Here is a 55,214-nt window from a genome sequence, read left to right as displayed (position 1 = left end):
ATAAAACTTGAATTAACAGGTACGTTTTGTCTTGTTTAGTTTTCAAAGATCATTTCGTCACTTCGTTTAAGCGACTTTATTATTATAACTCGTTGAATCATTGAAGTCAATAACTTTTTTTGAAGTTATTTTTTTGTCATCGCCTTGTTTAGCGGCAACGAATAATAATATACCACCTTGTAAATAATAGTGCAATAGTTTTTTGAAGAAAAACCTAAGGAATTATAAAAGAGCGTCATCCTTCTATTAGAAAGGTTGACGCTCTTTTAAATTAGCGCTGTCTCATTTGCGGGAATAACAGTACATCTCGGATCGAAGGAGCATTCGTAAGCAGCATGACCAGGCGATCGATCCCGATGCCTAAGCCTCCTGTTGGGGGCATGCCATACTCCAGGGCTTCAACGAAGTCTTCATCCATTAAATGAGCTTCATCATTACCCTCTTCTCGTTCTTTTAATTGAGCTTCAAAGCGTTCTCTTTGATCAATAGGATCATTTAACTCTGTGAATGCATTTGCATGCTCACGGCCTACGATAAACAGTTCAAAACGGTCTGTGAAGCGCGGATCCTCTGGATTTTTCTTAGCAAGAGGAGAAATTTCTACTGGATGTCCATAAATAAACGTTGGCTGGATAAGCGTTTCCTCAATTTTTTGTTCGAAGAATTCGTTTATAATGTGGCCCACTGTCATAGAGTCTTTAATCTCTACACCATGCTCTTTTGCATATTCACGGGCTTGCTCAACAGTTACCTCTTCCCAGAAGTCAACGCCTGTCGCTTCTTTGACTGCGTCAACCATATGGATTCTTTTCCACTCAGGTTTCAGTTCGATTTGCTCTTCCCCGTATTGGATTGTCGTCGTGCCAAGCACTTCTTGCGCGATATGAGCGACAAGGTTTTCAGTTAAGCTCATGATATCTTTATAGTCAGCATACGCTTCATATAATTCAATCATTGTAAATTCAGGGTTATGGCGTGTAGAGACGCCTTCATTACGGAAAACACGGCCGATTTCATATACTTTTTCCAAACCGCCGACAATCAAGCGTTTCAGATGCAGTTCAATCGCAATACGCATGTAGAGCGGAATATCTAAAGCATTATGATGGGTAATGAACGGACGCGCGGAGGCTCCCCCTGGAATGCTGTGCATAGTTGGTGTTTCTACTTCTAAGTATCCATGATCATCAAGGTATCTTCTCATCGCTTGAATGATCTTGCTGCGTGTGATGAACGTATGTTTGCTGTCTGGATTTACGATAAGATCCAAGTAGCGTTGACGGTAGCGCTGCTCAACGTCTTTTAAACCATGGTATTTATCCGGCAGCGGACGAAGCGCTTTTGTCAGCAAATCAAATGATGTTGCTTTTACAGACAGTTCGCCTACATTTGTTTTGAACACTTTTCCGGTTACGCCGATAAGGTCGCCAAGGTCGGAAGATTTGAAGATTTCATATTGGTCGTCACCGACACTGTCTTTTCTTACGTAGATTTGAATTTGACCTTCTAAATCTTGAAGGTGCGCGAAGCCGGCTTTCCCTTTGCCGCGTTTTGTCATCATACGGCCTGCGATTGTCACTTCAATCGCTTTTTCCTCTAACTCTTCTTTCGTTAGATTTTGATATGCCGCAATAATTTGCTCAGATTGATGAGTTCTTTCAAAACGTGCGCCGAATGGATCTATGCCGTTTTCTCTCATCTGATTCATTTTGTCGCGTCTGACTTGCAGCTGGTCGTTCAATTCTTCATGATTATGCTCTTCTTGACTCATTGTTATCACTCCATTACAGATATTGTTTCATGAAAAAAGCAGAAAAACTGCCAGCGTAAAACTGGCAGTGAGCAGCAAATAGAGGTGAGTGTTATCCTACTTTTGCGTCTTGAAGCTCTTTTGCCTCAACTTCAACAGTAAATGCATCTAAAAGCTGTACAAGCTCTTCTCTTGTCTCGCAATGATTGATTCCATTACGAACCTCCGCATTGCCTCTTATGCCTTTCAGATACCATGCAGCGTGTTTTCTCATTTCTCTTACCGCTACATTTTCACCCTTTAAGTTAATCAAGCGGTCAAGATGCAGTTTGCATACCGCCATTTTTTCGCGTACTTGCGGCTCTTCTTTTAATTCACCTGTTTCAAGGTATTGAACCGTACGGTAAATCATCCACGGATTGCCTAATGCGGCACGGCCGATCATGACCCCGTCTACTCCTGTTTCATCAAGCATACGCTTAGCATCCTGCGGCGTCTTGACATCGCCGTTCCCGATAACCGGAATCGATACAGATTGTTTTACTTCTTTGATAATATCCCAGTTTGCAGTTCCTTCGTACATCTGCACTCTTGTACGGCCGTGAAGTGCAACTGCTTTTCCGCCCGCACGCTCGACAGCCTGTGCGTTTTTCACCGCGAAAATGTGGTCTTCATCCCAGCCCATTCTCATTTTCACTGTGACTGGTTTATCGACGGCATCCACTACTGCAGAAACCATTTCATAAATCTTATCGGGATCGAGAAGCCATTTTGCTCCCGCATCACATTTTGTAATCTTCGGCACTGGGCATCCCATGTTAATATCAATGATATCAGCAGTTGTGTTCTGGTCTACAAACTTCGCCGCTTCCACAAGGGTTTCCTTTTTTCCTCCGAAGATTTGAAGGCTGAGCGGTTTTTCACGTTCATCAATGTAAAGCATACCCATTGTTTTGGCATTGTTGTAAAGGATCGCTTTGTCACTGATCATTTCAGCGCAGACCAATCCGGCTCCGAATTCCTTTACAGTCAATCTGAATGCTGAGTTGCAGACACCAGCCATAGGGGCCAGCACAACCCGGTTTTTTAATTGAATATCACCGATTTTAAACATTTTTCCCCTCCTTTCATTTGTTATTATTTTCTGGCGGCGCTAATTCGTCCGCGCTTATATTTAAAACATCTGCTGCGCTTTGAATGATGGCAGCTGACGGCAATCGGTTTCCGCGTTCAATTTCGCCGAGAATAGAAACTGATATACCTAACGCTTTCGCAAATCCTTCTTGAGTATAACCTTTCAGCTTTCTGAATGCACGAATTCGTCTACCCCAGATTTCTGCTTCCATACTCTTACACCTTCTTGGTCGGTTTCCGCGCTTTTTGCCTCTTTTTCAACCCGCGTGCATATTTCCGCAAGCGGTGCGAGGACAAATAAACGCTCATACATTCTCGGATGCGGAACAATTAGTTGCTCTGTTTCAATATTTTCACGATTAAACAGTAAAATGTCAAGGTCTGCCGTCCGCGGACCCCATCTGACTTCTCTCGTCCTGCCCAATTCATTTTCTATATGCTGCGTGAGCTCAAGGAGCTGAAACGGATTCAGCGCCGTCTCGATTTCAACTGCCATATTTAAAAATTCATCTTGAGCTTCGTATCCGACTGGGTCTGTTTCGTAAATAGAAGACACTTTTGTGACTGTCACTGCCTCATGTTGATGCAGCATCGCCACCGCTCGCCGTAAATACGTTTCTCTATCTCCAATATTAGATCCAAGGGCTATATAAGCTGTATTGTTCATGATTTTTTTCTCGTGATTTCTATTGCTACTGATTTATAGTGGCCGGGAATTGGCGGATCTGGCTTAATCACTTTTACAGTACATTGCTGCACCTGATGAAATTTCTTCAGGACAGTGTCCGCAATACGTTCTGCCAGTGTTTCCACTAGTTTCACAGGCTCACCTTCAACGATATCTTTACATACGTGGTAAAGCTCGGCATAGTTAATGGTTTGGTCAAGGTCGTCTGTTTGTCCCGCTTTGCTTAAATCCAATTCTGCGGTTAAATCGACTTTAAAACGCTGTCCGAGCTTGTTCTCCTCTTTTAACACACCATGGTAGCCGTAAAACTCCATGCCTTCTACGTAAATTTTATCCATGATGCATCCCTCCCTTGTTCAGCATTGCATCCATCATTTTCGCCATTCTGGCTATTTGTTTTACATCATGGACCCTCACAATATCACAGCCTTTTTGAATGCCTAGACACACGGTTGCGCCTGTGCCCTCAGCCCGCTCCTCAGGCGGAAGATCCAGGACACGGCCGATAAATCTTTTCCGGGAGGTTGCAAGAAGAACCGGATAGCCAAGTCCGCTGAAAACTTCAAGCTTGTTCATGACTGCCAGATTATCGTGATAGTCCTTCGCAAAACCTATGCCGGGATCGAGGATAATGTTCTTTTCCTCTACACCTGCTTCAACAGCAATCTTTACACTTTCCATTAAGTCCGACAGCATATCCGGTATTAAATCGTTGTAGTTTCTCTCTTTGCGGTTATGCATGAGAACGATCGGAACATTGTGTTCAGCTGCAACAGAAGCCATTTTCGGGTCATACTTCGCTCCCCAAATATCATTGATGATCGAAGCGCCGGCTTTAACAGCTTCATCTGCGACAGAAGCCTTGTACGTATCTACAGAGATCGGCACTGCGAGCTCTTTTGTAATCCGCTCAATCACAGGAATTACTCTGGACATTTCTTCGTCCTCGGACACATATTCGGCGCCGGGTCTTGTCGACTCGCCTCCGATATCAATGATATGCGCACCGTCATCAATCATCTCTTTCGCGTGCAACAGGGCATTGTCCAGGCTGTCATATTTTCCGCCATCCGAGAAAGAGTCAGGCGTTACGTTTAAAATCCCCATCACCAGCGTCTTTTCTCGATATGATAATGCGCTGGGTTTGGTATGGATTACTTGTGTTTGGTCTATCGTTTGCTGGGCCATTCTCTTCCTCCCTGTCATGAATTCATGTTCTTTATTTCTTGGTGGTATAGCGTTTGTAAAGCGGAAGTTATTTCTCCGTTTCGGCCCGGATAGTTCACTTCTTCTATTTTAGAAAACGGAATGATCTCAAGAACCGAGTTGGTCATCCATGCTTCATCTGCCGTCAAAAGGGCTTCAAGCTGGTAGCGGCCTGTTTTGACATCCATCCCTATTTTCTTTGCGTTCTCCATGACAAAACGTCTCGTGACGCCGTCAAGAATTCCGGTATCAAGTGATGGTGTAAAGATAGTGCTGCCTTTTCTCCAGAAGACATTTGAAATGATGCCCTCTGCTACAGCGCAATCCTCTGTTAAAAAGATCCCTTCAAACCGCGGATCATTTCCGATCTCTCGTTTCGCATACATATTATTTAAATAGTGATGTGATTTTAACCGGAACGGCCCCTCCGGTGTGTTTCTCCGTATCGATAACACCTTTCCTTCCTTTTGCAAAGGAAGACTTTCTGGTTTTAGCTGGTTAACAAAACATAAAACAGTCGGGTTATCGTAAGTTTGAGCAGCGAAGCCTTTATCGCTGATGCCGGCTGATATGTTCAGCCTGACGCGGGCATTGCCGTCTTTGATATCATTTAGCCCGAGCAGCTTGTCCAGCATTTCAATCATCTCTTGCTTTGTCACAGTGTATTCGATTTGCAGATCCTTAAGTGCGCGTTCAAGCCGTTCTATATGCCAATCAAGCAGGAACGGCCGGCCTTCATAAAGCCTGAAGGTCTCAAACACACCGATCCCATATAAAAAACCATGGTCAAAAGGAGAAAGAACTGCATCTTTCTCCTCTATAAACCGGCCGTTTACATATATCATCACGCAATGACATCCTTGCGGTACGTTTCAATAAAATTTCTGAGCATTTCTTTTCCAAAGGAAGTCATAATAGACTCTGGATGAAATTGAACGCCTTCTATCGGAAGATCATTGTGCCGAATAGCCATGATTTCTCCTTCTTTCGTTTGTGCGGTTACTGTGAAACAGTTTGGCAGCGTATCAGGTTTTACGATCAGCGAGTGGTATCGTGTCGCCACAAGCGGGTTTTGCAAACCTTTAAAGATCGTCTTGCCGTCATGCTCGATTTCTGAGGTTTTTCCATGCATCAGCCGCTCTGCTCTGACCACGTCTCCGACAAACACCTGTGCGATAGACTGATGTCCGAGACACACGCCAAAAACGGGAATTTTGCCTGCGAAGTATTTAATTGCTTCAAGGCTGATTCCAGCTTCATCAGGACTGCACGGTCCGGGTGAAATCATTAAGAAATCCGGTGACAGCTCTTCAATTTGCTCTATTGTGATATCGTCATTGCGTTTTACAATCAGCTCTTCTCCAAGCTCGCCCAAATACTGTACTAAGTTGTACGTGAAAGAATCATAGTTATCAATCATTAAAATCATTTCTCCGCTCACCTCATCTAATTTTTGTCTCTACTTCGCTCAGCTCTAACGCCTTTTGCATCGCAAAAGCTTTTTTGAATGATTCTCTGTATTCATGCTTAGGAACAGAATCAATCACAACTCCTGCCCCGGATTGCATAAACGCCTGCCCTCCGGCTGCATAAATGGTTCGGATCACGATATTAAACTGAAGATCCTGATTATACCCAAACCATCCTATAGATCCAGTATAAAGCCCACGGCGTGTCGGCTCAAGTTCTTCTATAATTTCCATTGTCCTTACTTTAGGAGCACCTGTAATCGTTCCTCCTGGAAATACAGCATGAATAATATCTACAGCGTCGTATCCATCCTGCAGTTCACCTTGGACATTAGACACAATGTGCATGACGTGGGAGTATTTTTCAATTGCCATGAATTCATTAACCCGCACTGATCCGTAACGGGAAACTCTGCCCAGATCATTTCGTTCTAGATCAACTAGCATGACATGCTCAGCGCGTTCTTTTTCATTATGGATTAATTCATTTGCGAGCGTTTCGTCTTCCTCATCCGTTTTTCCTCTGGAACGAGTGCCAGCAATCGGTCTAGTCTCTAATAGTTTGCCCTTTTTGCTGACAAGAAGTTCAGGAGATCCGCAAATAATTTGGAAATCTGGTGTTTCTAAATATGCCATATATGGAGAAGGATTCACTTCTCTCAGCTTTTTGTAGATCTCATACGGGTGAGCAGACAGCGACTGCGACTGCCTGATCGATAGATTGACTTGAAAAACATCTCCGCTGGCAATGTATTGCTTGATTTTCTCTACAGCCTGAGAAAAGCCTTCTTCAGTAAAAGGCGCTGCAAAGGAACCGTCAGCTGTATATGTCATCTCTTGTAACGGCTCACCGGGAAGCTCAGACAGCCACATATGTTCGAGCTGGGACAGCTTTTCGTCCGCTGATTCGTTCTCATCATTCACATGAGTGACCAGCCAAAGAGCCTGTTCTTCATGGTCATAGACGGCTATATCATCAAAGACAAGAAAATAGATATCAGGTGTCTCCAGGTCATCTAATGAGAGCATTTTAAAATTTTCAATGTAGCGTGCGTAATCATAGCTAAGAAAGCCGATTGCTCCCCCTTGAAAATCAGGCAGTTCTTCATCCGTTTCTGTTTCCAGCGTTTTAAACCAACTGTGGAAAGCACGTAATGGGTCACCCTCTTTAAACAGTGTCTCATCCCCATGCTTAATGGTTGTAATTCCGTCTTTTCCCTTGACAGCCGCAATTGGATCAAGACCGGCTATACTGTATCTGCCGCCTCTTGCACTTTCAAGAAGCACGTGCTGTTTTCTGGATTGTGAAAGTTTCTCATATTGTTGCAAGAATGAATCTTTTTGAAAAGGTACTTTTCTGCCTGCCGGTCTGCGTTGTGCCATTTATATCATTCCTCTGTTTTCTTTTTCTGCTTTTTTTATTGTAAAGCAATATCATGAGTGAAAAAAGTGAATTTCTCTTCCAAGGATAAGATTCGTCGCGCACACGGCATATTTGATGCTCAAATAAAAAAACTCCCGGGCACCGGGAGTTTTTTCGAGCTTTTTAATCGAATTGATACAGCGGCGTACTCAAATAACGTTCGCCGTTACTCGGAATGATAGCTAATACTTTTTTGCCCTTTCCGAGTTTTTTCGCTACTTGAATAGCAGCATAAATGGCCGCACCTGATGAGATGCCTCCGAGAATTCCTTCTTCACGTGCAGCTCTGCGTGCATATTCAAATGCTTCTTCATTCTTCACAGGGAAAATTTCATCGTATACTTCAGTGTTTAAGATGTCGGGCACAAAGCCAGCTCCGATTCCCTGAATTTTGTGAGGGCCTGGTTTTCCACCTGAAAGCACTGGGGAATCTGACGGTTCAACAGCGTAGATTTTGACGGAGGGATATGCTTCCTTCAGGACTTCACCCGCTCCTGTAATCGTTCCGCCTGTTCCGATTCCGGCTACAAATGCATCAAGCTGGTCATCACCGAATTGCTCAACGATTTCTTTACCTGTTGTTTGGCGATGGATTTCAGGGTTCGATGGATTGTTAAACTGCTGCGGCACGAAGTATCCGTGTTTTTCAGCAAGCTCTTCCGCTTTCTTAATGGCGCCTTTCATGCCTTCCGCACCCGGAGTCAGCACAAGCTCAGCACCATATGCGCGCAGAAGGTTGCGGCGCTCCATGCTCATTGTGTCAGGCATAACCAAAATCGCTTTTAAACCTTTAGCCGCAGCAACCATTGCAAGCCCGATTCCTGTATTTCCGCTTGTCGGTTCAATGATTGTATCGCCAGCTTTTAATTTCCCTTCTTTTTCAGCCGCTTCAATCATCGCTAAACCGATACGGTCTTTTACACTGCTTCCAGGGTTCATGTATTCAAGCTTCAAATATACATCCGCACTGTTTTCATCAACAAGGCGATTTAATTTAACGATTGGCGTATTCCCAATTAATTCAGTAATGGAGTTTGCTACACGTACCATTCTCGACACCTCAATTTCCGACTATTTGTATTGGTATTATGTATATAATCTATCAATTTCAAAATTTTTTGTCAATCATTTAGTACTTTTTTCCCCATAGAACCAAGACACGTCAGCCTCTTTCCAAAGTGATTTTACAGTTGCTTTATCACCTAACTGATCCATTGCGATCTGGCGTTTAATCTGATTCTTCACTTCATCATATGAGAACGTTCTCGCATTTAACTTTTCTTTCAGTTGTATAATTGCATAACCGTTGTTTACCTTTATCGGTTCGTTTGACCATTCATCTTGTTTTAGTGTCTTTGCTTCTTCAATGTATGATGACGGAATGTTGTCTGATGCCTCGGTGACAAACCCTAAATCTCCCCCGTACGGTGACGTATACCTGTCTGTGGACCGTTCCGCCGCAACAGCTTCAAAGCTCGAGCCGCCTTCAAGCTCTTTTAAAACTTGTTTGGCTTCCTCTTCATCCTTTACAACAATATGCCGAATACGATACGAATCATCAAACTGATACAGTTCTTTATTTTGATTATAAAATGATTTCATTTCTGTCTTTGAAATATCAATATCCTTTGTTAATAATTCCTCAAGAAGAATATTATAGCGAATTTGGTCTTTCCACTCTTTTTCAGTTGTATGCTCGTCTTCGTAAAATGAATTATTCACCGCCTTAATCAGCAGAAATTCCCGATCAATTTCGCTTTTAGATACTTTGAGATTGTTCTTTTTGGCAAGCTGCTCTACCACTCGAACATTGATCATATCTTCAAGTGTTGATTTTCCGTATTCATCTTCCATTTCCTTCAGCCATTCTTCTCTTGTGACGCTTTTGCCTCCAATAGTAGCAATGGACTCGTTGGACGGAGAAGCACTGGCTTGAGATTTCGTCAGTGTATATGCCACTGCGATACAGCATACTAGCAGCGCGCCCCAAATGATTGTCCAGATTGTTCTTGATTTCAAATTTACTGTCAGCCCCTTTTCTTAAATTCAAAAAACCCGCTAAAGAGCTTAGCGGGTCGTTTGGTCTCGAAGCTCCTCCAGCTCTTCTTTTGTAAATAAGTACTTTTCATTACAAAAATGGCATACTGCTTCGGCTTGTCCATCTTCTTCTATCATATCTTGAATTTCTTTTTTGCCTAGTCCTAAAACGGCTGTTTCAAAACGCTCTTTTGAACAAGGGCAATGGAATTTAACAGGCATGGTTTCCAAAATCTCAGGCTTTTCTCCTAAGACTTCTTCTAAAATCTCTTCCGGTGTAAGCCCTTTTTGAATCAGTTTAGAAATAGGTTCTACTACAGATAAACGCTGTTCAATTTTTGTAATGGTTTCATCATCTGTTCCCGGAAGGAGCTGAAGAATGAAACCTCCTGCCGCCAAAATGGTGTTGTCTGGGTTAACAAGCACACCGACACCTACAGAAGAAGGAACCTGCTCCGATGATACAAGATAGTACGTAAAATCTTCCCCCAGTTCTCCGGAAACGATTTCTACTTGCCCTGTGAAGAACTCGCGCAGCCCTAAATCTTTTACAACACTTAATGTTCCATCTGTTCCAACAGCTCGTCTGACATCCAGCTTGCCGTGTTCATTCAAGTCAAAATGAACATGCGGGTTTGAGACATATGCCCTGACTTCCCCTTTAGCATTCGCATCAGCAACAATCGCGCCGATTGGCCCGCCGCCTTCCACTTTCACTGTCAGCTTATCATCACCTTTCAGCATAGAACCAAGCATTAGTGAAGCTGTCATTGTACGGCCTAGTGCAGCGGATGCTGTCGGCCATGTATCATGCCTTCTCTGTCCTTCATTCACCATATCAGTCGTTTTTGCAGCATATGCGCGAACTTTTCCGTCATACGCCAGCACTTTTACTAAATAATCCATTGCAAAACCTCCTATACACTTCCCACGCGGTTTCGTTCATAAATCAATTCCAGCCCTTTTAGGGTTAAGAATGGATCAACGATGTCTATACAATCTGATTCGTTTGCGATTAATGGCGCAAGACCGCCTGTCGCAATGACTTTCGGTTCTTGTTTTGCCTGCCATTTCATGCGTTTTACGATTCCTTCCACTTGGCCGACATAGCCAAATAAAATTCCTGATTGCATCGCGCTTACAGTGCTTTTTCCGATAATATTGTCAGGCCGGGCGATTTCAATACGCGGAAGCTTTGCCGCACGCGAGTACAGCGCCTCAGTCGAAATTGTAATTCCAGGCGCAATCGCTCCGCCCATATATTGTTTGTTTTCATCGATATAACAGTACGTTGTGGCTGTACCGAAATCAACAACAATCAAAGGATTGCCGTACAAGTGAATGGCCGCAACAGCATTTACGATTCTGTCAGCGCCTACTTCTTTCGGATTGTCGTACTTTATATTTAAACCGGTTTTCATACCGGGACCGACAATTTGCGGTTCGATATGAAAGTATTTTGTGCACATTCTCTCTAACGCAAACATGATTGGCGGCACAACTGAAGAAATAATAATGCCTTCTATTTGTTCAAACATGAGACCTGAATGATCAAATAAAGAGCGCAGAATCATCCCAAACTCATCTTCTGTTTTATGCCTGCTTGTTTCTATACGCCAGTGATATTCTAATTCACCATCATGATATACACCAAGTACAGTATTGGTGTTCCCCACATCAATAACAAGTAACAACCTCTATCACCACTTTTGAATAGTTTCTCTATCATTACTTTTACAAACATTCTACAATACCATACACGATCGGCGGCTCATTTGTAAACAAATCGATACCATAATTGGATGATTGAAAAGGCGGCAGCAGAGGCGGGATTCACATAAAAAAACTGCCAGCGTCAGCCGGCAGTTTTTATCAGAAAGCGTTACTCTTTCGTATCGTCTTTCTTTTCGTCTTCTGTTTTTGACAGAATGTTTACTTTGACATCATCGTTCTTCTCATCATCAGAGAACTTACGCTCAGGCAATGTTCCGTGATCGACAAGGTGTTTGATTTGTTCAGCATCCAGTGTTTCAACTTCCAGAAGCGTCTGAGCAATCAATTCAAGCTTGTCACGATTTTCTGTCAGGATTGTTTTCGCACGCTCGTAACACTCTTTGATAATGCGCTGAATTTCCTGATCAATTTCGTAGGCAATTTGATCACTGTAGTTTTGTTCGTTGTTGAAATCACGGCCTAAGAATACCTGGCCACCCTGAGACTGTCCAAATTGCAGCGGTCCCAGTTTTTCTGACATACCGAATTCTGTAACCATTCGTCTTGCAATATTTGTCGCACGCTGGAAGTCATTGTGCGCTCCTGTGCTGACTTCACCAAAGATAATTTCTTCAGCAACACGTCCGCCCAAGAGACCGACAATTTTATCAAGCAGCTCCGGCTTTGTCTGGAAGTAACGGTCTTCTCTTGGTAGCATAACTGCATAACCGCCAGCCTGGCCCCGAGGAACAATCGTTACTTTATGAACCATATCAGCCTCATCTAAAACGAGTCCGATAACGGTGTGTCCGCCTTCGTGATATGCCACGATATTGCGTTCTTTCTTGGAGATGACGCGGCTTTTCTTAGCTGGTCCGGCAATAACACGGTCCGTAGCTTCATCAATGTCGCGAGCATCGATTTTTTTCTTGTTTTGACGAGCCGCCACAAGAGCAGCTTCATTCAATAGGTTTTCTAAGTCAGCGCCTGAGAAACCAGGTGTTCTCATGGCAATCGATTTCAGGTTTACCGTTTCATCCAGCGGTTTGTTTCTCGCATGGACTTTCAATACAGCTTCACGTCCAATTACATCTGGGCGGTCCACTGTGATTTGACGGTCAAAACGTCCCGGACGAAGTAAGGCTGGGTCCAAGATGTCCGCACGGTTCGTTGCGGCAATGATGATAATTCCTTCATTGGCACTGAATCCGTCCATTTCAACAAGCAATTGGTTGAGCGTCTGTTCACGTTCATCGTGTCCTCCGCCGAGACCCGCTCCACGCTGGCGTCCGACTGCGTCAATTTCATCAATGAAGATCAAACACGGCGCATTCTTTTTCGCGTTTTCGAACAAGTCACGCACACGGGAAGCACCGACACCTACAAACATTTCAACGAAATCAGATCCGCTGATGCTGAAGAAAGGTACACCGGCTTCACCGGCTGATGCTCTTGCAAGAAGTGTTTTACCGGTACCCGGAGGTCCGACTAAAAGCACACCTTTAGGGATTCTTGCGCCAAGCTCGGCAAACTTGCGGGGATCTTTCAGAAATTCAACAACTTCCACAAGTTCTTGTTTCTCCTCGTCTGCCCCTGCAACGTCTTTAAATTTGACGCGTTTCTTTTCCTCTGTATATAGCTTCGCCTTACTCTTACCAAAGTTCATGACACGGCTGCCGCCGCCTTGAGCTTGATTGAGCAGGAAGAAGAACAGAATAAAGATAATGACAAATGGGATGATGGTCGTCAGGAACGTCACCCATCCGCTTGTTTCTTGAGCGGGATCAACCTTTACATCTGTCTTTTTTATAGCATTAAAGATCTGGTCTGCTCCCTTTCCTTCAGGAACATGAGTCAAAAAGTACTGATCCTTGTCGTAATTTTTCAGCTGTCCTTTTACCTCATAAACACCTCTGACAGGCTGAACCGACACGCTATCAACTTTCCCGTCATCCAGGTTTTTGATGAACGTGCTGTACGACATATTTTCTGTTTTCGGATTTGAGGTCTGGAAGTAGCTCACAACCCCGATTACTACTAATAAAATAAGTAAATAAAAAATGGTATTACGGAAGACCCGATTCATTCCTTACCTCCTCCCACAGTAAGCACAACTATGTTCAATAGTACCATAGAAAATCATTCCAATACAACCAATAACCATCTCGGAAGCAGGCTGCCGATCAGCTTTCATAAACTGCCGGTTTTAACACTCCGATATAAGGCAGATTGCGATAGCGCTCAGCATAATCAAGTCCGTAGCCCACTACAAACGCGTCAGGAACTTTAAAGCCGACGAAGTCTGCTTTAATGTCCGCTTTTCTTCCGCTTGGTTTATCCAAAAGGGTAACAATCTTAATTGATTTTGCTTTACGGTATCGGAAGAGCTCTACTAGATAACTTAAGGTTAACCCACTGTCGATGATATCTTCAATAATTAAGATGTCCCGGCCCTCTACAGATGTATCCAAATCTTTAATGATTTTTACTTCTCCAGATGAAACCGTAGATTTTCCGTAGCTTGATACATCCATGAAATCCATTTCCAAATATGTATCAATATGCTTGATAAGATCCGCCATAAAAGGAAGAGCTCCTTTTAACACACCGATTGCCAACGGAAATTTATCTTGATACTCACTTGTTAAGTCTGCACCTAACTCTTTTACTTTCTCTTGTATCTCTTCCTCTGAGATCAGAACTGTTTCAATATCATGTTTCATCATGATTATGCTTGCCCCCTACACTTTTCATGCTGTCTATATTGTAATACAATGCGGTCACTGTTTGGAATCACAAGATCTTCAAAAATGGATTTTTTCAAGCCCGGTATCCAGATAATTTCACCGCTTGCATCCGTCACAACCGGCCAGTTGTCTCTTTCTTGCAGAGGCAATTTCTTATCAATAAATATATCCTTTACCTTTTTCGAGCCATTCATCCCTTTTAGTTTTATCCGATCGCCGGCTTTTCTTGTCCGGATCATCAAGGGAAATCTCACCTTATCTTGACTTGTAATAAAAACAGAATTCCCATGTCCTTCAAGAGGTTCCGCGTTATGCTTTGCCTCTATCAGAAATCCGTTTGGGAGCACTGCCGTCTCATCGGCAGCTCCGCTTATTTGATATTCAAAGGGAACCTTTTTGCACTGCCATTGTTCAAATGTAAACAAACATGTCTGATATGATTTGACCACCTTCAGTCCTTTCGGAAAGTCCAGTACTCCTGAAGGACCGCCCTTATCCGCCCAATCCAAAAACTGCTGAATATGATGAGCTGAAAAGGATGATGGAACGTTTTCATAAAGATAGTTTAATATTAGTTGAACTCCTCTTCTTTGTAAAGGCATCGGGAGGGCAAGCAATTGAGAGGAATTGATTTCAACTGATATTTTAGACTGGCTTGTGATTACTTTATTCATTTCTTCTTTCGTTAATGACTGTAAGAATTGCTCATCTTCAGTCAGCGCTTCGCTTACTTTCTGAAACCTTTTATGCACATCCGGTGATTCCTGTTTCAAAAAAGGGAGCACTGCTTTTCTGAATCTGTTTCTAGTGTAATCATCTTTGGCATTGCTTTCGTCCGTCCGGTAGCTCAAAGCGTTTTCATGGCAATAATGAAGAATCTCTTCTTTTGTAATGGCTAGAAATGGTCTGATCATCTGTCCCGTTTCAAACCGTCTTACCGGCTGCATGCCGGCAAGTCCAGCTCCGAGTGTGCCTTTGGCCAGTCTCATAAGCATTGTTTCAACCTGATCATCTCCATGATGAGCAAGTGCAAGATAATCCGCTTGATGCTTGGACATCACTTCCTTAAAAAACTGATATCGGCAATCACGGGCAGCTGCCTGCTTGTTGAGTCCGTTTTTCTCAGCATACGCAGTTACATTGATTTGAGCCGTTTCACATTTGATGTGTTCAGCCTCACAATACGCTTGGACAAAACGCATGTCTTCCTCAGATTGCGCCCCTCTGAACCGGTGGTCTACGTGAGCCGCAATCACATTGGCTGAACGGCCGTATAACGCATGAAGCGCGTGAAGGAGAGCCATCGAATCCGGACCGCCGGAAACGCCTACAATAATTGTCGCCCCTTTTAACGTAAGATTGTGTTTGATAAAAAAATCTTTGACACTGTTCACAATGTCCTCCTCACAATGAGCAGGTATTTTAAAGATATTCATATCCTATCACTTTCAATCCTTCCAAGCAAAGAAGAAGCATGGGTATTGCAGATTGCGGCTGTCAAATAAGGAAAAAGATAATGTAAGCGAAATAAAGCGCCAAAACACTGATTACGATAAGAGCGGTTTCGAATAACCCTCCGGACTTAGCGCCCTTCTTTTTAGGTGCATATCTCGTCTGTGTTACTTTACTCTGGCGCATGTTTTGCTGTCTTTGTCTTGAGATAGATTGCGCCGAAGTTGGCGTTTTTCCAGCCTGTTTTCTTTGCGCTGCCTTTTGCCCTGCTGCGAGCATCTCTCTTTTCATCTCGTCAGCGGAATCATAATGGCCATTTAAAGCAGAAATAAGCACTTTTTTATACTTTTGCAGCACCGGACTGCCCTCGATTAAAGATCGCAGCTGTTCCTTTGGCTGGCTTGTTTTTTTGAATTCCTTTTTATGTACACAGTTGATCATAATCATAGCAACCGCAAACAAGTCATAAGAGGGCTCTGCTTTTCTTGTCCCATACCCCCAATATCCTCTGTCGTAAAACTCGGTATACTCTTTTATCGCTCGGCCCTCCTTGGTTGTTCCGCCTACATCTACGCAGCGGATTCTGGCCGGCGGTCCGGTGACAATCAGATTATCCGGCTTAAGGTCGCCGAATATCCACCCTTGCTGATGAAGCACGGATAAGCTGGTTAACAGCTGAATCATCAAGACCGGAATCCATTCTGCTCCTTTGTCACTGACAAACTGTAAAAGCAGCGGGCCTTTTATGTATTCCATTGCATAAAATGAAACCTTTGTATTAGCACTGGGAATAAAGGCATCATCAGTGTCAAAAAAAGAAGGCCCCATCGTTACGGACTGGGCCTTTGAAAAAGATTTTAAGACATTCACTTCAGAAGTAATAGACAGGCTGTCATCACTTACCTTTAAGGCAACATGTCCATCTGATGCTTCTGCCAAATACACAATTCCATTGGCCCCTTTTCCAAGCTGTTTACGCAGTGTGTAAGTATTTCCATTCCACTTGCCCTTTACTCTCGTTCCCGGCTTGAGGCTACATGCCAAACTCGTCAAAGTGTCGTTCATCATCTGCCAGCATGCTCCTTCTTGAGCGGATTTTTTCGAATTGCTGTGTCGCTTCACGAATCGCCGGACCTGTCGGCGTGATGCCGCCTGTCGATAGCTTCGCAAAGAGTGTGGAAAGAGATTGCAGCTTCGGTGTCCAATTTAGCACAAGCTCGACCTCTTGTTTTTTCCCGGGAAATATACACATCGCAAATTCGTTATTCCCTATTCGGGAGTTAAGACTCACGGACAAGTCAATCAGTGCTTCTTTCACTGTAGGCAGCTTTGGCGCCATACTAGCGCTTGTATCAACGAGAACCAAAACCTGAAGATGCACCGTTTCTCCCAGTTCATCTACCACTTCCATGACTTCGCCGCGTTTTTCCGGAGAAAGCTCCTCCATTTCCACATTCTTTCCCAGGATTTGCTTCAGTTCTTGATTCACCACCCCTTGCAGGGTTTGCGTCATTGCTTTTTTCGTTACCATTTGAACCGTTTGCGAAAGCTGTGATGCGTAAACGACCTGATGCACGCCGCCTCCAGCAAGCGCAATCCCTTCGACTTCTTTCATAGCCTCGTGGTCAATTTTGTTTTCTTCCATTATACCTATGACATTTACTGTAATCCCTTGCTCTTTAGCAAAAGCAGCCATAGCAAGCGGGTCTTCACCATGATTTGAGCAGCCATCCGTTATCAGCAGAATTTGATTCAAACGTCCGTTGTTCACATTCATTCCTCCTGGAGAATACGATGATTCTCAGATTCATATAGTTCCATCTTCGCCAGAAGAAAATTGATTTATACGGAAGCGTTATGAAATTTCTTGTTTGCTTTGAAAGATAGCCGGAACGGGAATAGACGCCCACTTTGGTGTATTGTGATCAATTCGGACGACAACAACCGTCATATCATCATCAATTTGGCCTGATCTTGTGCGAATCACTTCCTCCATGAGTAAGTCAGCAATTTCCTGCGGATCATCTGTTTTTAACCCTTTCATTTTGCGCTTCATCCATAAATCATGATTTTCCACGTGTTTAGGGCCTTCGAAAATACCGTCACTCATCATGATCAGGAGGTCTCCCGCCTTCAGCTGCTCGCTCACAACCTCAACGTCGAATTCGTTAATAATGCCGATTGGCAGATTGCTCGCTTGGACTTTCATCACCTGCTCACCCCGTTTGATAAAGCTCGGTGTTGATCCAACCTTTAAAAACTTACAGCTCGCATCCTGAAGGTCGATAATAGAAAGATCGAGCGTGGAATATATTTCATCGGTTGTCCGCAGAGACAGTATGCTGTTGATCGTTTTGATCGCTATTTTTTCATCAATTCCTGATTCAAGGATCTTTTCAAGAAGTTTTATCGTTTCATTGCTTTCAAAGTGAGCCCTCGCGCCATTGCCCATGCCGTCGCTGATAGCAGCTGCATATTTTCTTGCGCCTAGCTCCATCATGCTGTAGCTGTCGCCGGAGACAAGGCCGCCGCCCTTCGCCGCATGAGCCGCACCCGTAGACACTCTGTACGATTTTGTTGATCCAAACGCGACATGGCTGTATCCATTTGGATGCGGAGAATGCTGCTCGGCTTTCACAAGAACTTGCTCTTCCAAAATGTCAGAAAGCATAGGTGCTATGATTTTTTCACTTTCTCCATGCCCGCTGAATGGGATTGTCATTTCAATATCAATGTTTCCCTGTTCAAGGCTGTAAATCTCCACCTGCTGAATCTCTATTCCAAAATGCTGAAGAGCCTCAATAATTTGTTCTTCTTGGATAAAGTGCTGCTCCCTCTCCCTTTTTATTTCCCGAGAAAAGTCTGCCATGACCTCTGAAACACCCAAGAGCTGTTCAGCTACAAGCCGCCTGCTGTCCTGCACTTTTTTCTTAAGGGTTAAATGCGCATGATGATAGGCAAGTTCATCCTCTATCAACTCTTCAACCTGACGCGATTTAGAGCAATACTGGTGAAACTCTTTTTTCAGCCTTCTGTTTGAAGCATACTCTTTTTCCTCTGTTTCAAGCATAACTTGTTTCATTAAATCATATGTTTTATCAAAGTTCTGAACCCAGCACCTGTTTTTCTTGTAGCACGTTTGACAGGAATGCTCTGTAATTTTGCTTAAAAACAGATCGACCTCGCTGTCATCTGTTTGTTCGTCAGACGCTTGATAAAAGGTTGCAAAGCTTTCTGACAATGCATGAAATACATTGGAGAACTGATCCACCTTTTGAGCAGTGACATCTCTGATTTTTCTCGCGTATTGCTGCTGCTCCTGAAGATGTTCCACAGTGCCCGGAATATATCTCGCCACTTTTCTTGTAATGGACTGAGGCGTAAGCAGAAACAGGCCAACTGCTATCAATGACTCATAGAGCGTTGTCATCAGACCGGCAGAGCCTTCTCCATATAAAGAAATAAGAAGCGATCCGATAATCAGCCCGATTGCCGCACCCGCTTTTTTTCCTTCTTTCAGCAAACCGCCTAATAAGCCCGAAAAAGCGAGCAGACTCATTTGATAAAGATTACCGATATTGGCTAAGCCGAGAATCAGGCCTGTCACGACACCCACTGTACAGCCGATGCTTGCACCGCCGATGAAGGAAAAGCTTAATACAACATAACGGGCCAGAATATGTTCTGCCTGCATCCCTTGATAGGACAAACCTGCAAGTCCAGTCAGCACCGAAGCAATCAGAATCATAAAGCAAATGATTTCTTCTATTTTTAAGGATTGTTTTACTTTCTTCACTGTAAAAATCGGAAGGCTTTGGAGGAAAATCAGCGTTAAAATAAAGGACAGCCCCGCTTCTACAACAGCCATCACATAATCATAGGTTGTAAACGCGCCATTCTGAGCGTAAACAAAACCCGCTCTTGCCGCCGCCATGGAGAAGAACACGACAACCGGAAGGGCTTTCACACGATCATCTGTGATGAAGGATGCTACTTTAGAAAACACGAAGAATGCAAGCAACGCCGCTAATATGAGTAATGAGTGCTTCGGAGAAATTGTCATTGCACCTGCAAGCACAGCCAGCACTGCATACAGCGCCTTGTCTCTTCTGATCAGAAGCATTGCCCCAAAGAAAGGAAGGGCGAAAGGAAGGACCTCGGATAATATGAAAGCTCGTCCAAGCAAAAACCCGATGACGACATAAATGAATCCTTTATAGAAAAACAGTGAATGCAAATGATGAGTCACCAGCTTCGCTCCCCTGTTAAAAAACGATTGGAGTTTTTCAAAAGCTTGTCCCGCCATTGGCCCGTTCACTCTTCTTTCTGCTTTTTCCATTTCTCTCATCTCCCACCTGTTATATTCGTTGCCTGTCATTATAGCGAAAGCACAGATAGGATTTTGTCAAAAGAAGGTAAGTATACCAAAGAAGTCTTCGACGGTTTCTGCCCTGAAATTCGTTTATGCGGAGAATTTCCAGAAAGATGTCTAAAAATGAAAAAATCGGCTTCTGTAACAGAAACCGATTTTTCAGTATGACCCGTACGGGATTCGAACCCGTGTTACCGCCGTGAAAGGGCGGTGTCTTAACCGCTTGACCAACGGGCCTAACAAATATGGTAGCGGCGGAGGGGATCGAACCCCCGACCTCACGGGTATGAACCGTACGCTCTAGCCAGCTGAGCTACACCGCCATATTGTTTTGTGCTTCTAAGCACAAGTTATATAATACAAAGGTTTGTCCTTTTCGTCAACAGAAACTTTAATGTTATAATTTTCTGACTCTTGCCTTGAGAGAGCATATAAAAAAAGCACCCGTTGGGACGAACGGATGCTTCATTTATTTATAGAAAGCAGCAAGTTATCCTCTTCTTGCTCCGCGCCCTCCACGTTTTGATTCCGTATTGCGTTTTAAAGATGACAAGCGATCTTCGCTATCTTTTAAAAACTTGTTCATTTTCTGTTCAAAAGATTCTTTCGGACGGAAATCATTTCTAGGTCTGGCTTGCGGACGGTCTTTAGCTTTTTTAATAGATAAACCAATTTTCCCGTCTTTTTCAACGTTGATGACTTTCACTTCAACTTGGTCGCCGACTTTTAAGTGATCATTAATGTCTTTAACATAATTATCGGCTACCTCACTGATATGAACGAGACCGGTTGAGCCTCCAGGCAATTCAACAAATGCTCCAAAATTTGTAATACCTGTAATTTTCCCTTGCAACTTGCTGCCCACTTCAATCGACATAAAAAAAGTGCTCCTCCTTAGGCTTATAAAAAGATCGTTTGCTTAATTATACCTAAATAAAAATTTAAGTGTCAACAAGGCTACTTGTTCTTCTTCTCCACATTAAAGATTATTTCACCGTCTCCAGACATGAATAAGTCTCTTCTGGCAAGCTCTGTGACGTAATCTTCATCTTTTAATTTGGATATTTCTTCTTTTAAATCCGTTTGCTTTGTCTTTAAATTCTTCAGTTCTTTTTCAAGCTGTTCTTTCTTTTCTTCTTTTGCGCTAAGGGAAGATGTTTGGCTCCATACAGAGCTTGCCAGTACAATTGCCGTCAGAAATACGAGAGCGCCGAATACAGTCAACCGTCTGTACAGCCCTTTTCTTCTTCTTTTCTTCAGCTGATTTTGCCGCTCTACTTTTTCTTTATAGTCGTTTTGTATTTCAGTTATCGTTCGTTCCCTGGAAAAATTCAAATCAGACGGTCCTCCTTTCATCTCTTCAAAAAACGTGTAATGGTCGTTCTTATGGTTACCAATAGTTTCTTCTTCTTTTTTAGAAATCCTGCACCTTTTTGAAAATATCGTCTGAAAGTTAGACGCAGTTTTTCAGGAAGAAGTTTCATACATTGTTTAACGATAAAGCGGATCGGAAAACACAGAACCATGACTATTTTATAAAGACATAACAAGAGAAAACCGATCAGGCGGTATGTTCTCTGAAAGAGAAACGTGACCAGCCAGATGATGACTCCGCATGTCCACACAATAGGACGAAATAACACGTGCTGAATGAGCTTTTTTAAGAATTGATAAACAGAAACAACAAGATAAATGACGAATTTCAGTATTTTTATATAGATTCGTTTGCAAAGGCTTTGATACGTCGCAACGCCCAGCAGAACCGCCAAAAAAATGTACAGCCTGAATTCTCCCTCATTTACATGAAGCAAGACATAAAAGAAGAGCAGCCCCTGCAAAATCCAGAAAAGAATATCATGAATAAATAAAAGCCACCTGGCTGTTCTGGCACGAATGACAAAGAGCCTGTACGTATCAAGCGACGCGCCAAGCCAGAGGCCCATACCGGACATCGCCAGCATTGTATAGAATTGTGTCGTCAGCGTCATTTAAACAACTTGCTAAAAAACCCTTTAGCTTTATCCCCTTGTTGCTCGTCTAAATACACTAAATCAAATACCCTGCCTTTGATCGAAACAATCCCTTTTTCTACATCAAGATTTTTCATTTGAAGGTTTTCGCCTCTGACTGAGAGCATTCCCATCACTGTTTCCAGCAGGAATTCTTCGTTATCAAAGCTTTCAACTTGCTTAACCCCAGAAATATCTAAATGTTTCCGGCCTTTCATTGTCACATCGTGCTGTTCCGGAACAGAAGAAGAACCTTTTTGTTCATAATATGAATTCATCTATTCAGCCCCCATATCCTCGATACTTTTAGCATTATTACTGCATTGTATGAGGCGGGGGATTCTTTTAGAACAAGCCTATTCGCCGAGTTTTTCTTCCTTTAGCACCGTATACATATTTGCGGCTTCTTCTTTTTTCGTCGTGTCTTTGAGCTCATTCACTTGTACCGTTACAAGCTTTTGGCCGAAGCGGACCGTTAATTCATCTCCAGGTTTTACGTCTGAGCTTGCTTTAGCCTGATTTCCGTTAATGGAGATTCTGCCTTGATCAGCTACTTCCTTCGCTAGTGTACGTCGTTTAATCAGCCGTGATACTTTTAAAAATTTATCTAATCTCATATTATGATCTCCTCTCAGTTTCTTTTGCTTCATTCCACAGGTTGTCCATGTCCTCAAGAGACATATTAGCCAGCTCGATTCCCTTTTCCTTCGCTGTTTGCTCAATATAAGAGAAACGTCTCCGGAATTTATCGTTTGTCATCGCCAATGCTTCCTCCGGTTCTATTTTGTAGAAGCGGGCTACATTTACCAAGGCGAAGAGAACGTCGCCAAATTCGGCCTTGAGATTGTGTTCATGAGGGTCTTCAGAAACCTCCGAAGAAAATTCCTCCATCTCCTCATTCACCTTTTCCCAAATATCACTCACATCTTCCCAGTCAAAACCGACTTTTGCCGCTTTTTTCTGAAGTTTAGCAGCTTTAGAAAGAGCAGGAAGGGTTTTCGGGACGTTGTCTAACAAGGATTCTTCAGATGTATGTTTTTCGGCTTTTTTAATATCTTCCCAATTTGCCAAAACATCGTTTTCATCCTGAACCTTAACATCTTTAAACACATGGGGATGTCTTCGGACCATTTTTTCACTGATCCCTTTAATCACATCATCTATTGTGAAATAACCATCATCTTCACCGATTTGCGCGTGAAGCAGGACCTGAAGCAAAACGTCGCCAAGCTCTTCGATCATATGGTCTGTGTCTTCTTCGTCAATTGCTTCGAGAAGTTCATAACACTCTTCAATCATGTATTGTTTTAATGACTGATGAGTCTGCTTTTTATCCCACGGACAGCCGTTAGGCCCGCGAAGCTCTCTGATGATGCGCCGAAACGCGGAGAACTCCCGGTACAGCAGCTTCTCTTCTTTAATCGGCGGAATATACACACTTGTTAAGTTATTCATGGCGACATTACGGTCCAATTCAAATAAAGGCACTCTCCGGATTTCCTCATCGCGGCTTCCGGCTGCCGTTACAATTACAACTTCATAATCATCCGGCAGCTTCTCCATTAATGTCAGCTTCACTTCAGATGCAGTCATTTGGTCGTAAACCTGACAAATGATCAGGTGATGTCTGAGCTCAAGCTCATCCGCGCTCAATGTGCCGGCATCCACAAATTGAAGGCCTTCAATGGGATCAATTTGCAAGGCATTAAAAGTGGCATCAAGAAAACTTTGTCCTCCCGCGACTTTCACCTGAATGTTTTTTTCTTCCTGCCGCTCCGTCAGCAGCTGTACTGTTTTTTCCGCTACAAATGGATGCCCCGGAACCGCATAAACAACGTCCTGATGCTTCGCTTCTCCAAAGAGAATGTCAGCAATTTCTTCGTATACCGCATCAAACTGGTCGTGCTTCTCATATATATCATCAAAATAACGAATGTTCTTCGCTTCGCTTTCTAGCTCCTGAATTAAAGGGTGGTCTTTTGTTCTGACAAACAAAGTGTCCGCCTTTGTCAGCAGCTTATGTATGCCAATTGTCAACTGGTCCATGTCTCCGGCGCCAAGCCCGACGACTGTAATGTTACCTGCCATTTTGTTCTCTCCTTCTTGTGAGTTTGCTTAACTTGCTGCCAAAAGGCACACTGTTGAGCTCTTCATCCGTAAATATTCCCAATTTCATCATACAATAAATAAACACCGCGCCTCCAATGGCGACAGCAGAAACACTTTCAACCGCCGCATATCCTCTTCCTTCCGCATCAAACAGAAAAGACCAAAGGCGTAAATAAGCAAGCAAGACAGCCGACATCAATAAAGCGGACCCAATAATCGGAAGCATAACGCCTCTCAGCTTGTCCAGCCATTCTTTTTGCCGCAAGCGATATAAATTAAGGCCGGCGACAGCTGCAAAGGTAGCCGCTGTCGCAAATGAAGCCCCTTCAATTCCATAACGCGGAACTAAAAAGGTATTTAACACCCATTTCACAGCCACGCCTGCGCCTACCGCTATTGCAGGAAACACCGTGTTTCCCGTTCCCTGTAAGACAGCAGCAGCCGTGACCGCCAAGGACGCAAACAAAATGGAGCAGCTAAATATCTGTAACGCAGCTGTTCCTTCACCATTTTGAAACAGCATAATGTTGACCGGCTTGAGGATGCAGATGAGACCGGCAGACGCCGCAACGCCAATCGCAAGACACAGCTTTAAGGAAGACGTCACTCTTTGTTTCATCACCAGCATCTGATTGTCCTTTACCGCCTTTGAAATCAACGGTACGAGTGAGGTCCCGATGCCCATTGCGAAAACAGAACCGAGCTGCAAAAGAGGCTGCCCCCGGTCATAAATTCCTTTCAGCCGCTTTGCTTCTTCACTCACCTCACCGCCAGACAGCAAAGAATATAAATTCAGCGCATCGACAAGCTGAATAAACAAAAGCAGCAGGCTGCTGACACAGATCGTGACCGAATATAAAAGCAGTTTCTTAATTAATTGATTTGTTGTAATGTGATTTTCTTTTTCTATTTCCGCTTTTTCAGGCTTTTTCGTTTTGAACCAAAAAAAGACGAGGATGATTAGCGCAATCAAACTTCCGGCAAGAGAACCAGAAGCAGCTGCCGCTCCCGCAGTATAAAGCGAGGCACCCTTTTTGATGAGCCAAAAAGATAACCCTAAAAGCACCGCTACTCGCAGAAACTGTTCCATGATTTGCGATAAAGCGGATGGGAGCATATTGTGCCTCCCTTGAAAAACGCCTCTGAGCAGCGCGACAAATGGAAACAGAAGAAACGCATAGGCAGTTACTTGTATTAACTGGGCGAGATGCGAATCACCCATAAACAGAGCGATCGGAACAGCTCCCATATATAAACACAGAAATAAAAAAACACCTATTACCGATAAAACCAGCGCTGAAATTTTCATTATGGTGTTATGGCTTTTTTCACTATAATCATTCATCAGTTTAGAAATAATCACCGGAAATCCTGATGTTGAAAGCATGACGGCAATACCGAGAAAAGGGTATACCTGCTGATATATATAAAATCCAACATCGCCGACAATGTTTTGAAATGGGACTCTGTAAACGGCGCTTAGTATTTTTGAAATAACGCCTGCCAGAATTAAAACAAAAGCCCCCTGCCACATCCAATGCCGTTTGACGCGTATTGAATCATCCATCCAAAAGCTCCTTCCCAACGTCAGGGGCCATGCAGAGTGTGCAATGACCTTGGTACAAATAAAAACGAGGTTATTATACCATATCCCAACCCTTGGAATCCTTTTTCGGCCTGCACAAAAAAGAACAGCGTCCAAAGGAGAGCTGTTCTTTCTATACCTATTTTGATAATTGTAATAAGACCTACTGTTCCATTTGACGAGCCAAAAACCCAGCTGCTGTTTCAACGGCTTTATGCTCTACTTCGCCCATCGTCTGATCCTTTGAAAAAATCACGACCGCACCTATCGGGTCGCCATTCGCCACAATCGGACCGACAGTATACGAACTCATATCTTCATCTATGCCATTCACAAGCTGCACGGATTTTGCATCACTCTCAAGCACGGAACTTCTCTGATCCATTGTTTTTTCCAGCATTTCGCTGATCGGCTTGTTTAAGTAGTCTTTTTTGGAACTTCCGGAGACGGCAATGTAGACATCACGGTCACAGATAAGCACTGAGTGGCCAAGACTGTCATAAAGCGCGTCTGCATACTCCTTTGCGAAGTCTCCAAGTTCACTTATCGGAGAGTATTTTTTCAAAATAACTTCTCCGTCACGATCTACAAAAATCTCAAGCGGATCGCCTTCCCTGATTCTCAGCGTTCTGCGAATTTCTTTAGGAATCACGACCCGTCCTAAGTCATCAATACGACGTACGATACCGGTTGCTTTCATCTCTGGTGCCTCTCTTTCATTTGATGGTTATACAATGTGGGAAAGACCTAAAGCAGTTACTTTATGTACCTTCCGCCTCGCTTGAAATTAGTATCCGTCACATCAAATGTAATATACACCAGAGAGTAACAAAATTTACGTTGATGAAATGGTTTGTTTTTTCACATCTTTAAGGCCCTTCAGCATGCCCAGCACGGTTTCGAGCCATTCATCCGCAGTCTTGCCTTTCGTTTGAACGGAAATTTTGAGTTTTTTCCCTTCCATTCCCAGCCCGATTTGTCTGCCGTATTTGTTGCCAAGCTCAAACAGTTTCTGGCCGTCAATATCAGCACTAGCCTCTTCAGAAATGGTCAGCCTGACTGCATCTTTATCTTGCTTAATCAATTCGACCCGTTCATTTTTCGCATAAACCTTCATTTCAGCTACGGTAAACAAGTATTCAACTTCTTTTGGATAATTTCCAAACCTGTCAATCATCTCATCTTGAAGTTCATTTTTCTCTTCAATTGAAGCCACAGATCTGAAGCGTTTATACATATCAATTTTCTGTTTGCCGTCTTGAATGTAAGTTTCCGGAATGTACGCATCAAGCTCAAGATCAATTTCTGTTTCAAAATGCTCCGTTTTCGCTGTATCGCCTTTCCGCTCTTCAATGGCCTCCTTCAGCATTTGCGAATAGAGGTCAAATCCGACCGAATCGATAAAGCCGTGCTGCTGAGCGCCAAGAAGGTTTCCGGCTCCGCGAATCGTTAAGTCGCGCATGGCGATTTTAAAACCAGATCCCAGCTCCGTAAATTCTTTAATCGCCTGCAGTCTTTTTTCAGCTACTTCAGTAAGCACTTTATCCCGGCGATACGTGAAATACGCATACGCTACACGGTTAGAACGGCCGACACGTCCACGCAGCTGATAAAGCTGGGAAAGACCCATCTTGTCGGCGTCAAACACGATCAGCGTATTCACGTTTGGAATATCTACACCCGTTTCAATGATTGTTGTGCTGACGAGAACGTCTGATTCCCCTTCCAGGAAACTCAGCATGACAGCTTCTAATTCATTTTCTGTCATTTTCCCGTGGGCATACGCAACCTTCGCGTCAGGGACAAGCATTGAAATCTCATCTGCTTTCCGTTCGATATCCTCTACCCTGTTGTATAAGAAATAGACTTGGCCACCGCGCGCAAGCTCGCGCTCAATCGCCTCTCTGACTAGGGCACCATTGTATTCCACAACATACGTCTGTACAGGGAAGCGGTTTTCCGGCGGCGTCTCGATCACCGAGAGATCCCTTACGCCAAGCATAGACATATGCAGCGTACGCGGAATCGGTGTCGCTGTTAATGTTAATACATCCACATTGGCTTTAATCTGTTTGATCTTTTCTTTATGGGTGACACCAAAACGCTGCTCCTCATCAATGATGAGCAGCCCTAAGTCTTTATAAACAACATCTTTTGATAACAGTCGGTGTGTCCCAATGACGATATCAACCGTTCCGTTTTTCAATCCTTTGATCGTTTCGTTTGCTTCTTTTCTTGTTCTGAATCGGCTAAGCAGTCCGATATTCATCGGGTAGTCCTGAAAGCGCTCTGTAATGGTCTCATAGTGCTGCTGAGCCAAAATGGTTGTCGGAACAAGCAGTGCGACCTGTTTTCCATCGGCGATTGCCTTAAACGCCGCACGGATGGCAACCTCTGTTTTCCCGTACCCTACGTCTCCGCAAAGCAGGCGATCCATCGGCCGCTCTCTTTCCATGTCTTTTTTGATTTCGTGAATGGAACGGAGCTGATCCTCGGTTTCTTGATAAGGGAACGCCGATTCAAATTCACGCTGCATTTCATGATCAGGAGAAAACGCATAGCCCTTGCTCGCTTCCCTTTCGGCATACAGTTTAATTAAGTCATCAGCGATGTCTTGAACGGATGTTTCTACTTTTTTCTTAACCCGCTTCCATTCACTGCCGCCTAACTTATACAGCTTCGGCTCTTTTCCTTCAGAGCCGACATACTTCTGTACCTGGTCAATTTGTTCAACCGGCACATAAAGCTTGTCGCTTCCCTGATAGTGAATGTTCAAATAGTCTTTGTGAATTCCATTGATCTCAAGGGTTTCGATCCCTAAATACTTTCCGATCCCGTGATTAATATGAACGACATAATCACCAATTTGAAGCTCGGAATAGCTCTTGATGCGCTCTGCATTCGTAAGCTTCTGTTTTCGAGGCTTCTTTTTCACGCGGTTTTTAAACAATTCTTCTTCAGTAATGACAGCAAGCTTCATTAACGGCAGCTCAAATCCTGATTGAAGCTCGCCTTCCATAATATAAACCTGTCCCTGAACAAGCGCCTTTTTGCTGTCAGTCATCGCCGCTTCGATTTCATAATCGGCCAAAACAGAAGACAGTCTTTGTGTACGTTCCTTATTTGCTCCCAAAAACACAACGGTGAAGTTTGATTTTTTAAACCGCTCCATTTCACCGGCAAGTACATTCATTTGCCCGTGGAAGCTCTGCATTTGTCTGCTGGATACATTTACGATATTTTGCGGGCTCGTATGCTGAACATGGCGTAAAAACAAAGAATAGTACAGCAAAGGCCGTCTTTGTTCAGCCACTATTTTTTGGAAGCTGAATGACAGACTGATGTCATGCAAAATCTTCCCTTCCTCCAGAAGATTTGTGACAAAGTCCGCTTCTTCCTTTTGAAGCTGCTCTTCCATTTCATGAATCCGGCTGACTTCGTCCAAAATAAGAAGCGTGTTATCAGGTGTATAATCTAGCAAACTAGCAGGTTTTTCATAAAAATATGAAAGGTACTTCACCAGTTCCTGATCTGTCTGGCCTTCAGATAAACGCTCTTTATCATGAGAAATATTCATATGCAGGATTTCTTTTTGCTTGTCGAGCTTTAATTTTTTCAAGCTGTCGGCAAGGCCTTTATCCATCTTCTCTATAGCACGTGCTTTTTCTTCAGCTCTGATAATCAGTTCCTTTGCCGGACCGATACTGATGGAGGTCAAGGTTTCAATTGACCGCTGATCATCGGAGTTAAAGCTGCGGATGGAATCAACCTCGGTGTCGAATAATTCGATTCTGACCGGATGCTCAGAGGTCAGCGGATAAATGTCGATAATTCCGCCGCGAATACTGAATTCACCGGGTGCAGAAACCATATCAGACCGCTCGTATCCCACCTCTACCAGTCGGGATGCCAGCTGATCCGGTTCGATATCATGACCCACCTGAATGAGCATTTGGCTGTTTTTCCATACCTCTACCGGCGGCAGCATTCTTCTGACAGCCGCTACTGGAGCAACAACTATAGGCGTTTCTCCGTTTGTTAATCTATTAATGACATCTAAGCGCTGCGCCCGCAGTTCAGGGCTAGCCACCGCGATTTCTGATGATATGAGTTCATTGACGGGGTACAGAAGGACAGACCGATCCCCAAGAAGTGAAGTCAGATCATCCGTTACTTTCTGAGCTTGGTATAAATTATGGGTGATTAGAAAGATAGGCTTATTCGTTTCATTAGCCAGAGCAGCAGTAAAAACAGAACGCGCGGAACCTGAAAGACCCGCGAGCAGTTGTTCCTTCAGCCCCTCGTTTAAACCGTTGACGATGGATTTGAAGTCATCGCTTTCTTTAATAAAGGTTTGAATGTTGTCCATATGGCCCCTCCTCTCTGTTTTCTGTAAGAACAGAAAAACGCTTTGGTCTAGTGTCTACACCAAAGCTTTTTATTGAATAAATGTGTGATGTTCGTGGTAATGCGGATTTCGTTCGAGCGCCTCTTGGCAATCTTCACATATTGTAAGAACATGGACATCTCCATTGTCTTTATATGAAATCATATCGTTTCTTTCCTCGTTTGTTAAGTGCTCAAATCCAAGTGAGTTTGTCGATACCATGGAAGATTCCAGACTTCCAACTTTTACTCCGCAATGACGACAATAATAATGCAAAGCCATACAAGGGACCCTCCTGATGAAAAAGTCATTTTGGTGTAGTATGGACTTTGATTATGTATTTTATACCTTCGCGTTGAATTCGTTCATAACCTCTAAAAATGGTTTGCTGAGAGAAGCCTCACAAGCCTTAACGGACTTTCCAATCGCTTCATCAATTGCTGGTGTTTCATCCTTTGTAAAAGCACCTAAAACATAATCAACCACCTTCATCCCGTTCACTGGCCGCCCGATTCCGATGCGGATGCGATCAAACTCAGGTGTTCCGAGATGCTGGATCAGTGATTTGATGCCATTATGCCCGCCGGCACTGCCTTTCGTTCTTAGACGAATCTTGCCAGTCGGCAGATCAAGGTCATCGTAAATGACTTTTAAATCTTCGTTGTCTACATCATAATAATCCATTAAAGGCCGCAAACATTCTCCTGATAAATTCATATATGTAAGCGGTTTAACAAGTAGAACCTTTTTGCCGGAAACAAATCCGGTTCCGTATAATCCGTTAAATTTGCTCTGGTTCAGCTCAATGTTCCATTCCTTCGAAAGCTGGTCTATTGCCATAAATCCGACATTATGCCTTGTATTTTCATAGTTCTTTCCCGGGTTTCCGAGGCCAGTAATTACAAGCATGGCAAATCCTCCCTTAGTCACATAAGCTCCCGCTCTAACACGGGCTATAATTCTTCTCATTCTAGCACAAAAGACGTAACCGCGGGAGGGTTACGCCTTAAGCTATTATTGATTTTCGTTTTCACCTTCAGGCTGAGCATCGGCAGTTTCCTCAGCGTCTGTTTCTGCAGCATCCTGCTGCTGCGGAGGAAGAATAGAAGCCACAACTTCATCTGATTCGTGATTATAGGAGTAGTCACCGCCGGCAGGCAAGTCCTCAATCGTGAGTACATCATTTACATCAAGACCAGAAATGTCTGCCTCGATCGATTGCGGAATTGCTTTTGGCTTCGCCTTCACAGTAAGAGCGTAAAGCGGCTGTTGCAATACGCCTCCATTTTTCACTCCAATTGCTTCTCCGGTCAGATGAATCGGCACTTCCACTTCAATTTCTTCACTCATATTGACTACTTGGAAGTCGGCATGAGTGACCTCATTTTTCAGCGGGTCCGTTTGCAGCTCTGTTACCATGACAGCGTGCTTCTCTCCGTTGACGTCGAGTGTAATGACTGTATTCTTGCCTTCATCCCTCAGTGTTTTGATAAGTTCCACACTGTCTAAGGATACCGGTTTGTTTGCCGTGTCTTTTCCATAAATGATACCTGGAACATGTCCTGAAGTACGGATATCCCGAAGAGACGAACGGGTGAAACCTGTTCTTTCTTTTGCCGTTAACGTTGCCATATTCAGCACCATCCTATTATCGTTTTATTGTCCTATTAGAAACAATACCCAAAACGATAAAGGTTTAAACCTTTCAAAATCGGTTTAGCTGAACAGGTAGCTGACAGATTGCTGCTCATGAACGCGAATAATCGCTTCAGCCAGAAGCGGTCCGACTGAAAGCTGCTTAAACCGTTCAATTTTCTTTTCTTCAGGAAGCTTGATGCTGTTTGTCACAACAAGCTCTTTAATTGTTGAGTTATTAATCCGTTCAACAGCAGGTCCTGATAGTACCGGATGTGTACAGCATGCATAAACTTCTTTTGCTCCGTTTTCAACAAGCGCATTAGCTGCAAGTGTAATGGTGCCGGCAGTATCGATGATATCATCGATAAGGATAGCGGTCTTCCCTTCGATATTACCTACAATATTCATGACTTCTGCCACATTCGGTCTCGGACGGCGCTTATCAATGATCGCAATCGGCGCTTTTAGTCTGTCAGCCAGTTTGCGGGCACGTGTCACACCGCCGTGGTCTGGTGAAACAATGACGATATCTTCAAGGTTTTTGCCTTCAAAATATTCTCCTAAAATCGGAACACCCATTAAGTGGTCAATCGGTATATCAAAGAATCCTTGAATTTGCGGTGCATGCAGATCAAGCGCAATGACACGAGTCGCACCGGCAGTTTCAAGCAGGTTTGCGAAAAGCTTTGCTGTGATTGGCTCACGGGATCTAGCTTTTCTGTCTTGACGCGCATAACCGTAATAAGGAATAACAATGTTAATGGTTTTTGCAGAAGCGCGTTTCAACGCATCTACCATAATCAACAGTTCCATAATATGCTCGTTAACGGGGTCACTTGTAGACTGGATGATGTAACAGTCACATCCGCGAATACTTTCTTCTATATTAATTTGGACTTCCCCATCACTAAATCTTGTGACAGAACACTTCCCTAATTGAACTCCAACTATATCTGCGATTTCTTTTGCAAGCTCTGGATTAGAATTCAAAGAAAAAATCTTTAAATTCTTATCTCCGTATTGATTAGACATGGATAAACCTCCGAATTTAGGATTATTTTTTATGAATATTTTTCACATAATCGTCTTTATTTACTTGTCTCGCTCTGGCAATAGCAAGTGCTTTTCCAGGTACATCTTCCGTAACAGTTGAGCCTGCCGCTACATAAGCGCCTTCTCCGACTGTAACAGGGGCAACCAAATTGGAGTTGCAGCCGATAAATGCGCCGTCTTCAATTTTCGTCAAATATTTATTCTCTCCATCATAATTGACAGTAATTGAACCGCAGCCCAAGTTGACGTCTGTGCCTACTTCGGCATCCCCGACATAGCTTAAATGAGAAGCCTTGCTTCGGTCTCCGAATTGCGTCTTTTTGATTTCAACAAAATTCCCGATCTTCACTTCATTCCCGATGACAGAATCAGGCCTGATGTGAGCAAAAGGTCCTATGTTTACATCATTCCCCACTTTACTGTTATTGACTACCGATTGTTTAATCACAGTACGGCTGCCAATTGAACTATTCATAATCTCAGTATGAGGGCCGATAATCGTATCTTCTCCGATTTGCACCTCACCTTTAATCACAGTTCCAGGATAAATCACAGTATCGCTTCCGATGACAGCTTCAGGAGAAATATACGTATTCATCGGGTCAATCAGCGTAACGCCATTTTGCATATGCCGTTTATTAATCCGCTCTTTCATAAACAATTCAGCCTGAGAAAGAGCAACTCTATCATTAACTCCGAGCGTTTCTTGGAAGTTACCAGTCTGGTAAGCGGCAACAGTTTCGCCTTCATTTTTGAGGATCTCTATCACATCCGGCAAATAATACTCGCCTTGAACATTATCGTTCGATACTTGGTCAATGGCCCGGAATAGAGCTTCATTATCAAAACAATACGTTCCAGTATTGATTTCAGTCACAAGACGTTCTTCCTCTGAAGCGTCCTTGTGCTCCACGATTTTTTGAACCGCTCCGCTCTCACCGCGAATGATTCGGCCGTATCCAGTCGGATCTTCTGCAACTGCAGTCAATATCGTAGCTTTTGCTTCTTTTTGTGTATGTTCTTTCAGCATCGCTTCCATTGTCTCCGCTGTTAAAAGCGGCGTATCTCCGCAAATGACAATCGTTACACCTTTTTCGTCAGCAAGAAATGGCTGTGCCTGTTTTACAGCATGAGCAGTGCCAAGCTGTTCTGCTTGAAGCGCATACTCGCTTTTATCACCAAGCTGCTTTTTCACTTCTTCCGCACCATGTCCGACAATCGTGACAAGCTTCGTTAAAGATAACTTTAAGGCTTCGTCTACGACGTGCTCTACCATAGGCTTACCGCAAACTGGATGAAGGACTTTGTAAAGCTTTGATTTCATTCTCGTTCCTTGTCCAGCCGCTAAAACAACTGCAAACCGCTTATCCATTTAATGGCCTCCAATATCCCTTTTATCCATAGAAAAATATATCCTAAATATCAGTTGATTTCAAGGAGACTTCATGAAGTGCAAGCATTTTCTATGGGTGCATTTTAGTTTGAAAAATCAGAATTAAAAAAGGACTGCCGGAAAAAGGCTTGTCTCAGCCCTATCAGCAGTCCTTGCTTTTTGGTTATTTTTTAAGAAGCCCCAGCTTCTTCGAATTCTAATGCTTCAGTGTCACCCAGACGATGATACTCATTTAACACGGCATCTTGAATCTTTCCTCGCGTGCTTGAATTAATTGGATGAGCAATATCGCGGAACTCTCCATCAGGGGTGCGTTTACTCGGCATCGCAACGAAAAGACCATTGTTTCCATCAATCACACGAATATCATGAACAACAAATTCGTGATCCAGCGTGATGGATGCAATCGCTCTCATGCGACCATCGGTATTCACGCGGCGTAATCTTACGTCAGTAACTTCCACAGTAGTTCACCACCTTTTCCCTATATAAAAGCATTAGTGTATCAATTCCACGATTTTTTCTGAAATCCTGCTGTTTTTTAAAATATTTTTTGAAAAAATAGGATATAGTTACACAATTAGGTCATAACGCTTTTATTTCGGGCATAAGGTAAATAAAAAAGTGATTCCGAGTTTACCCAGAATCACTTTTCTTATTATTTTACTAACGCAATCACTTCAATTTCGACTAATGCATCCTTTGGAAGTCTCGCAACTTCAACGCAAGATCTCGCCGGTTTGTGCGTGTCAAAATATTGTCCGTACACTTCGTTCACTTCCGCAAACTGTTCCATGTCCGCGATAAATACAGTTGCCTTTACAACTGTTTCAAAAGAAGCACCCGCTTCTTCCAACACCGCTTTTAAGTTGCTGAATACTTGATGCGTCTGCTCCTTAATATCACCGTTTACCATCTCGCCTGAAGGCGTCAAAGGAATTTGGCCTGAGCTGTAAAACATATTATTGACGATAATCCCTTGTGAGTAAGGCCCAATTGCCGCTGGGGCATGTTTTGTGTGGACTGCTTTTGTCATGATTCCGTCTCTCCATTCTTCAAAAGATTGTCTTTAAAAAAACGCAGAAAATTGCCATTCTGAATTTCAATGGACTTATCTTTCATGTTGATCGTTGAAAGAGTTAGAAGTGACATATATTCATCAACAAGACGTTCATCTACTCCTTCGGCTTCGACCAAGACGCCGATCCCCGCGACATTCGCATTAAACTCATCCAACAGGTTAATCATACCATTAATTGTGCCGCCTGCTTTCATAAAGTCATCAATAATGAGTACGTTTGAACCCGTTTTCATGCTTCTTTTTGCAAGTGACATCGTTTGAATGCGGTTTGAGGAGCCTGACACGTAATTAATGCTTACCGTGGAGCCCTCCGTTACCTTGTTATCCTTGCGCACAATGACGACAGGCACATTCAGATAACTCGCAGCTGCATACGCAAGAGGGATGCCTTTCGTGGCAACGGTCATGACAACGTCAATTTCGCGGTCCGCAAATACAGAAGCAAACAGCTTTCCAACCTTGGAGAGAACAGATGGCTTTCCTAAGATATCCGTTAAATACACATAACCGCCCGGAAGGATACGCTCAGGATTTGCCAATGACTGTCCAAGTGTCTGAACGAACTCTTCAGCTTCAGCCTGCTTCATTTTCGGAATATATTTGACACCTCCGGCAGCACCGGGAACAGTAAGCAAGGTACCAATCCCCTGCTGCTCAAAGGTTTGCTTTATAATTGTTAAATCTTCACTGATCGATGATTTTGCAGATTCATACCGCTCAGAAAAAAAGGTTAACGGTATTAACTCGTGCGGATGGGTTAACAAATAATTTGTTAAGTCCACCAATCTGCCGCTGCGACGAAACTTCATGAACTTACCCCCAAAATCCGAATATTTTAAGATCAATATAACTTAACATACGGATTTAATCAAGAGCGTTCTGTTCGCCGATCATTCTCACCGCATATACCTGATCGCAGAAGCCTCTTAACCCGTTATAAATCCTCTGTACCTTAGACTCATACTGAACCAGTCCAAACACAGTCGGACCGCTTCCGCTCATTAACACAGCATCTGCACCAAAGCGTTTCATCTGGTTTTTGATCATCGCGACTTCAGGATGCATATCAAGCGTTACAGACTCAAGCACATTGCCTAAACGGCTGCACATCTTTTGAAAGCTCTTTTCCTCAATCGCGTCAATCATGCCGTTTACATCCGGGTGTTCCACCTCATCAAGCTTCAGCTGTCTGTAGACCTCGGCCGTAGAAACGCCGATTGTCGGCTTCGCCAAAATGACCCAGCAATGCGGAGGCGGGCTGATGTGTTTGATCTTTTCACCGCGTCCGGTGGCAAGCGCAGTTCCGCCATAGACGCAAAACGAGACGTCTGAGCCAATTTCCGCTCCCAGCTCCGCCAGCGTTTCTGCAGAAAGATTTAAATTCCACAGTCTGTTCAGTCCTCTGAGTGTTGCCGCCGCATCACTGCTACCGCCAGCAAGGCCGGCAGCCACCGGGATCACCTTAGTGATCATAATGGAAACTCCCTTTTTCACGTTGTATCTGTCTTTGACGAGCTTGGCAGCCTGATAAGCTAAGTTTCTTTGGTCATCGGGCACAAAGCGGTTGTGGGATGAAACCCTCACTACATCTTCTGCCAGCTCCGTCAATTCAATCCGATCTGCTAAATCAATTGTCGTCATAATCATTTCGACTTCATGATAACCATCCGGGCGTTTTCGGGTAACGTCGAGTGACAGATTGATCTTGGCTGGCGCTTTTTCTAAAATACGCATAGCTTTCACCTACTTCTCCATCTAAACATAAGTATGAACATTGTATCACATTTGAAGTACGGGATGAACATATCCATATTGGAGCTATTATGTATTTACATCCAAAATCAAAAACCGGGGAACCATACGTCCCCCGGGTCACATTCCTTATCGGTTATTCTGATTCTGAGCCATCTGCTGTTCGGCGATTTCAATTGCCCGTTTTACCATGTTTCCGGCATCGCGGGCACGAATGCCGCCCCAACCTTCATTTTTTACAGTGTCGTAAAAACCAAGGTCCTTAGCCAGCTCATATTTAAACTCATCTGACATAACTCCACGACGTCTGCCCAAACGAAACAACCCCTTTTTTAGAGATGATAACGATTCGTGCACGTCACGATAAAATGTGACCGTTTTTATCTTTTGTTTAATAACGGTGAAAATATCGAGAGAATTAATGGAAACCAAAAAAAGGCAAAACAAAAAGCAGTAAACAAAAAGTTCACTGCCCGTTAAAATGCTACTGAGCTTGCCGCGTCATCATTAAAAGTCAACTCAACAGTCTCAGTCAAAATATCAGCATAACTGTATGAAACTCTTTCAAACGAGTTCTCGTCTTGATCTAGTTGTATCACAAAAACAGCAGGGTACGTCTCAGCTAAAATGCCCGAGCGCTCAATCGTTTTTCGGCGGCCACCGTTTGCTTTTAACGTCAGCCGTTTACCTAAATTTCCATCAAGCGACCTTTTAATATCGGACAACGTCTTCGCCATTGCATCCACCTCACTACATTTATTGTACAACACGAGCCCATTTTTGTCAAATAAAATTTAAATTATATCAACGTTAATAAGACGTTGTCAACAAAATTATTTTGACAAAATTCTATGATTCCTCAAATATTTTCCGCAAGTTTCGGTAAATTATGTATCATTATGCAAAATAAAAACCCCGAATAAATCATCTATCCGGGGTTAATTGGACTTATAAGGCATTCCGACCCTCAGTACTCCTCTTGTTTCAATGCCTCCAAGTCCTTTCTCTCTTGTCAGTGTATTCCGAAGCACTTCCCATACATTGATTCGTTCCATAAAAGGCGTAAAGCTGATTTTCGCTACGATATATACAGGATCAAGAGCGTGAATGTTTACTCTTGAAGGAGAACTCGCGAAATTCGCCCCCGCTCTTATTAGTGATTCAAAGTGGGATTGGCAAGCCCCCGCAAAAATAACAAGCTGATCTAAGTGAGGGATTTTTTTTCGTGCTTTATGAACTGTTTCGACAAAGTGTTTTGAATGTCTGTATGCGCTCAAATCATCAATGCCGCCCTTTTGCTTGGAGTATGCATCATGCCCGGTAATCACCAGGATGTCAGGTCGATATTTGTCGAGCAATTCTTCTATAGAAGCAGACATTTTCTTTTCGTGGCAATGAATGCCGTAAACCGGCACACCGATTTTTTTATAGACACTCAGGCATTTTTTTAAATACGCCTCATCACCGTCCATATGAAGCACCTTGCCCGGCATATGAAAATAGTGCTCCTGATGCTGATACTGGCTTGTTGCATAGTACTCCTGTTTTTCTCTCAGCAGTTTATAATCCTGACGGAGCAACTCAAGTGATTCATTCATTCTGCTTTCATCTTTCTTTTTTCGCATCAGCTGCTCATCTTTTTGCACGGCCACCAAATCAGAAAAATACGCATCAGCAATCAGCCTGACTTCGTCACCATGCAAAATGGCGATTGAATTTCCTGTACTTGTTTGCTCTATCCCTATAATGCGAAACAAAACATCCATTTGATAGGATTTTCTGGCTACCATATCCCCTATTTGAAATTGCACGTTCCTCACTCCACACATAGACTAAGCCTCATCATGAAAGAAAGAGCCTTGAGAAAAGCGCCTTTTTTCGCTGAGTGCAAGTTTTTCTAATCATTGGATTTTAAGGTCCTTCTCTAGCCTATGTAGCGTCAGTCCATGTGGTGCGAAAACAAAAAGCCCTTTTAAAAAAGGGCTTTGTACAATCCGTTAGACAGCGCAGCGAACTCCTCAATAGACAAGGATTCACCTCGGCGCTTGCCGTCAATATTCGTTTCTTCCAGCACTTGCTCGATCGTTGGTTTTTTTGCTTTTCCATCAGGCAGATTATTCACTAAGTTATTAAGCAATGTTTTACGGCGCTGAGCAAAACTCGCCTTAATTAATTGAAAGAAAAAGGCTTCGTTTTCTACATCCACTGCCGGGCCGTCGCGGCGAATCAGCCGAATGACTGCTGAATCTACATTAGGCTGAGGAACAAATACCGTTTTCGGAACGATCATCACCGTTTTGGCCTCTGTATAAAATTGCACAGCAATAGAAAGTGAACCGTATTCCTTAGATGAAGGATCAGCTGCCATACGTTCGGCCACTTCCTTTTGCAGCATAACGACAATCCCCTTCAGCGGAAGGTTTTCTTCAAGCAGCTTCATGATAATCGGCGTTGTCACATAATAAGGAAGGTTGGCTACAACCATCACCTCATCACAGTCCTTAAATTGCTCTTCAATGACTGATTTGACGTCAGCCTTAAGCACATCTTGATGAATGACAGAGACATTGTCATAAGGCGAGAGCGTGTCTTTAAGGATCGGCAATAAACGCTGATCAATTTCAAATGCAACGACCTTTTTCGCCCGCTTGGCAAGCTGTTCAGTCAAAGCCCCGATTCCCGGGCCGATTTCAATGACACCGGTTTTCTCTGTCACTTCGGCGTGGTCGACAATTCTGTCTAAAATGTTCGTATCGATTAAGAAATTCTGTCCCAAACTCTTTTTAAAAGAAAAACCGTATTTCTTCAGTATCTCTTTCGTTCTAATCGGTGTCGCAATATCTTTATTCATTCTGTTCCTCCCGCATGACGGTATCGAGCGCACTCATAAAATCACTTTTTTTAATTTGAAACATTTGCAGCCGTTTTTGAAGCTGTTTGCCATTTGTATATCCGATTTTCAGCAAATCACCAAGACGTTCACGGCGGCGTTTTGCTTCAGATCCGCCAATGAGCCCGGCGTGAATCAGGTCTTCAGCCGAAATTTCACTCGGCTGTGCTTCCATTTCTTCGTGCACGTTTTCTAAACATGCCCTGATGCTTTCAATCGATGCGTGTTCTACGCCAATTCCCCGTTTGTTCTTAGGTTTCGCCAGATGCTTTGGCAAAAATGCATGCTTACAGCCAGGTACAGCCTCGGAAATGGTTTTTCTTATTTTTTCTCCCGGGAAATCCGGATCCGTTAAGATAATGACTCCTCTGGTTTCCTGAGCCAAACGGATTTGTTCTATCACATGATCACCGATGGCTGAACCATTTGTTTCAATTGTGTCTGCATCAACAGCCAATTTGATGCGGGCCGTATCGTCACGCCCCTCGACAACAATGATCTCTTTAATTTTCATTATTTCCTCCAAGACAAAATAAAAACTTTTGTATATTGATGAAACTTTTTCATATTTCGAGCGTCTAATAAGCAGAAAATACACTTCGTCTATTATAACGAAAAAAACAGAGGGCGCAAAACCCTCTGTACAGATAAGTATATATTAATTCAAGATTTTAATTTTAACTGTTTTATTTCCCCATCGGTAAGCCGATGATTTCTCAGGGAAAAAGACATCTATTTTATTCCCTTTAATCGCTGAGCCCGTATCAGCAGCAACAGCGTATCCATATCCTTCAACGTGGACTTTTGAGCCTAGCGGAATGACATTTGGATCTACTGCGATGACTTTTGCATTAGGATTATTTTTCAGATTAACGCCTGTAGCCGTATGCCCTGAACATCCGCTGCAGCTTGCCGTATAAGCCGTAGATGATACTGTCATGACTTTACCGGTTGATTCATTGCTCCGCGACACAACTGGTTTTGAATCGCCAGAAGCACTGATCTTTTCAATCTTCGGACTGCTTTGCTTTGTGCCGATCGCAACCACTTTATCTTTGCTTTGCTCGGCTGTTTCTTCTTTTACAAGCTCTCTGGAAACTTCTTCGCCGTTTTCCTTTACGACTTCATAATGTTTTTTGAGCTTGCCTTCTTTTCCTTTTTGAACGACCTTTTCTTGCCCTTTTTCAAGAGATGCGTCTTCTTGTTTTTTCACATCAAACGCTATTTTCTCTTCAACTACATCGGTGACCTTTTCGATACGAGTTATTGTAATATCAGCCTTTCCTTTCGTTAGCTTTTCGTCTAACGCAGGCTTGATTTTATCTTCGTCTTTTATGTTCATCTTTTGCTGTTTTAAAAAGTCAGCGACCGTAGTCGAAGTCGTCCAGATCTTCTTTTCTTTCCCTGCATCGTTCACAGTGACTTGGAACGCAGGTTCTATGTTAATTTTCATGTCTTTCGAAACTTCTGTATCTATTGCAGGATCAATTTGATCGTGTTCTTTCACATCAACATCTTGTTCGTCCAGTAATGCACCGACCGTTTTTGCTGTTGACCATAATGTCTTTTCTTCCCCGTTTAAAGTAAGCTTCACAGGTTTTGCAGCCTCATACACAACATTCATATCTGCTGTTATCTGTGTCTTTTTAGCAGGTGTGATCTTATCCTCGTCTCTTGTCTTTATATCGAGTGTTTCTAAAAGATCACCGACTGTTTTTGCATGTGTGCGTATATTTTTCTTTTTGCCGTTGATAGAAACTGAGACTGATTGTTTCGTCAGCTCATGAGCTGCGTACGCAGTCCCGCTTCCCGCCAGCAGCAAACAAGCAGCAACCAGAATGACTTTGCTTTTGCTAAGCTTTACGGAAAACAGCTTTTTCATTTTTTGTGTGATGAAAAACGCCTCCTTCTCCTCGGAGAGATTATATAGAGTATCTAAAAGGCTGTCAACCCTCCCTTCTCCTTCTCCTAAAAGCTCAGTGTCTTCTTCATTATCCTGAAACACACCGAGAAACGGAAGAAAGACTTGTCGACAAACCTATCCTATGAGGAGAAGAAAGCATGTAGAACTTTTATGGAAAAACGCCGGAACGGACAAGCTCTTACAAAACCCGCTAGCGTTTGTTGTCAGTTTATACGGAAAAGTCTTTTTGCATTTTCAGTCGTGATTGATGCAATTTCTTCAAAGGTTGTTCCTCTTAATTCAGCAATCTGCTCCGCCACATATTTTACATAGCTTGGCTCATTTCTTTTCCCTCGAAAAGGAGTTGGTGTAAGAAACGGACAGTCAGTTTCAATAAGCAGCCTATCATTCGGAATTTCCTTTACAACTTCCTTCGGTTTCTTCGCATTTTTGAAGGTGACAGGACCGCCAAATGACAAATAAAAATTCATTTTCATACATTCTCTTGCAACTTCGATACTGCCCGTAAAGCAATGCATGATGCCGCCGACTTCGTCTGCGCCTTCCTCTTTCAAAATGGCAACAACGTCCTCTGTCGCATCACGGTTGTGAATAATAATAGGGAGATTGACCTCTTTCGCCAAGGCAATTTGTTTTCTGAATACTTCTTTTTGAACGTCCTTAGGAGATTTATCCCAATGATAATCCAGGCCCATTTCTCCTATCGCTACCACTTTTTCATGAGCAGAAAGCTCTTTAATCCAAGCCAAATCTTCCTCTGTCATGTCAATGGCGTCAACTGGGTGCCAGCCGATAGCAGCATAAATAAAATCATATTCCTCAATCATTTCCATCGCCCGGGTAATGGTCGGCCGGTCAAAACCGACAACTACAATACGGTCCACTTTTTCAGTTTTCGCCCGCTCAATAACCTCTTCAAGATCTGTATTGTATTGTTCTGCATTTAAATGCGCATGTGTGTCAAATAACATAAATGAAAAACTCCTTTCTTGTCGAAACACAAAAGGTGTTCGACGAATTGTTACACGTGAAACACCTTTTGTTTATCATTATTTAATTCTTGTGCCTTTCGGTAAGGACTGATCAATGGATACGACTTTTAATACGCCGTCTGCTTCTCCTGCAAGGATCATTCCTTGAGAAAGCTCTCCTCTCAGCTTAACCGGTTTTAGATTTGTTACACATACGAGTTTTGTTCCAATAAGCTGCTCAGGCTTATAATGTTTTGCAATGCCGGATACGACTTGGCGTTTCTCAAAGCCCAGATCAAGCTGTAGCTTCAGTAAGCGGTCTGCTTTTTTCACTGGCTCTGCTTCGATGACCTCTGCCACACGAAGTTCTACATTCATGAACTGATCGATCGTAATTTCAGGTAAACGGTCTACCTCTTGCGGCTCTTCTTCTTTTTTCTCTTCTTTAGCTGGAGCTGAGCCTTGCATTTTCCCTTTGATGTACGCAATTTCTTCTTCTGCCTCTAAACGCGGGAATAACGGTTCGCCTTTTTGCACTTTTGTATCTGTAAGCTGGCCGAAAGCAGTAATGCTGTCCCAGGCTTTTAATGCATCATCCGTGATGCCCAGCTGCTCAAACATTTTTACCGGTGTTTTTGTCAGGAACGGCTGAAGCAGTACGGCTGAAATACGCAATGATTCAGCAAGGTGATACATAACCGACTGCAGTTCTTTTTCTTTTTCAGGATCTTTGGCAAGAACCCATGGAGCCGTTTCGTCAATGTATTTATTTGTACGGCTGATCAACTGCCATAACGTTGAAAGAGCCACCGAGAATTCCATATTTTCCATTGCTTTTTCATATGATTTCACTGTTTCCTCAGCCACGGAAGAAAGCGTCTGGTCAAATTCCGTTACGGCACCTTTATAAGAACCGATTTGCCCGTCAAAATATTTATTGATCATAGCAACAGTACGATTCAAAAGGTTACCTAAATCATTCGCTAAGTCATAGTTAATCCGTTCAACAAAACCTTCCGGCGTGAAGACACCGTCAGATCCAAATGGAACTTCGCGAAGCAGATAATAACGAAGCTCATCTAAACCGTAGCGTTCGATGAGTGTGACTGGATCAACAACATTGCCTTTGGATTTCGACATTTTTCCATCTTTCATCAAAAGCCAGCCATGTGCAAATACTTGCTTCGGCAGCGGAAGATCCAGAGCCATCAGCATAATCGGCCAATAAATGGTATGGAATCGCACAATTTCCTTACCAACTAAATGAACATCGGCAGGCCAATATTTTTGATATAGCTCATCATTTTCTGTATCATAACCGAGTGCTGTTAAATAGTTGAATAGTGCGTCGATCCAAACATACACAACATGTTTTGGATTTTCCGGCACCTTCACACCCCAGTCAAATGTCGTGCGTGAAACAGCTAAATCCTCAAGGCCGGGTTTGATGAAGTTGTTAATCATCTCATTTTTACGTGACTCCGGCTGAATGAAGGTTGGGTTTTCTTCATAGAACTTTAAAAGACGGTCAGCATATTTCCCCATACGGAAGAAATAGGATTCCTCTTTGATCAATTCGACAGGGTGCCCGCTGTCAGGGCTTTTCCCGCCAATAACCTCACCCTTTTCATTTCGTTCAATATCCACAAGCTGAGTTTCCGTATAGAATGTTTCATCAGGGATACTGTACCAGCCCTCGTATTCATCAAGATAGATGTCCCCGTTATCAAGAAGCTTTTGAAACACCTTTTCTATGACGACTTTATGCCGTTTTTCAGTTGTGCGGATAAAGTCATCGTTTGAGATTTCAAGCTGTTTCCACAGTTTCTGAATATCTGCCGCTGCACGATCCACATACTCCTGAGGCGTAATGTTTTCCTGTTCAGCTTTTTGCTGGATCTTCTGCCCATGCTCGTCCGTTCCCGTTAAATAGCGAACATCAAAGCCTTTTAATCGTTTGTAGCGAGCCATTGCGTCACCCGCGACTGTTGTATACGCATGGCCGATATGTAATTTTCCGCTCGGATAATAAATCGGTGTTGTAATGTAAAATGTATTGTTTTCTTGCGGCATCTTGAAACCTCCCAATCAGAATGTCAAAAAGCTCCCGCCCAAAGGACGAGAGCGGCGATAAGTGCAAATCCTATATGATTACCTATTTTTATATTTATCCTTTATCTATGATACCATCTTAGCCTTTAAGATCAAGGATATATACGTATGCCCCTAAAAAGAATAATTAAAATTAAAAATGTTTAATGAAAGTAAAAAAAGTCTGTTCGTGTCGAATTTTGTCGTATATAATCTTACGGTATAAAAAACCTTGGTTCGAAAGTCTTGATTTAAAAGGATTTTTCATAGGATAATAGCTTTATTAGAAAATTATAAAATGCTGTTATTCCGGTATTTTCAAAGCCATTACTGACTATAAGAACTAAATCTTACAATCAATAGTAAACAAAAGGATTGACGATTATTGGAAACCTTGTTATGCTATGAAGGTAAGGATTTTGTCGAATAATGACGAAGAAAAATATAATTTAAACAATAATTATCTCTTGGGAGGAGAATGTTTATGAAATCTACTGGTATTGTACGTAAAGTTGATGAATTAGGACGTGTAGTGATTCCTATCGAATTGCGTCGTACTCTTGGAATCGCAGAAAAAGATGCTCTTGAAATTTACGTTGATGATGAAAAAATCATCCTTAAAAAATATAAGCCAAACATGACTTGCCAAGTAACTGGTGAAGTTTCTGACGATAACCTTAAACTTGCTGGCGGCAAATTGGTGCTAAGCAAAGAAGGCGCTGAGCAAATCATCAGCGAAATCCAAAACCAGCTTCAAAACCTTAAATAATCATTTTTTACACAAAAAACGTTCTTGTTATGACACAAGAACGTTTTTTTTATTGCTGAATATGGTATGCATCATACATTTCACGTTTTGGGACGTTACGATCTACAGCCGCTTTTTTAATGGCTTCTTTTGATGTCGCTCCTTTTGAGATGTAATGCTCGACATGTTCTTTTGCAGATAGGTTCTCCCACCAATGTATTTCTTCATCTGCTTCCTCAGCTTTATTGCCTTCGACTACAAGACAAAACTCACCGCGGATCTGATCCTCATTTGCCCAGTCTATCACTTCGGATATCGTTCCTCTTATAAACTCTTCATATTTCTTAGTGAGTTCACGCGTCACCGCAATGTCCCGATCTCCTAATATGTCTAACATCACAGACAGGGTTTCCTTCAATCGGTGAGGTGCTTCATAAAAAATAATCGTTTCTTGCCGTTTTTTGAGGACATCGAGTTCTTTCTTCTTTTCTTTTTTCTGCCTGTTGAGAAATCCGTAGAAAAAGAAAGGCTGCGGTACAATTCCTGAAGCGATAAGCGCTGTTAATGCGGCATTGGCTCCCGGCAGAGGAACAACATAACCGCCCATTTCCGTAAAGTCCTTGACGATTTCCGCTCCAGGATCAGAAATCGTCGGCAGTCCGGCGTCACTGACCAGCGCTATGTTTTTCCCGGACTTCAGCCATTCAATGATTTTGTGGCCGCTGCTTTCTTTATTGTGTTCGTGATAACTGACAAGCGGTGTTTCAATTTCATATACATGGCAAAGCTTTTTTGTTTGCCTCGTATCTTCTGCAGCAATCGCATCCACTGATTTCAGCGTTTCGATCGCGCGAAATGTCATATCCTCTAAATTTCCGATAGGTGTCGGAACCAAATAAAGAATCCCCATATCCGACTTTCCATTAAAGCTCATCTGGCGCCTTAACATATACAGCCTCCTTGCTGTTCCGTTTTTCTTCTATATAAAGCTCTTTTTTTCTGCGGGTCAGTTTTTTAAAGTAATATTCCGCCTGCATGGCTTCCCGCTTCGTTGCAAATGCCTCAGCAAAAATTAAATCAACCGGGCGTCTTGCTTTTGTATACTTTGCGCCCTTTCCATCGTTGTGAGTTTTCAGCCGTTTCTGCAGATCGTTGGTATACCCTGCATACCAGCTGTTGTCTTTGCACTGTACAACATAAAAGAAATGGTTATTTGTCTCCATATAAAATGGTCCTGATTTCTTTTGTATATTCATTTTGTTCGTTATACACGAACAGTGGAGGAAGTATTTTCAAATCTGGACGCCCGCCTTTTATGCCTTCAACCAAAATGGTATTGGCTTCCTTCCCTTGTTTCGGATAGACAAACTGAACACGCTTCGGCTCAATTTGATAAGCCTTCATCAATTCAAAAATTTCGAGAAGCCGGCCCGGCCGGTGAACGAGCGCTGCCTTTCCTCCTTGCTTTAGCAATTTACTGCTGACTGAAATGACATCTTCCAATGTACAGTGAATTTCATGTCTCGCGATACGGAGATGTTCATTCAAATTTTGTTCGGCCTGTTTGGGTGTTTTAAAATAAGGCGGGTTGCAGGTAACAACATCATATCTATTATGCCCCAGCTTTTCAGGCATGTTTTTCAGATCATCATGTATGATTTGAATTTGATCCTCCAGTTTGTTATATTCCACACTGCGGACAGCCATATCATGCAATCTTTCCTGAATTTCAACACCAATGATATCTGCTTTTGACCTTGTACTCAGCAGCAGCGGCACAATGCCGTTGCCGGTGCACAAATCAACAATTTTTCCTTTTTGAATCGGAACATAAGCAAATTTGGAGAGAAGCACAGCGTCCAATGAAAAAGCAAACACCGTTGGACTTTGTATAATCTTCATATCCTCTGCCAGCAAATAATCTAATCTTTCATCGTCATGTAATGAAACCATTTTCTTATCCTTTCCAGCACCTTTGAAAAAGGCTTCCGTCTGATGCGGAAGCCTTTTTCCTTATTTTTTATTTAAGAATGACAGACAGAAAAGACAATCTTCTTTTCTGACGCTTCCATAGTGGACGTTACAGATATGGAATCCTTCCTGATACAGACGTGCCAGATTATCATATCCTTCCCCTATATCAGCTTGCTCTGTCTTCTGTGTTTTTGATTCTTTTTTATCAGCTTTAAACTTTTCAATCTGCTGCGTCGTATCGTCCAGCCGTTTGCGCAAATGCTTATTTTCAAGCTGTAAATGATGATTTTCTTCAATCATCTCACCGATATGCTGCTTTAAATCCCCCAGCTGCCGGTAAAGCGAGCCGATTTGTTCTTCTAAGTTAATGACGGTATCAAATAACTCTTTTTTATCCAAGGTTCCACACCTCGTTAATCTGTGGTTTGTGCGGATACGACGCCCTCTTCCAAGAGCTCTTCCCAAGTATATTCTATCACTTTTTCACGGTTCATCAGTTCCACCTGAAGCACCCGTTCCAGAATATTCAGCCCGACGACTTTTGCAGGCCCGTTTGCTGTCGTAATCATTTCCCCTATATCCGGAAGCTGTTCCTTTGCAGTCTCATACTCATCGTTTTCGTATTTCAGACAGCACATCAGACGTCCGCAAAGACCAGAAATCTTTGTTGGATTTAAGGATAGGTTCTGATCCTTCGCCATCTTAATGGACACAGGTTCAAAATCTCCGAGGAATGTTGAACAGCAAAGCATTCTGCCGCAAGGGCCGATTCCTCCGAGCATTTTTGCCTCATCTCTTACCCCAATCTGGCGAAGCTCAATCCTTGTTTTAAAGATGGAGGCTAAATCCTTTACAAGTTCTCTGAAATCTACTCTGCCGTCAGCAGTGAAGTAAAAAATCACTTTATTACGGTCGAACGTAAACTCCACATCGACCAGCTTCATATCCAAGCCGTGATCTATCACTTTCTTTTGGCATATTTCAAATGCTGATAAAGCTTCTTGTTTATTTTCTTCTACAATGAGAAGATCGCGCTCGTCAGCCACGCGTATCACTTTACGGAGCGGAAGCACAACATCATGCTCATCCACCTGTTTATTCGCGACAACAACCTGGCCGTACTCAACACCTCTGACAGTTTCTACAATTACGCAGCTGTCTTGTTCTATATGAAATCCATTCGGATCGAAATAATATATTTTACCCGCTTTTTTAAAGCGGACGCCAATTACATTGTACAAGCTTATCCCTCCTGCAACATTAACACCAAGTGCTCCATTAATCCCTGCACATTCACATTGGAATGAAGCCGTTTCTTTGCTTCTAAAACAGCAAGTATCTGGTTCGTAACGCTTTGTTGTGTTGATTGTAGCGCATGCTGTTTTATTGATTGGAATAAGTCTTGATAAATCAATTTATCTTCATTTCCTATTTGGATGGACAACACATCGCGATATATCAATAAGAGCATATCAAGACCCATTTCTTGATGGGTTTTTTCTTTGAAAAAGGGCATCCATTGATCTTGAATAAAGAAAAAGGCATGTCCTTTCCGCTGGTGTAAGACTTCATACAATTTTATCACTTTCGCTCTAGACTCTGCAAACTCATCATTTCGACTTAATTCGACTGCTTCTGCTACATTGTTGGTCATGTTCGCCAGGAGCCTCGCCATATGAGGCGAGACGTCCTGTTCTATCAGTCTGTCTTCAATTGCTTTGGGCTGCAAAGGCTGAAAAGGAAGGGTTTGGCATCTTGAAATGATGGTATCCAATAACCTTTGAGGCTGCTCAGTAATAAGGATGGCCATTGTGTCTCTGTTCGGTTCCTCTAAAAACTTCAGCAGGCTGTTTGCCGCATTAGCCGTCATTTGATCTGCATGGGATATGATGTACAGCTTTTTATGCGATTCAAGCCCTGTTTTAGAAAACTCTTCTTGCAGCGCTTGAATTTGCGCCTTTTTAATCGATAACCCATCAGGCTGGACCAGATGGAGATCAGGGTGGTTTCCCGACTCAATCCGCTTACAATTTCTGCAGTTCTCACAAGGCTCTGCTCCGTCTTCCAGACAAAAAAAGCTTTTCGCAAGAAGCATTGCGGCCTCCAGCTTGCCTGTTCCTTTTTTGCCCTCAAATAAATAAGCGTGTGATAGTCTGTCCTTCTCAATACTATTATATAAAAGCTTCATTACTCTGGGCTGAAGCTCGGTCATTTCCTTCCAGGATATTGCCATTGTATCACTCTCTATGTGTAAAGGTTAATCAATAAACCTTTTATTTCGCCAATACGCTCCAGCAAATCAATTGCCGGCTTTTCCTGATCCATCATCTCTTCAGTAAGCTTTATCAATTTCTCGTCTATTTCTTTCACAAGTCCCAGCGTTCTGCTGTTTCCGTAAAGATCAAAGCTTTTCGACGTTTCATGTGAAAGGCCGCTGTCAACAGCTTCTTTGACAAAACGTTTCACAAGCCCTTTAAATCTTGCCAAGTCTTTAAAATTCCGTGATTTCGTCAGTCTTTTCCCAAACGCTTCTATGTCCGTTAACATCCTGGTGAGCTGATCAAACTTCAATTTGCTGCTTTGGTTCTCCATTGATGTTTTAAAAGAAGCTGAAATCTCAGCTGTTTTCATAGAAGGAAGCTGCTTATTATCTATAAATGTGCGTATATCTTTATTAATTTTCACAGTTTCAAATCCTTAAAATTGATGAAATTCATCGACTGGAAGGACAAACACTGTCGCTCCGCCAACTTCAACTTCGACTGGATAAGGGACATATGAATCAGCATTTCCGCCCATTGGAGATACAGGAGCAATCATCTGATCACGTTTCTGTCCGTTTTCTTTAATGAGGCTCAATGCTTTATCGACGCGTATATCCTCGACACCAATCATAAACGTTGTATTGCCTGATTTAAGAAATCCTCCCGTCGTCGCAAGCTTTGTGACTCTAAAGTTGTGATCTGTTAAAGTTTTCAAAAGTCTGTTGCTGTCCTGATCTTGTACAACTGCCACTATTAATTTCATCTGTAAAGGCCTCCTTTAGATTGGAAACAACAATGATCTCGTTTACATTATTATATCAACTAATGAGAAACAGGTCACAATTGAATTTTTTTCAACGCTTCATTGATAACCTTTAGAACGTCCTGAACAACGAGGTCTTTCGATTGTGCTGCATCAACTGAATGAAATCTTTCTGGAAAACGTTTTATCAGCTCCCGATAACCTTCCTGAACCTTTGTATGGAAGCTCAACTTTTCCAGATCGAGCCGGTTTTTCTCCCGAGAGCCGTTCGCATCAATACGCTTCAGGCCTTCTTCCGGATCAATTGAAAAATAAATTGTGACATGAGGCATCATATCTCCAATGGCGAATTGGTTAATCGAAAGAACCTCATCAATCCCAAGGCCTCTTGCATATCCTTGGTATGCGAGTGAACTGTCTATGAATCTGTCACAAAGTACAATATGCCCCTGCTCTAAAGCAGGTGTTACTTTTTCAACTAAATGCTGACGTCTTGCAGCTGCATATAAGAGAGCTTCTGTTTTCGGATCCATTAACGTGTTGTTCTCGTTTAGAATAACTTCTCGAATTTGTTCTGCGATATCTATGCCGCCTGGTTCCCGTGTTGCTGTAACCTGAAGGCCTTCTGCTATCAGTATCTTTTTTACTTCCTGCAATACAGTCGTTTTTCCCGCGCCTTCAGGACCTTCAAATGTAATAAATAAACCGCTCATGATTTCTCCTCTTCTATATAAACAAGTAATTGCTTCTCATTGATTTTCATATTCCCTTGAACATGCGTTTTCATGCTGATCAAGCGGCTGAGCTTTTGCACGCTTTCCCTTGTGATTCTTTCGCCTGCCATAATCATCGGAATTCCCGGCGGATAAGGTATAACATCCTCTGCATTCAGCCGGCCTGCCGCTTTATCAAAACCCACATATTCTTTCTGTAACGTGTTTAAAACCTTTTTCGGATAAGGCATTACAGTAATAGGCTGTGCTTCCCATTCTGGAGAAACATTCATCTGGTCCGTTGGAGTCTTTTCGATCTCTTGATCAATTTTCTTAATCGTTTCAGCAGTAATTCTTCTTTTTCCTCCCAAGGGAAGAACAAGCAAAACCTGATTTTCATCGGCAAGCTCTGTGAATATGTTGACACGCTCTAATATTTTTTGCAGTGTAAAACCTGAATGGCCACATTTGGAACGAATGGTGAGTTTCAGCGGATCCGTTGTAATCCGTTGATTGGCCGGTTCAACCGCTTCAGCATATCCAAGTGAATCAAACGTTTGTTTAATCGATTGAATATGCTGCAGAACGTCAGGAAGCTTTTGTTCCTCTATCATATGCTGCAGATAAGCGCGGGCAAGATCCAATGAAGCCATTATCGGATAAGACGGGCTGCTGCTTTGTAAACGATTCAAGTAATCCGCTACCCGGTTCCGTTCAATTTTGTTGCTATTGAGGTGCAAATAAGACCCCATCGTCATGGCAGGCAGCGTTTTGTGCGCCGACTGAACAACAATATCTGCTCCCATTTGCAATGCTGAAGCCGGGAAAGGCTCCCCTAAAACAAAGTGTGCGCCGTGCGCTTCATCCACCAGCACAGGAATCCCGTATTGATGGGCCTCTGAAATGATTTCAGTCAAATCCGCGCTATGTCCATAGTATGTGGGATTGGTCAGCACCAACCCCTTCGCATTTGGATATGCCTTTAAAGCTTCTTTTATCGTACCAAGCGGGACATGCGTAGGCACATGCATTATTTCATCAATGTCAGGTGCGAGATAAACCGGCTCAGCTCCAGCCAAATCAACAGCATGAAAGACAGATTTATGGCAGTTTCTTTGGATCAGGATCGTATCTCCAGGATCACAAACTGATAAAATCATCGCTAAGTTTCCGACAGTCGTGCCGTTCACAAGAAAAAAACTTTCTGCCGATCCATACAATTGGCTGACAAGATCTTGGGCTTCCTTAATCACACCTGAAGGATGATGCAAATCATCAAGCCCCGATAGTTCAGTCAGGTCAATTGTAAGAAGCGGGTTGTATATGGTCTTAGCCTCATCAAAAAAGACATCTCCATTGTGATGTCCCGGAACGTGAAATGAATGAGAATTTCTTCTCGCATGTTGAATCAGTGCATGATATAAAGGTGTGTTCATTAAAACAATCCCTTGAATGTGTATTCTTACTCTTTATTATATCGTTCCTATGACAGAACTTAAAGCTAAGACTTACTGGTAAACTACCTTTCCTTTATCGCGAGCAGCTTTTGCTTCAAATCGCCTTCCATCATCATGAGCTCTTCTTCAGCCTGTCGGCGTTTGAGCCGCCCTTCTTCTTGAATCGTCAGCGTTTCTTCAAGCGTACTGATTAAGCTTTCCTGCACCTTCTTTAACGTATCAATATCAACAAGCCCTCGTTCATTTGCTTTCACTGTTTCAATTGTATTGGTTTTTAAAAGCTCCGCGTTTTTTAGCAAAAGCTCATTTGTTGTATCGGATACTTTTTGCTGTGCATCCACAGCGTTTCGCTGCCGTAAAAGTGTCAAAGCAATCGCTACTTGGTTTTTCCAAAGCGGGATTGCGGTTACAATGGATGACTGGATTTTTTCAGCTAATGCCTGATTCGTATTTTGAATTAACCTAATTTGCGGAGCGCTTTGTATGGTAATTTGCCTGCTCAAGAGCAAATCGTGCACTCTTTTATCCAGTCGGTCAGCAAATTGGATCAAATCGTTTACTTCTTGAACGGCCATTTGATTATGTTCACTTGATTCGGCCTGTCGTTTCAGTTCAGGAATTGTTTTCGTTCTTAATTCATCCAGCTTTAATTCACCAGCAGCAATATAAACATTCAGTGCAGAGAAATATTCTTTGTTTTTATCATATAACTGCTCTAACAGCTTATTATCACTGAGTAATGCATTTTTCGAATGCTCAAGTTTTAAACTGATTCTGTCTATCTGCACACTCGTCTTTTGATACTTTGACAGTACCTCCTGTAGAGAATGAGACACTTTCCCAAACATGCGTGCCAAGAAACCTTTTTTCTTAGACTGCAGTTCATCTGGATTTACTTGCTCCAGCTTTTTCATCAGCTCACCAAGGATTTCACCGATTTCCCCGACGTCCTTCTTTTGAACATGATCAATCATCGTATGAGAAAAATTCAGCAGCTTAGACTGAGCTTGTGAACCGTATAAGACAATACTGTTCATCTTGTTATGATCAATCTGTTCAGCCAACTGGTATGCTTTTTCTTTGTTTTCTTCGGGCAGAACATCGACAAGCCGCACTGACTGCTTTTCTGATTCGACAGCCTCCCCCTTTGGTATTTCGATATCACCAAAAGGGTCTGCCAACAATCCGTCTATTTGAAGTTCGCTTCGATCCTTATTCACCGTCCTTGCCCCTTCCGTTATTTTTTCAAAGAATGCTTCGCTGCATCTAATTCAAATTGCAGTTCACCAATTTCGTCGCCCATTAATTGAGTTAAATCTTCTTCTAAACGCTTCGTCAATTCAGCAAGTGTGATACGCACTTCACTCAACGACATCGAAAGCTCTTTGTTTTTTTTCGGATGAGAAGAAAGAAAAGCATATTTCTCTGTCAGTTCCACAACAGAATCTAGAGTCTGATAAAAGAAACGCTCAGCCCGATAAAACCGTTTTGGCTCTTTTTTGGTTAATATATAGATCCTTCTGACAAGTCTCAGCATCTCTGCATTTTGCTTAAACATCTGGATACTTTTTGCCTGAAATAAAGCTTTTCTAAGACGGATTATTTTTTGCCTTGCTTCCTCAAGATTTTTCTTGATGTACGCATATTCTCTTCCCGTCAGTTCATGTTTTTTAAGAAATAACCGTCTCGAATTCCACAAACCCGCTGTGTATACGAGAGCTGCTGATGAAACGCCATATACAAAAGATAAAAAAAATGATTGGTTAAAACCAAAAAAACTCAATAATCCTATGAAAACAAAAGTCGCACTGCTTGTGAAACTCCATATCAAAAATTGAAGAAATCTATGCATCACTTCATCGACTCCTGTGAGTATTTCATATTTAACATTATTATCTACTACGTTTAGTCCCTAAACAAGTTTCATGTTCTTTTATCGTATCCACTGCTTTATATAAAGTGAAAAATGGTAAAAAAAAAGACCTTCTCAGGTCTAAGAATATAATGGCGGTGTATGAATGCTCTTTAGTTTTTTGACATAAAAGGCATAGTCAGGATCGGAAGTTGCTGTAGAAATTACTTTTCTCTCACAATCTAAGCATATGAATTTTGTATAAAGATGAATCCCTCTGCTTTTCTCTTGTTCGCAAATAATACATGTTTGATGGTGTTTAACCGTTTCGTCCATCGTCCCCACCTCCGTACAATTAGCCTTTCCTGAAACCTGTTATTGTATACATTATTTAGATCTTTTGGAATCTTGAGATCAGTATATGGGCTATATAAGCTGTCGGTGTTTGTATTGTTTTGATTTCACTTGTACTTGGACAAACAAAAAACCCAGCTCAATGAGCTGGGTTTTACCCTTGCTTGGCGGCGTCCTACTCTCACAGGGGGAAACCCCCGACTACCATCGGCGCT

59 protein-coding genes and 2 tRNA genes are annotated in these 55,214 nt (G+C 42.7%); 1 reads left to right on the top strand and 60 read right to left on the bottom strand.

Annotation, left to right across the window (positions count from 1 at the left end; translation table 11 throughout):
• Nucleotides 1–271: 271 nt before the first annotated feature.
• The 47 genes from lysS to metG all read right to left on the bottom strand — a co-directional run bounded on the left by lysS (nucleotide 272) and on the right by metG (nucleotide 44,856).
• Nucleotides 272–1,771: a lysine--tRNA ligase gene (gene lysS / locus LNN34_RS21715; RefSeq protein WP_010332730.1), complete on the bottom strand. Its 1,500-nt coding sequence runs from the start codon at nucleotides 1,769–1,771 to the stop codon at nucleotides 272–274.
• A 91-nt stretch (nucleotides 1,772–1,862) separates the two neighbouring features.
• Nucleotides 1,863–2,864: a tRNA dihydrouridine synthase DusB gene (dusB, locus tag LNN34_RS21710; RefSeq protein ID WP_024123646.1), complete on the bottom strand. Its 1,002-nt coding sequence runs from the start codon at nucleotides 2,862–2,864 to the stop codon at nucleotides 1,863–1,865.
• A gap of 13 nt (nucleotides 2,865–2,877) precedes the next feature.
• Nucleotides 2,878–3,096, bottom strand: a complete 219-nt coding sequence (locus LNN34_RS21705; RefSeq protein ID WP_024123645.1) for a helix-turn-helix domain-containing protein — start codon at nucleotides 3,094–3,096, stop codon at nucleotides 2,878–2,880.
• On the bottom strand, nucleotides 3,048–3,551 hold the full coding sequence (gene folK / locus LNN34_RS21700; RefSeq protein WP_044153460.1) for a 2-amino-4-hydroxy-6-hydroxymethyldihydropteridine diphosphokinase: 504 nt from the start codon (nucleotides 3,549–3,551) through the stop codon (nucleotides 3,048–3,050). Before folK ends, LNN34_RS21705 begins: the two co-directional genes overlap by 49 nt.
• Nucleotides 3,548–3,910 (bottom strand): dihydroneopterin aldolase, encoded by a 363-nt coding sequence (gene folB / locus LNN34_RS21695; RefSeq protein WP_044153461.1) that lies wholly within the window; start codon nucleotides 3,908–3,910, stop codon nucleotides 3,548–3,550. Before folB ends, folK begins: the two co-directional genes overlap by 4 nt.
• Nucleotides 3,903–4,760, bottom strand: coding sequence for a dihydropteroate synthase (gene folP, locus LNN34_RS21690; protein WP_044153463.1), 858 nt, complete (start codon nucleotides 4,758–4,760; stop codon nucleotides 3,903–3,905). The genes folB and folP overlap by 8 nt, the downstream gene beginning before the upstream one ends.
• A gap of 14 nt (nucleotides 4,761–4,774) precedes the next feature.
• Nucleotides 4,775–5,623, bottom strand: coding sequence for an aminodeoxychorismate lyase (gene pabC, locus LNN34_RS21685; protein WP_044153466.1), 849 nt, complete (start codon nucleotides 5,621–5,623; stop codon nucleotides 4,775–4,777).
• Nucleotides 5,623–6,207: an aminodeoxychorismate/anthranilate synthase component II gene (gene pabA / locus LNN34_RS21680; protein ID WP_229044590.1), complete on the bottom strand. Its 585-nt coding sequence runs from the start codon at nucleotides 6,205–6,207 to the stop codon at nucleotides 5,623–5,625. The genes pabC and pabA overlap by 1 nt, the downstream gene beginning before the upstream one ends.
• 13 nt (nucleotides 6,208–6,220) lie before the next feature.
• Nucleotides 6,221–7,630, bottom strand: coding sequence for an anthranilate synthase component I family protein (locus LNN34_RS21675; protein WP_059334683.1), 1,410 nt, complete (start codon nucleotides 7,628–7,630; stop codon nucleotides 6,221–6,223).
• Between the two features lie 163 nt (nucleotides 7,631–7,793).
• Entirely contained in the window at nucleotides 7,794–8,720 is a 927-nt protein-coding gene (cysK, locus tag LNN34_RS21670) for a cysteine synthase A (protein WP_010332721.1), read from the bottom strand.
• Between the two features lie 75 nt (nucleotides 8,721–8,795).
• Nucleotides 8,796–9,689, bottom strand: coding sequence for a peptidyl-prolyl cis-trans isomerase (locus tag LNN34_RS21665; RefSeq protein WP_059291665.1), 894 nt, complete (start codon nucleotides 9,687–9,689; stop codon nucleotides 8,796–8,798).
• Between the two features lie 48 nt (nucleotides 9,690–9,737).
• Nucleotides 9,738–10,613, bottom strand: a complete 876-nt coding sequence (gene hslO / locus LNN34_RS21660; RefSeq protein WP_229044588.1) for a redox-regulated molecular chaperone HslO — start codon at nucleotides 10,611–10,613, stop codon at nucleotides 9,738–9,740.
• Nucleotides 10,614–10,624: 11 nt separating this feature from the next.
• Nucleotides 10,625–11,401, bottom strand: a complete 777-nt coding sequence (locus LNN34_RS21655; protein WP_044153475.1) for a type III pantothenate kinase — start codon at nucleotides 11,399–11,401, stop codon at nucleotides 10,625–10,627.
• Between the two features lie 188 nt (nucleotides 11,402–11,589).
• A complete protein-coding gene (ftsH, locus tag LNN34_RS21650; RefSeq protein ID WP_044153477.1) occupies nucleotides 11,590–13,506 on the bottom strand; it encodes an ATP-dependent zinc metalloprotease FtsH in 1,917 nt (638 codons plus the stop codon).
• A gap of 97 nt (nucleotides 13,507–13,603) precedes the next feature.
• Nucleotides 13,604–14,146 (bottom strand): hypoxanthine phosphoribosyltransferase, encoded by a 543-nt coding sequence (hpt, locus tag LNN34_RS21645; RefSeq protein WP_038954341.1) that lies wholly within the window; start codon nucleotides 14,144–14,146, stop codon nucleotides 13,604–13,606.
• Between the two features lie 2 nt (nucleotides 14,147–14,148).
• Nucleotides 14,149–15,561, bottom strand: coding sequence for a tRNA lysidine(34) synthetase TilS (tilS, locus tag LNN34_RS21640; protein ID WP_229044585.1), 1,413 nt, complete (start codon nucleotides 15,559–15,561; stop codon nucleotides 14,149–14,151).
• Nucleotides 15,562–15,664: 103 nt separating this feature from the next.
• Complete coding sequence (locus LNN34_RS21635; protein WP_229044583.1) at nucleotides 15,665–16,687, bottom strand: serine/threonine-protein kinase; 1,023 nt, start codon at nucleotides 16,685–16,687, stop codon at nucleotides 15,665–15,667.
• Nucleotides 16,653–17,390: a VWA domain-containing protein gene (locus tag LNN34_RS21630; RefSeq protein ID WP_024123631.1), complete on the bottom strand. Its 738-nt coding sequence runs from the start codon at nucleotides 17,388–17,390 to the stop codon at nucleotides 16,653–16,655. The genes LNN34_RS21635 and LNN34_RS21630 overlap by 35 nt, the downstream gene beginning before the upstream one ends.
• 84 nt (nucleotides 17,391–17,474) lie before the next feature.
• Nucleotides 17,475–19,958, bottom strand: a complete 2,484-nt coding sequence (spoIIE, locus tag LNN34_RS21625) for a stage II sporulation protein E (protein WP_215510922.1) — start codon at nucleotides 19,956–19,958, stop codon at nucleotides 17,475–17,477.
• 198 nt (nucleotides 19,959–20,156) lie between these two features.
• A tRNA-Glu gene (locus LNN34_RS21620) sits at nucleotides 20,157–20,228 on the bottom strand.
• Between the two features lie 9 nt (nucleotides 20,229–20,237).
• Nucleotides 20,238–20,314: transfer RNA gene (locus LNN34_RS21615), tRNA-Met, on the bottom strand.
• A 167-nt stretch (nucleotides 20,315–20,481) separates the two neighbouring features.
• Entirely contained in the window at nucleotides 20,482–20,868 is a 387-nt protein-coding gene (locus tag LNN34_RS21610; protein ID WP_003218379.1) for a S1 domain-containing RNA-binding protein, read from the bottom strand.
• 80 nt (nucleotides 20,869–20,948) lie between these two features.
• Nucleotides 20,949–21,326, bottom strand: a complete 378-nt coding sequence (gene divIC / locus LNN34_RS21605) for a cell division protein DivIC (protein ID WP_010332711.1) — start codon at nucleotides 21,324–21,326, stop codon at nucleotides 20,949–20,951.
• 17 nt (nucleotides 21,327–21,343) lie between these two features.
• Complete coding sequence (gene yabQ / locus LNN34_RS21600) at nucleotides 21,344–21,979, bottom strand: spore cortex biosynthesis protein YabQ (protein ID WP_215510923.1); 636 nt, start codon at nucleotides 21,977–21,979, stop codon at nucleotides 21,344–21,346.
• Complete coding sequence (yabP, locus tag LNN34_RS21595) at nucleotides 21,976–22,278, bottom strand: sporulation protein YabP (protein WP_024123628.1); 303 nt, start codon at nucleotides 22,276–22,278, stop codon at nucleotides 21,976–21,978. Before yabP ends, yabQ begins: the two co-directional genes overlap by 4 nt.
• 78 nt (nucleotides 22,279–22,356) lie before the next feature.
• Nucleotides 22,357–22,617 carry an RNA-binding S4 domain-containing protein gene (locus LNN34_RS21590; protein ID WP_024123627.1) on the bottom strand — a complete coding sequence of 87 codons (261 nt, stop codon included), beginning with the start codon at nucleotides 22,615–22,617 and terminating at the stop codon, nucleotides 22,357–22,359.
• Between the two features lies 1 nt (nucleotide 22,618).
• Nucleotides 22,619–24,088, bottom strand: coding sequence for a nucleoside triphosphate pyrophosphohydrolase (gene mazG / locus LNN34_RS21585; RefSeq protein ID WP_229044581.1), 1,470 nt, complete (start codon nucleotides 24,086–24,088; stop codon nucleotides 22,619–22,621).
• Nucleotides 24,078–25,676, bottom strand: coding sequence for a putative polysaccharide biosynthesis protein (locus LNN34_RS21580; RefSeq protein ID WP_059334667.1), 1,599 nt, complete (start codon nucleotides 25,674–25,676; stop codon nucleotides 24,078–24,080). Before LNN34_RS21580 ends, mazG begins: the two co-directional genes overlap by 11 nt.
• A gap of 181 nt (nucleotides 25,677–25,857) precedes the next feature.
• On the bottom strand, nucleotides 25,858–26,394 hold the full coding sequence (gene spoVT, locus LNN34_RS21575) for a stage V sporulation protein T (RefSeq protein WP_024123624.1): 537 nt from the start codon (nucleotides 26,392–26,394) through the stop codon (nucleotides 25,858–25,860).
• Nucleotides 26,395–26,529: 135 nt separating this feature from the next.
• On the bottom strand, nucleotides 26,530–30,063 hold the full coding sequence (mfd, locus tag LNN34_RS21570; RefSeq protein WP_229044579.1) for a transcription-repair coupling factor: 3,534 nt from the start codon (nucleotides 30,061–30,063) through the stop codon (nucleotides 26,530–26,532).
• Between the two features lie 69 nt (nucleotides 30,064–30,132).
• A complete protein-coding gene (locus LNN34_RS21565) occupies nucleotides 30,133–30,363 on the bottom strand; it encodes an anti-sigma-F factor Fin family protein (RefSeq protein ID WP_024123622.1) in 231 nt (76 codons plus the stop codon).
• Nucleotides 30,364–30,423: 60 nt separating this feature from the next.
• Nucleotides 30,424–30,990: an aminoacyl-tRNA hydrolase gene (gene pth, locus LNN34_RS21560; RefSeq protein WP_229044577.1), complete on the bottom strand. Its 567-nt coding sequence runs from the start codon at nucleotides 30,988–30,990 to the stop codon at nucleotides 30,424–30,426.
• Between the two features lie 105 nt (nucleotides 30,991–31,095).
• On the bottom strand, nucleotides 31,096–31,713 hold the full coding sequence (locus tag LNN34_RS21555) for a 50S ribosomal protein L25/general stress protein Ctc (protein WP_044153494.1): 618 nt from the start codon (nucleotides 31,711–31,713) through the stop codon (nucleotides 31,096–31,098).
• 84 nt (nucleotides 31,714–31,797) lie between these two features.
• Entirely contained in the window at nucleotides 31,798–32,751 is a 954-nt protein-coding gene (locus LNN34_RS21550) for a ribose-phosphate diphosphokinase (protein WP_003218353.1), read from the bottom strand.
• Nucleotides 32,752–32,773: 22 nt separating this feature from the next.
• Nucleotides 32,774–34,144, bottom strand: coding sequence for a bifunctional UDP-N-acetylglucosamine diphosphorylase/glucosamine-1-phosphate N-acetyltransferase GlmU (glmU, locus tag LNN34_RS21545; protein WP_202663549.1), 1,371 nt, complete (start codon nucleotides 34,142–34,144; stop codon nucleotides 32,774–32,776).
• A 191-nt stretch (nucleotides 34,145–34,335) separates the two neighbouring features.
• Entirely contained in the window at nucleotides 34,336–34,629 is a 294-nt protein-coding gene (gene spoVG / locus LNN34_RS21540; protein ID WP_003218346.1) for a septation regulator SpoVG, read from the bottom strand.
• A gap of 194 nt (nucleotides 34,630–34,823) precedes the next feature.
• On the bottom strand, nucleotides 34,824–35,201 hold the full coding sequence (gene ridA, locus LNN34_RS21535; protein WP_003226738.1) for a 2-iminobutanoate/2-iminopropanoate deaminase: 378 nt from the start codon (nucleotides 35,199–35,201) through the stop codon (nucleotides 34,824–34,826).
• Entirely contained in the window at nucleotides 35,198–36,055 is an 858-nt protein-coding gene (gene purR / locus LNN34_RS21530) for a pur operon repressor (RefSeq protein ID WP_024123618.1), read from the bottom strand. The genes ridA and purR overlap by 4 nt, the downstream gene beginning before the upstream one ends.
• 55 nt (nucleotides 36,056–36,110) lie before the next feature.
• Entirely contained in the window at nucleotides 36,111–36,980 is an 870-nt protein-coding gene (ispE, locus tag LNN34_RS21525; protein WP_024123617.1) for a 4-(cytidine 5'-diphospho)-2-C-methyl-D-erythritol kinase, read from the bottom strand.
• 147 nt (nucleotides 36,981–37,127) lie between these two features.
• Complete coding sequence (locus LNN34_RS21520) at nucleotides 37,128–37,313, bottom strand: small, acid-soluble spore protein, alpha/beta type (protein ID WP_010332697.1); 186 nt, start codon at nucleotides 37,311–37,313, stop codon at nucleotides 37,128–37,130.
• Between the two features lie 161 nt (nucleotides 37,314–37,474).
• The gene (gene veg, locus LNN34_RS21515; RefSeq protein ID WP_024123616.1) at nucleotides 37,475–37,735 is read right to left on the bottom strand and encodes a biofilm formation stimulator Veg; all 261 of its coding nucleotides are present in this window, start codon (nucleotides 37,733–37,735) and stop codon (nucleotides 37,475–37,477) included.
• Between the two features lie 201 nt (nucleotides 37,736–37,936).
• Nucleotides 37,937–38,809: a sporulation-specific protease PrtG gene (gene prtG / locus LNN34_RS21510; protein WP_024123615.1), complete on the bottom strand. Its 873-nt coding sequence runs from the start codon at nucleotides 38,807–38,809 to the stop codon at nucleotides 37,937–37,939.
• A 161-nt stretch (nucleotides 38,810–38,970) separates the two neighbouring features.
• On the bottom strand, nucleotides 38,971–39,849 hold the full coding sequence (gene rsmA, locus LNN34_RS21505) for a 16S rRNA (adenine(1518)-N(6)/adenine(1519)-N(6))-dimethyltransferase RsmA (RefSeq protein WP_229044575.1): 879 nt from the start codon (nucleotides 39,847–39,849) through the stop codon (nucleotides 38,971–38,973).
• Entirely contained in the window at nucleotides 39,842–40,402 is a 561-nt protein-coding gene (gene rnmV, locus LNN34_RS21500; RefSeq protein ID WP_044153503.1) for a ribonuclease M5, read from the bottom strand. Before rnmV ends, rsmA begins: the two co-directional genes overlap by 8 nt.
• Nucleotides 40,403–40,546: 144 nt before the next feature.
• Nucleotides 40,547–41,770 carry a G5 and 3D domain-containing protein gene (locus LNN34_RS21495; protein WP_044153522.1) on the bottom strand — a complete coding sequence of 408 codons (1,224 nt, stop codon included), beginning with the start codon at nucleotides 41,768–41,770 and terminating at the stop codon, nucleotides 40,547–40,549.
• A 245-nt stretch (nucleotides 41,771–42,015) separates the two neighbouring features.
• Entirely contained in the window at nucleotides 42,016–42,783 is a 768-nt protein-coding gene (locus LNN34_RS21490) for a TatD family hydrolase (protein ID WP_044153506.1), read from the bottom strand.
• A 78-nt stretch (nucleotides 42,784–42,861) separates the two neighbouring features.
• The gene (gene metG / locus LNN34_RS21485; protein WP_044153507.1) at nucleotides 42,862–44,856 is read right to left on the bottom strand and encodes a methionine--tRNA ligase; all 1,995 of its coding nucleotides are present in this window, start codon (nucleotides 44,854–44,856) and stop codon (nucleotides 42,862–42,864) included.
• Between the two features lie 496 nt (nucleotides 44,857–45,352).
• Here metG and abrB point away from each other — a divergent pair, with 496 nt between their 5' ends.
• Nucleotides 45,353–45,643 (top strand): transition state genes transcriptional regulator AbrB, encoded by a 291-nt coding sequence (gene abrB / locus LNN34_RS21480; RefSeq protein WP_003226760.1) that lies wholly within the window; start codon nucleotides 45,353–45,355, stop codon nucleotides 45,641–45,643.
• Between the two features lie 49 nt (nucleotides 45,644–45,692).
• Here the strand turns inward: abrB and rsmI are convergent, their stop codons facing one another.
• From rsmI to LNN34_RS21415, 13 genes are all read right to left on the bottom strand, one after another.
• The gene (gene rsmI / locus LNN34_RS21475; RefSeq protein WP_229044573.1) at nucleotides 45,693–46,571 is read right to left on the bottom strand and encodes a 16S rRNA (cytidine(1402)-2'-O)-methyltransferase; all 879 of its coding nucleotides are present in this window, start codon (nucleotides 46,569–46,571) and stop codon (nucleotides 45,693–45,695) included.
• Nucleotides 46,546–46,845, bottom strand: coding sequence for a GIY-YIG nuclease family protein (locus tag LNN34_RS21470; RefSeq protein ID WP_010332689.1), 300 nt, complete (start codon nucleotides 46,843–46,845; stop codon nucleotides 46,546–46,548). The genes rsmI and LNN34_RS21470 overlap by 26 nt, the downstream gene beginning before the upstream one ends.
• Entirely contained in the window at nucleotides 46,832–47,575 is a 744-nt protein-coding gene (locus tag LNN34_RS21465; protein ID WP_099042709.1) for a tRNA1(Val) (adenine(37)-N6)-methyltransferase, read from the bottom strand. The genes LNN34_RS21470 and LNN34_RS21465 overlap by 14 nt, the downstream gene beginning before the upstream one ends.
• A gap of 60 nt (nucleotides 47,576–47,635) precedes the next feature.
• On the bottom strand, nucleotides 47,636–47,995 hold the full coding sequence (gene yabA / locus LNN34_RS21460; protein WP_010332687.1) for a replication initiation-control protein YabA: 360 nt from the start codon (nucleotides 47,993–47,995) through the stop codon (nucleotides 47,636–47,638).
• A gap of 14 nt (nucleotides 47,996–48,009) precedes the next feature.
• On the bottom strand, nucleotides 48,010–48,837 hold the full coding sequence (ricT, locus tag LNN34_RS21455) for a competence/sporulation regulator complex protein RicT (protein WP_010332686.1): 828 nt from the start codon (nucleotides 48,835–48,837) through the stop codon (nucleotides 48,010–48,012).
• A 2-nt stretch (nucleotides 48,838–48,839) separates the two neighbouring features.
• Nucleotides 48,840–49,829, bottom strand: a complete 990-nt coding sequence (gene holB, locus LNN34_RS21450; protein WP_044153513.1) for a DNA polymerase III subunit delta' — start codon at nucleotides 49,827–49,829, stop codon at nucleotides 48,840–48,842.
• A gap of 11 nt (nucleotides 49,830–49,840) precedes the next feature.
• Nucleotides 49,841–50,281 (bottom strand): YaaR family protein, encoded by a 441-nt coding sequence (locus LNN34_RS21445; RefSeq protein ID WP_024123606.1) that lies wholly within the window; start codon nucleotides 50,279–50,281, stop codon nucleotides 49,841–49,843.
• Between the two features lie 12 nt (nucleotides 50,282–50,293).
• Nucleotides 50,294–50,623, bottom strand: coding sequence for a cyclic di-AMP receptor DarA (gene darA, locus LNN34_RS21440; RefSeq protein ID WP_003218295.1), 330 nt, complete (start codon nucleotides 50,621–50,623; stop codon nucleotides 50,294–50,296).
• Nucleotides 50,624–50,697: 74 nt separating this feature from the next.
• On the bottom strand, nucleotides 50,698–51,336 hold the full coding sequence (gene tmk / locus LNN34_RS21435; RefSeq protein ID WP_229044571.1) for a dTMP kinase: 639 nt from the start codon (nucleotides 51,334–51,336) through the stop codon (nucleotides 50,698–50,700).
• On the bottom strand, nucleotides 51,333–52,772 hold the full coding sequence (locus tag LNN34_RS21430; RefSeq protein ID WP_229044569.1) for an aminotransferase class I/II-fold pyridoxal phosphate-dependent enzyme: 1,440 nt from the start codon (nucleotides 52,770–52,772) through the stop codon (nucleotides 51,333–51,335). The genes tmk and LNN34_RS21430 overlap by 4 nt, the downstream gene beginning before the upstream one ends.
• Before the next feature lie 83 nt (nucleotides 52,773–52,855).
• Nucleotides 52,856–54,013 carry a toxic anion resistance protein gene (locus tag LNN34_RS21425; protein ID WP_229044567.1) on the bottom strand — a complete coding sequence of 386 codons (1,158 nt, stop codon included), beginning with the start codon at nucleotides 54,011–54,013 and terminating at the stop codon, nucleotides 52,856–52,858.
• A 17-nt stretch (nucleotides 54,014–54,030) separates the two neighbouring features.
• Nucleotides 54,031–54,645, bottom strand: coding sequence for a 5-bromo-4-chloroindolyl phosphate hydrolysis family protein (locus tag LNN34_RS21420; protein WP_229044591.1), 615 nt, complete (start codon nucleotides 54,643–54,645; stop codon nucleotides 54,031–54,033).
• Nucleotides 54,646–54,786: 141 nt separating this feature from the next.
• Nucleotides 54,787–54,981 carry a sigma factor G inhibitor Gin gene (locus LNN34_RS21415; RefSeq protein WP_024123601.1) on the bottom strand — a complete coding sequence of 65 codons (195 nt, stop codon included), beginning with the start codon at nucleotides 54,979–54,981 and terminating at the stop codon, nucleotides 54,787–54,789.
• Between the last annotated feature and the right edge of the window lie 233 nt (nucleotides 54,982–55,214).

This window comes from Bacillus sp. AF23 (genome assembly GCF_020861455.1).
Taxonomy (GTDB): domain Bacteria; phylum Bacillota; class Bacilli; order Bacillales; family Bacillaceae; genus Bacillus; species Bacillus halotolerans.
The sequence above is the reverse complement of the archived record's forward strand: the minus strand, read 5'-3'. Positions and strand labels throughout refer to the sequence as shown.

Coding starts and splice junctions, on each gene's coding strand:
- lysS (WP_010332730.1), bottom strand. CDS start 1,771: ATGAGTCAAGAAGAGCATAATCATGAAGAATTGAACGACCAGCTGCAA.
- dusB (WP_024123646.1), bottom strand. CDS start 2,864: ATGTTTAAAATCGGTGATATTCAATTAAAAAACCGGGTTGTGCTGGCC.
- LNN34_RS21705 (WP_024123645.1), bottom strand. CDS start 3,096: ATGGAAGCAGAAATCTGGGGTAGACGAATTCGTGCATTCAGAAAGCTG.
- folK (WP_044153460.1), bottom strand. CDS start 3,551: ATGAACAATACAGCTTATATAGCCCTTGGATCTAATATTGGAGATAGA.
- folB (WP_044153461.1), bottom strand. CDS start 3,910: ATGGATAAAATTTACGTAGAAGGCATGGAGTTTTACGGCTACCATGGT.
- folP (WP_044153463.1), bottom strand. CDS start 4,760: ATGGCCCAGCAAACGATAGACCAAACACAAGTAATCCATACCAAACCC.
- pabC (WP_044153466.1), bottom strand. CDS start 5,623: ATGATATATGTAAACGGCCGGTTTATAGAGGAGAAAGATGCAGTTCTT.
- pabA (WP_229044590.1), bottom strand. CDS start 6,207: ATGATTTTAATGATTGATAACTATGATTCTTTCACGTACAACTTAGTA.
- LNN34_RS21675 (WP_059334683.1), bottom strand. CDS start 7,630: ATGGCACAACGCAGACCGGCAGGCAGAAAAGTACCTTTTCAAAAAGAT.
- cysK (WP_010332721.1), bottom strand. CDS start 8,720: ATGGTACGTGTAGCAAACTCCATTACTGAATTAATTGGGAATACGCCA.
- hslO (WP_229044588.1), bottom strand. CDS start 10,613: ATGGATTATTTAGTAAAAGTGCTGGCGTATGACGGAAAAGTTCGCGCA.
- ftsH (WP_044153477.1), bottom strand. CDS start 13,506: ATGAATCGGGTCTTCCGTAATACCATTTTTTATTTACTTATTTTATTA.
- hpt (WP_038954341.1), bottom strand. CDS start 14,146: ATGATGAAACATGATATTGAAACAGTTCTGATCTCAGAGGAAGAGATA.
- LNN34_RS21635 (WP_229044583.1), bottom strand. CDS start 16,687: ATGATGAACGACACTTTGACGAGTTTGGCATGTAGCCTCAAGCCGGGA.
- spoIIE (WP_215510922.1), bottom strand. CDS start 19,958: ATGGAAAAAGCAGAAAGAAGAGTGAACGGGCCAATGGCGGGACAAGCT.
- LNN34_RS21610 (WP_003218379.1), bottom strand. CDS start 20,868: ATGTCGATTGAAGTGGGCAGCAAGTTGCAAGGGAAAATTACAGGTATT.
- yabQ (WP_215510923.1), bottom strand. CDS start 21,979: ATGACGCTGACGACACAATTCTATACAATGCTGGCGATGTCCGGTATG.
- yabP (WP_024123628.1), bottom strand. CDS start 22,278: ATGAATTCATATTATGAACAAAAAGGTTCTTCTTCTGTTCCGGAACAG.
- LNN34_RS21590 (WP_024123627.1), bottom strand. CDS start 22,617: ATGAGATTAGATAAATTTTTAAAAGTATCACGGCTGATTAAACGACGT.
- mazG (WP_229044581.1), bottom strand. CDS start 24,088: ATGGCAGGTAACATTACAGTCGTCGGGCTTGGCGCCGGAGACATGGAC.
- LNN34_RS21580 (WP_059334667.1), bottom strand. CDS start 25,676: ATGGATGATTCAATACGCGTCAAACGGCATTGGATGTGGCAGGGGGCT.
- spoVT (WP_024123624.1), bottom strand. CDS start 26,394: ATGAAAGCAACCGGTATCGTACGTCGTATTGATGACTTAGGACGGGTC.
- mfd (WP_229044579.1), bottom strand. CDS start 30,063: ATGGACAACATTCAAACCTTTATTAAAGAAAGCGATGACTTCAAATCC.
- LNN34_RS21565 (WP_024123622.1), bottom strand. CDS start 30,363: ATGGCTTTGCATTATTATTGTCGTCATTGCGGAGTAAAAGTTGGAAGT.
- pth (WP_229044577.1), bottom strand. CDS start 30,990: ATGCTTGTAATTACTGGCCTCGGAAACCCGGGAAAGAACTATGAAAAT.
- LNN34_RS21555 (WP_044153494.1), bottom strand. CDS start 31,713: ATGGCAACGTTAACGGCAAAAGAAAGAACAGGTTTCACCCGTTCGTCT.
- LNN34_RS21550 (WP_003218353.1), bottom strand. CDS start 32,751: ATGTCTAATCAATACGGAGATAAGAATTTAAAGATTTTTTCTTTGAAT.
- glmU (WP_202663549.1), bottom strand. CDS start 34,144: ATGGATAAGCGGTTTGCAGTTGTTTTAGCGGCTGGACAAGGAACGAGA.
- ridA (WP_003226738.1), bottom strand. CDS start 35,201: ATGACAAAAGCAGTCCACACAAAACATGCCCCAGCGGCAATTGGGCCT.
- purR (WP_024123618.1), bottom strand. CDS start 36,055: ATGAAGTTTCGTCGCAGCGGCAGATTGGTGGACTTAACAAATTATTTG.
- ispE (WP_024123617.1), bottom strand. CDS start 36,980: ATGCGTATTTTAGAAAAAGCGCCAGCCAAGATCAATCTGTCACTCGAC.
- veg (WP_024123616.1), bottom strand. CDS start 37,735: ATGGCGAAGACGTTGTCCGATATTAAAAGGTCGCTTGATGGAAATTTA.
- rsmA (WP_229044575.1), bottom strand. CDS start 39,849: ATGAATAAAGATATTGCGACACCGATTAGAACGAAAGAGATACTGAAG.
- rnmV (WP_044153503.1), bottom strand. CDS start 40,402: ATGAAAATTAAAGAGATCATTGTTGTCGAGGGGCGTGACGATACGGCC.
- LNN34_RS21495 (WP_044153522.1), bottom strand. CDS start 41,770: ATGAAAAAGCTGTTTTCCGTAAAGCTTAGCAAAAGCAAAGTCATTCTG.
- LNN34_RS21490 (WP_044153506.1), bottom strand. CDS start 42,783: ATGTTATTTGACACACATGCGCATTTAAATGCAGAACAATACAATACA.
- metG (WP_044153507.1), bottom strand. CDS start 44,856: ATGCCGCAAGAAAACAATACATTTTACATTACAACACCGATTTATTAT.
- abrB (WP_003226760.1), top strand. CDS start 45,353: ATGTTTATGAAATCTACTGGTATTGTACGTAAAGTTGATGAATTAGGA.
- rsmI (WP_229044573.1), bottom strand. CDS start 46,571: ATGTTAAGGCGCCAGATGAGCTTTAATGGAAAGTCGGATATGGGGATT.
- LNN34_RS21470 (WP_010332689.1), bottom strand. CDS start 46,845: ATGGAGACAAATAACCATTTCTTTTATGTTGTACAGTGCAAAGACAAC.
- LNN34_RS21465 (WP_099042709.1), bottom strand. CDS start 47,575: ATGGTTTCATTACATGACGATGAAAGATTAGATTATTTGCTGGCAGAG.
- holB (WP_044153513.1), bottom strand. CDS start 49,829: ATGGCAATATCCTGGAAGGAAATGACCGAGCTTCAGCCCAGAGTAATG.
- darA (WP_003218295.1), bottom strand. CDS start 50,623: ATGAAATTAATAGTGGCAGTTGTACAAGATCAGGACAGCAACAGACTT.
- tmk (WP_229044571.1), bottom strand. CDS start 51,336: ATGAGCGGTTTATTTATTACATTTGAAGGTCCTGAAGGCGCGGGAAAA.
- LNN34_RS21430 (WP_229044569.1), bottom strand. CDS start 52,772: ATGAACACACCTTTATATCATGCACTGATTCAACATGCGAGAAGAAAT.
- LNN34_RS21420 (WP_229044591.1), bottom strand. CDS start 54,645: ATGCATAGATTTCTTCAATTTTTGATATGGAGTTTCACAAGCAGTGCG.
- LNN34_RS21415 (WP_024123601.1), bottom strand. CDS start 54,981: ATGGACGAAACGGTTAAACACCATCAAACATGTATTATTTGCGAACAA.